Source organism: Hoyosella levis, from assembly GCF_026008515.1.
GTDB lineage: Bacteria > Actinomycetota > Actinomycetes > Mycobacteriales > Mycobacteriaceae > Lolliginicoccus > Lolliginicoccus levis.
The window spans coordinates 1-57,671 of the sequence record NZ_BQYM01000005.1; the positions used below are offsets into that span (position 1 = coordinate 1).

A 57,671-nucleotide genomic window follows, 5' to 3' on the forward strand; every position below is an offset into this window, starting at 1 on the left:
GGACCTCCCACGGAATCTTCCTCGCCATCAGCATGCCCCTTCAGCCAGGGGTGTTGCGATGGCTCCCTGAATCCGCCGCACGGGAGCGGTCGTTTTTCGCACACTCGTGGGGCTCAGGGGAGGTGCGGGACTCATGGGGCACGAGTCGGGCGCCACCCGTCAGCCGCCAGGCCCGACGATCAGGAGCTGAATGCCTTCCTCGGTGAGGCCATCGAGCACATCGCTGGTGATGGCGCTGGTGATGGCCCGCACGCCGCGGATCGGAGTGACGAACCGGACCGCCATCTCCAGGCAGTCGGCGCCGATCCGGCAGTACACCGTGGGCTCGGTGCTGGTGTCCTCGAGCAGGAATCGTCCCCTCATCCGAAGCAGCGAGCGCTGCACGTCACCGGGATCGGTCACCGCGTGCCGGGACGCGGCCTCGCGGAGCACCCTGGCTACCGTTTCGCGATCGGCATCGTGGGGGAGCGGGATGCTGATCTCCTCCCACAGGTACGGGAACTCGCGGGTGTAGTTGAACACGGGCTGGTCGAAGATCGCGCTGTTGGCCACGGTGACGACCCGGCCGGTGTATTGGCGGGAGTGCACCCAGGATTCCCCGGTGGATCCGCGCGCGGTCGGCGGCTTTCCCATCTCCATGACGGTGGTGCGGAGGAACCCGAGCCGCACGACGTCGCCGCGGACACCGCCCATCGTGATGCGATCGCCCACGGAGAACGTCGCTCCGCGCAGGATCACGAAGTATGCCGCGAGCGAGGTGATCACCTTCTGCAGCGCGAACGCCAGCCCAGCGGTGATGAGCCCGATCATCACGCCGAGATCCGTTCCCGGGGTGGCCCAGATCGAGACCAGGCCGATAGCCAGGATGATGGTCGTGATCAGCAGGATCGTTTGCCGCTTCCAGAAGCGACCGCGCCTGCTCGCTCCGGGCAGGACGCGATCACCGAGCGCGATCACGATGCGACGGACGAGCAGCACGACCCCGATGAGGAGAATGCTGAACGCGAGCTTCACCAGGGTGGTGCTGTTCACCCCGACGAGGGTCACGCCGAAGATCTCGATGGACTCGCGCGAGAATTCCACACCCACGCCGCCACCCTAGCGCGTGCCGCCATGCGCCCGGCGAGTGTGCGAAGAACGACAGCCTTGAGCACGGGAGCGGTCGCTTTTCGCACACTCGCGGCCGGGCGTCCCCAGCAGCAGCCCCTTCCGGTTGTGCGGTCAGCGGTGCTATGGAACGATCCTTGCCAGGGGGCTGTACGCGATAACGCAGCTTGAAATTCGGCAGCATGCACGTGCGCGGGGATTCCAGCGCCGGGGAGGAGCGTTCGTGGGTGGTCTGCTGGATGCTGCGCTGGGCTTCCCCGCGGTCGTCTTCACCTTCGCGCTGCTCGTGGTCCTTGCCTACTGGGTGCTCGTCCTGGTTGGCGGCGCGGCGCTGGACCTGCTCGATGGCGATGCGGATGTCGATGTGAGCCCCGAAGACACGGGGATCCTCAAGTCCTTGGGCCTCGAAGGCGTGCCGCTGACGATCCTGCTGTCGCTGTTCGTGCTGGCGGCGTGGTTCGCGAGCATCGTCGGCGTCGTCGTCCTGGAATCAACGGGCCTCGGTGGCCTGGTTGGCGGTCTAGCGCTGCTCGGGATCCTGGTGGCCGCCGCGCTGATCGGCCTGGTGGCGGCCCGGCTGGGCGCGGCACCGCTGCGACGCATCTTCCATCACGCGGCAGCACCGAGCCGCTCGGATTTCGTCGGCAAGCTATGCGTGGTGCGCACGAGCACCGTGGCACCGGACTTCGGGCAGGCCGAGATCACGTCCAAGGACGGCTCGACGGCGCTGATCCAGGTGCGCCAGACCCCCGAGCACGCGGCGGACAGCGAGCTGCGCTCCGGCAGCACTGCCTTGATCTACGACTACGACGGCGAGGGCGAGTTCTTCTGGGTATGCCCGGTGGACCCTTCGCTGGGCCACTACACCTGACGCTAGGTCTTCCAGATTGTCGCGACGCCCGGACGGGGGTCGCCGAGAGATGAAATGAGGGCAGTCCGTGGATGTGATCGCCACCAGCCTGGGCGTGGTTATCGCCATAGTTCTCGTCATCCTGCTCGCGGTGGCATTCATGGTCACCCGCCTCTACAAGAAGGTGCCGCAGGGCAGCGCCCTCATCATCTCGAAGCTGCGCACCGTGGAGGTGACCTTCACTGGCGCGGTGGTGCTGCCGATCCTGCACAAGGCCGAGACGATGGACATCTCGGTCAAGACGATCGAGATCGAGCGGGTCGGTCATGATGGCCTGATCTGCCGCGACAATATCCGCGCTGACATCCGCATCACCTTCTTCGTGCGGGTCAACAAGACCGCCGAGGACGTCATCAAGGTCGCGCAGGCCATCGGGACCGAGCGGGCCAGCGACCAGACGACGATGCAGACCCTGTTCAACGCGAAGTTCTCCGAGGGGCTCAAGACCGTCGGCAAGCATCTCGACTTCGTTGACCTCTACACCAAGCGTGACGAGTTCCGCGACCAGATCATCCGCGTCATCGGTACCGACCTCAACGGCTACAGCCTCGAGGACGCGGCGATCGACTACCTCGAGCAGACGCCGATGTCGCAGCTCGACTCGAAGAACATCCTCGATGCCCAGGGCATCCGCAAGATCACCGAGCTCACCGCCATCGAGAACATCGGCACCAACGACTATCGGCGCAACGAGGAGAAGGAGATCAAGCGCCAGGACGTCGAGGCGCGCGAGGCCATCCTCGAGCTCGAGCGGCAGCAAGCCGATGCCGAGGCCAAGCAGAAGCGCGAGGTCGACACCGTGCGGATGCGCGAGGTCGCCGAGACGCAGCGCGTGCAGGCCGAGGAGCGGCTCAAGTCGGAGACCGCCCGTATCCGCACCGACGAGACCGTGGGCGTGCAGGAGCAGAACCAGCAGCGCGAGATCGCCGTGGCGGAGAAGAACCGCGAGCGCGTCATCGCTGTCGAGTCGGAGCGCATCGAGAAGGACCGCCTCCTCGAGGTCATCAACCGGGAGCGCGAGACCGAGCTGCAGCGCATCGCCAAGGACCGCGAGGTGGAGACGGAGAGGCGCAGCGTCTCCGAGGCCGTCCGCGAGCGTGTGGCCGTCGACAAGACCGTGGCCGAGCAGGAGGAGAGCATCAACCGCCTCCGCGCCGTCGAGGCCGCGGAGCGTGATCGCCAGGCCATCATCATCCGTGCCGAGGCCGAGGCGCAGCAGGACCTCGTCAAGGACATCAAGGCTGCCGAGGCAGCGGAGGTCTCCGCCAAGCACAAGGCGAAGGAACGCCTCACCCTCGCGGAAGCCGCCCAGCAGTCCGCGGAGCTCGAAGCGCGCGCCAAGATCCGGCTCGCCGAGGGAACCCAGGCAGAATCCGCCGCGACCGGCCTCGCCGACGTGCAGGTCCGCGAGCGCGCCGCGGAGGTCATCGAGAAGGAAGGGCGCGCACAGGCGCAGGTTGATCGCGAGAAGGCCCTTGCTGCGGCGGAAGGCATGCGCGAGAAGATGCGCGCGGAGTCCGAGGGCCTCACCGAGAAGGCAGACGCCATGTCGAAGCTCGACGCCGCCACCCGCGAGCACGAGGAATACCGGCTGCGGCTCGAGATGGAGAAGGATATCCGTCTCGCCAGCATCGACGTGCAGCGCCAGGTCGCGGAGCAGCAGGCCGCCGTGCTCGTGGCGGGTCTCAAGGAGGCCGATATCAGCATCGTCGGCGGCGAGAGCGTCTTCTTCGACCGGCTCCTCGGCTCCATCGCGATGGGCAAGAGCGTCGATGGCTTCGTCGAGCACTCCGATGTTGCCCGCACGCTCGGTGGCGATTGGCTCGATGGCTCCCAGAGCTTCAGTGACGATCTCGCCAAGGCGCTCGCTGGCGCCGGGACCGAGGACGTCAAGAACCTGACGGTCTCGGCGCTGCTGCTGCGGCTCATCAAGGAAGGTGGACCGCACAAGGGGCAGTTCGAGCAGCTGCTCTCCGGTGCCCGCAAGCTCGGCATCGCTGACGCCGCCCTCGCGCCCAAGCAGCCATGACCCCGCCGCAGGGCCCAGCTGGCGCCGCCGACGAGGCAGCGGGCCGGGACGCGCTCGACGCCGGAACCTATGAGGTCCTGCGCGCCCGGCTCGTTGAGCATTCCGGCGAGCTCGCGGGCCGGGCCAGGCAGCTCAATGCCCGCCGCGTGGAAACGTTCGGTGGCACCGAGATCGCCCTGCTCGGCAGCGAGCGCATCCGCACCGAGAACAATTGCGTGCCCCGCGACATCGTTGCCGTGCCGCTCAAGGGCGACCTGCACGGCGGGATCATGCTGTTCGGCTACAACGTGTTCATCGGGCTCAAGTCCGAGACCGCGGTATCCGACGTCTTCGCCCTGCACCGCTTCGCCCGCGATGGCGAGACGTTCACCTTCGCCGATGCCAGCGGCGAGCTGCCGGGCCTGCTCGACGATCCTGCCTTCCTGCGGCACTTCTCGGAGCTGTACCGCTACTACCGCGAGACGCGGCTGCTGCAACTGCGCCGCACTGAAACCAAGCTGCTCGCGGTCTTCCAGACCGGTGCCCGCACCGATGACATCAAGGTGCTGCGCTGGCGCATCAACGCCGATGGCAGCCTCGCCTACCAGGACAACCGGGGCGAGCGCGACCATGAGTTCCCGCCCCAGCATGACTTCGAATGGGTCGAGACCACCCGCGCCGACCACGTGCTCGGCCGGCACCCCCACATCTCCATCCTCGACACGGTGTTCGTCGAGACCGTCGGCGGCCACCTGACTATCAAGGTCGAGGACAACACCGAGACCGGCGAGGGCATCTACGAGGAGCCCGTCGACGAGCCGCTGCAGAGCCTCGCCGACGCGGACGTCCACTACGCCCAGGTGGGGCCGCTCATCCTGCTCAAGATCAAGCCGTACAACGAACGAACCTGGCGCTACCTGGTGTTCAATACCCGCACCCACGACATCGCCCGGCTCGATGGCATCGGCCAGGCCTGCCGAAGGCTGCCCGAGGACCACGGCATCATCTTCCCCGGCGGCTTCTATCTCGCCACCGGCGTGGCCCGCACCTTCGACACCGACACCACCGATCTCGAGTACGAGCGCCTCATCCGCTCGAGCAACGGCGAGGACGTCGTCTTTGTCTTCCACGCCCGCAGCGAGGGCAGGACACTGCTGCTGCCCTACAACGTGATCCGCAAGGAAATCGCCACGCCCTTGCCGTGCCACGGCTATTCGCTGTTCAACGACGGCACCCTCGTCGTGTTCCGCGCGGGTTCCGACGAGCCCACCCGCGTGCACCCCATGCAGGTATGGAGCACGCCCTTCCAGTCCGACGAGTACGCCGCCGCCCAGCCCGTCGGCAATGGGCCTCTTGAGCGCATCGGCAACGCAGAACTCGTGCGCGGCATCTCCGATGCCTTGTCGCTGGCCCGCATGGTCACCGAGATGGCGCCCGCCACCGCCGTGTTCGAGGCGATCATCGCGGAGTGCGGGCGCGCTACCGACCGCTACCACTGGCTCGGCGACCCTGAGCTTGGCTCCCTCGGCGAGCCGATCGGGCAGGTCCGCGCCACTGCTGAGCGCGTGCTCGACGAGTTCGAGAAGGTCACCGCCCTCACGGCGCAGGCCAACCGGTCCGTCGAGGAATCCGCCACCCGCATCGCCAGCCTCATCCGCATGAGCCGCGGCAGCGCCCCCCGCACCGCCGACGCCTGGGTGACCCTGCTGTCAGACCTGCGCCGCGAGCAGGGCCACCTCGTCACGCTGCGCGACATGCGGCATGTGGACACCTCGCGGCTCGATCAGCTCGATGAGGACCTGCGCGAGGCCCTCGACGAATCCGGCCAGCGCGCTGTCGACTTCTTCAGCCGCGACGATGCCTTCGACACTTTCCACCGCGAGATCAACGAGCTCATCGAGCAGGCCGGCGCTCTCGCCTCCGTCGCCGAGGCACGCCCCGTCACCGAACGGCTCGCCACCCAATCCGATGGGCTGCAGGTGGTCACGCGTATCGTCTCCTCCCTCGACGTCGGTGATGCCGTGGTGCGCACCCGCATCCTCGAGAGCATCAGCGAGGTGCTCGCCGCGGTGAACCGCGCGCGTGCCACCGTCGAGGCCCGCCGCAAGCAGCTCCTCGACCGGGAGGGCCGTGCCGAGTTCGCCGCCGAGTTCGGGCTCCTCGGCCAGGCCATCACCGGTGCCCTCGCCGCCGCCACCACCCCCGACACCTGTGATGAGCAGCTGGGCCGGCTCATGCTGCAGCTCGAGAACCTCGAATCACGGTTCAGCGAGTTCGATGACTTCCTCGACGAGCTCTCCCGCAAGCGCGAGGACGTCTACGAGGCATTCTCGTCGCGCAAGCAGACCCTCCTCGACGAGCGTTCCCGCCGCGCCGACCGCCTCGTTGATTCCGCGCAGCGCATCCTCGGCTCCGTCACCAAGCGTGTCGCCGGGATGGACAGCGTCGACGACATCAACACCTACTTCGCCTCCGACCCGATGGTCGCCAAGCTGCGCGCCCTCGGTGCGGAATTGCGCGAGCTCGGAGACACGGTGCGCGCCGAGGAGATCGATGGGCGCATCAAGGCAGCGCGGCAGGAAGCTGGACGGTCGCTGCTCGACCGGCAGGACCTCTACGGCGCCGGCGGGGACACCATTCGGCTCGGGCGCCACCAGTTCGCCATCAACACCCAGGCCACCGACTTGACTCTCGTGCCGCACACCATGGACGGCGAAACGCGCATGGCCTTCGCCATCACCGCGACCGACTACCGCGACGATGTCACCGACCCTGGTTTCGCCCGCACCCGGCCCTACTGGGACCAGCTACTCGTCTCCGAGACCACTGAGGTCTACCGGGGCGAGTACCTCGCGGCATCGCTGCTGCTCGCCGCCGAATCCAACGGCACCCTCGACGAGCTCCACGAGGACCCCGTCACTGACAAGCAGCTCGACCAGCACGTTCGCCGGGCCGCGGAGGCACGCTACGACGAGGGCTACGAGCGTGGCGTCCACGACCATGACGCAACCCGCATCCTCGCCGAGCTGCTGCGCCTGCACGCCGGAGCCGGACTGCTCCGCTACCCCGCGGCCGCACGAGCCGCCGCGCATTTGTTCTGGGCCCACCTCGGCGATGTCCGCGACGATGCACAAGCAGCCCAGCAGGCCTGGACCGTGCGCGCCGCATCGCTGGCCCGCGCCCGCGCCGCCTTCGGCTCGACGCCCGCGCTCGCCTCGCTCACCGACGAGCTCGCCACCGCGATCGCCGGGTTCCACACCACGCTCGGCCTGCCGCTCGGTGAGGGGAACGACCCACAGCTCGCCACCCTTGCCGGCGAGTACCTCATGGAGGAGCTCGCCCACGGCAAGCCGCGCTTCGTCTCCAGCGCAGGCGCCCGCGCCCTGCTCGACCGCTTCCACCGCGCGCTCGGCGGCGCGGTCGCCAAGTCCCGCCAGGACTATGACACCGATCTCCGCGCCCTCGAGCACGATGCCACCGCGCGGCATCAACTGGTGCGGGCATGGCTCGCCGCCTACCTCGCCACCAGCGACGACACCGAGCACACCGCTGACCTCGCCGAGGCCATCGCGATGGAGACCACCGGCACCCGCCTTGAGCGGTACGAGTCGTCCGCAGAGCTTGCCGCTACCGCCACGCCCATGCTCGGCTCGCACCCCCGCATCCGCGAACGTGCCCTCGACCTGCGGCTTGATGAGGTGCTCGCCCGCATCCGCGACCACCAGGCCCGCAGGGTCCCCGGATTCCGCGACTTCCAGCAGCAACGCAACCAGCTCATCGCCGCCGAGCGGCACCGGCTGCGCCTCGATGAGTACAAGCCCACAGTCATGAGCGGATTCGTGCGCAACCGGCTCCTCGACGACGCCTACCTGCCCCTGATCGGGGACAACCTCGCCAAGCAGCTTGGCACCACCGGCGACGACCGCCGCACCGACCAATCCGGGCTGCTCCTGCTCATCTCGCCCCCCGGATACGGCAAGACGACCCTCATGGAATACGTCGCCAACCGGCTGGGGCTCGTGTTCGTCAAGGTCAACGGCCCCGCCCTCGGCCATCACGTCACCTCCGTCGACCCGGCCGAGGCGCCGAACGCCACCGCCCGCCAGGAAGTCGAGAAGATCAACTTCGCCCTCGAGATGGGCAACAACGTGCTGCTCTATCTCGACGACATCCAGCACACCAACCCCGAGCTGCTGCAGAAGTTCATCTCCCTCTGCGACGCGCAGCGGCGCATGGAGGGAATCTGGAACGGCCGCACCCGCACCTACGACATGCGTGGCAAGCGTTTCGCCGTCTGCATGGCCGGCAACCCCTACACCGAGCAGGGCAAGCGCTTCCGCATCCCCGACATGCTCGCCAACCGCGCCGACGTGTGGAACCTCGGCGACGTGCTCTCCGGCAAGGAACACCTCTTCGGGCTCTCCTACATCGAGAACGCGCTGACCTCCAACCCCGTCCTCGCTCCGATCGCCGCCCGCGAGCGCACCGACCTCGACCTGCTCGTCCGGCTCGCCAGCGACGACACCACTGCCCGGCCCGACCAGCTCCACCACCCCTACTCGGCGGCCGAGCTCGACGATGTGCTGTCCGTCCTCCGCAAGATGTTGCACGTGCAGCGCACCCTGCTCGCCGTCAACAAGGCCTACATCGCCTCCGCCGCCACCGCCGACAGCAATCGCACCGAACCGCCCTTCCAGCTGCAGGGCTCCTACCGCAACATGACCAAGCTCGCCGGGCGCATCGCCCCCGTCATGAACACCGAGGAGCTCGAGAACGTGATCGACGACCACTACCTTGGCGAGGCCCAGACCCTCACCTCCGGTGCCGAGGCCAACCTCCTCAAGCTCGCCGAGCTGCGCGGACGGCTGACCCCAGAGCAGCAGCAACGCTGGAACGACGTTAAGGCTGGCTACCTGCGTGCCCAGGCGCTCGGCGGAGCGGAGGACGACCCCATGACCCGGGCGGTCGGAGCTGTAGGGCTGCTTGCTGATCGAGTCGGCGGCATCGAAGCGGCCCTGCGCGAGAGCTAGCGCGCACTTCGTTTGGGGCGCAGTGGGTTCGGCGCGGTGTCAAGGTGTTTGTTAGTTACTGCAACAAACGTGTTTCAGATCACTAACCATCGGGGGCCGCTCCCGATTTCTGGCACCGCAGCGTGATGCAGTGGGCTTCGACACCCACGCAACCCATCTCGAGTGGAGCCCCGCATGAACCGCCGCACCAGAAAACCTGCCCTCATCGCCGCGAGCATGATTGCCGGCAACGCGTTCCTCGCGCTCGGTGTGGCCGCCCTCCACAGCGGAAACGATGTCACCATCGAGAACACCGTCAGCTCCGCCTCGCTCGTGGACTGCGGCACCTCCAGTGGCTCTGCGGGCTCGACTACCGGATCCGTAGGCTCTCTTGCTCTCGGATCGGCTGGCTCATCGGGATCCTCCAGCACCGAATGCCCGCTCGGTCCGACGGGTCCCACAGGTCCGACGGGACCAGCTGGGCCGGAAGGACCGCAGGGCGAGCAGGGCCCGGCAGGTCCACAGGGCGATACCGGGCCGACGGGGCCGCAGGGCGAGACAGGGCCAGCAGGTCCGACGGGCGAGGCAGGCCCGCAGGGTCTGCAGGGTGACACGGGCCCGACGGGCGCGGAGGGCCCGCAGGGTCCGGCTGGGCCCACCGGTGCGGATGGCGCGCAGGGTGATACCGGTCCGACCGGTGCCGACGGCGCGCAGGGCGACACTGGTCCGACTGGTCCGACGGGCGCGGAGGGGCCGCAGGGCGTGCAGGGTGATACCGGTCCGACCGGTGCCGACGGCGTGCAGGGCGTGCAGGGCGAGACCGGGCCAACTGGTCCGACGGGCGAGGCAGGGCCCCAGGGCGTGCAGGGCGATACTGGTCCGACGGGCGCGGATGGCGCGACAGGTCCGACCGGTGCCGACGGCGCGCAGGGCGACACTGGTCCGACTGGTCCGACGGGCGAGGCAGGGCCGCAGGGCGTGCAGGGCGATACCGGTCCGACGGGCGCGGATGGCGCGACAGGTCCGACTGGTGCCGAGGGGCCGCAGGGCGTGCAGGGCGATACCGGCCCGACCGGTGCCGACGGCGCGCAGGGCGACACTGGTCCGACTGGTCCGACGGGCGCGGAGGGGCCGCAGGGCGTGCAGGGTGATACCGGTCCGACCGGTGCCGACGGCGTGCAGGGCGTGCAGGGCGAGACCGGGCCAACTGGTCCGACGGGCGAGGCAGGGCCCCAGGGCGTGCAGGGCGATACCGGCCCGACCGGTGCCGACGGCGCGCAGGGCGACACTGGTCCGACCGGTCCGACAGGCCCGGCCTCGGATGTCATCATCACGGCGGAGGCATCCCAGTTCGTTGGGGTTAGTTTGTTTGGCCTCTACACCACCCCGGCATGCCCGGCAGGCTATGAGGCGATCAACGGCATGATCCGTGTGACCTTGGGAGGATTGCCGGTATCCGTCAGTATCAGCGAGACCAATCAGGCTGATGGCGACCCAAGTCGGTGGCAGTTCCGAACCAGCGTTGCTGCGCTCAGCACGGTCTACACCTCGACGGTCTGCTTCTCACCGTCTGCGTGATCGGTCAGCGGCAGGGGCGAGGGAAGGTTCTTCTCGTGCCCCTGCTGTCCCATCTCAGTAGTAGGTAGCGTCCGGTCGACCTCGGGCGAGTGTGACACGAAGGGAAACGGTAGTGAATCGCCCCACGATTTGCCTCTGCATGATCGTCAAGGATGAGGCGAAAGTCATTGAGCGCTGCCTCGCGTCGGTGAAGCCGCTCATTGATTTCTGGGTGATCTCGGATACAGGCTCCGCTGATGGCACGCAGGGCATCATCCGAGAGTTTCTCGCTGATATTCCAGGGGAGCTGCATGAGGACGAGTGGGTTGATTTTGGGCACAATCGTTCCCTGAACTTGCGGCATGCGCGCGGCAAGGCCGATTTTCTGCTACTTATCGATGCCGACATCGTGGTGCGGATCGAGGGCCCGTTGCCGGAGCTTCGGGCGGATAGCTTCATGGTCCAGCACGCGGGTGAATTGCTGTATCGAAACCGCAGGCTGGTGCGCGGCGATATCGACTGGCGCTATGTGGGTGCGACGCATGAGTACATCACGGCCGACCGTGCGGTCAGCTCCGCGAACCTGGACGCGTGGGTGGTGGAGCATTTCGCGGATGGTGGTTCCCGGGCGGACAAGTTCGAGCGGGATGCGCGTTTGCTTCAGCAGGATATTGATCGTGATCCCGGGAATGCACGTGCAGTGTTCTATCTCGCGCAGACGATGCGGGACATGGGAAACACGCAGCGGGCTATCGAACTGTATTCGCGGCGAGCGTCGATGGGCGGCTGGGCCGAGGAAGTCTGCTACTCGTTGCTGCAGGTCGGTGTGCTCGAGTCCGATCGTGGCAATTGGGGCGCGGGCATGGATGCGCTCACGCGCGCGTGGGAAGCCCGGCCGCAGCGCTTGGAGGCCTGCTACGAGCTCGCGTCACGACTGCGAGCCAAAGGGAATCACCAGGCTGCCCACGCGTTCGCGGTTGCTGGCCTGGGACGACCGATTCCCGACGACGTGCTTTTCATGAGCCCCTGGATCTATCGCTGGGGGTTGCTGTTCGAGTTCTCGATCACCTCGTATTGGGTGGGGGATCGTGCGGCCTCGCTGCGCGCGTGCGACGAGCTCCTGGCCATGGACGATCTGCCTGCACGCTTCCGGGATCAGACGCTGCGAAATCGTGAGTTCTCCGCGCCGCAAGCCGCGCCGCCAGCGGATGTCCCCACTCCGCGCTCGTCGGTGCTTCGTGCCAGGATGGAGTGATGCCCCATGGTGACAGTGGGTCGATCAATGAGTTGTTCGACGCCCTTGCTGGCCAGCCGCCCGTGGTCGTCGGACTCATCCTGTGCGGGTTGCTGATCATCCAGACGACCTTCCTCGTCGGCTTGCTGCTGCCGGGTGATCTGTCGTTGGTGCTCGCCGGCATGACGGTGTCCGGCCCGGCCGAGTGGGGGATCGTGGTCGCGGGCGGTGTGGTGGGCTGCTTCATCGGTGCTTCCGGCTCGTACGTGCTGGGCTCGCGGTGGGGGCCGGGGATCCGTCGCTCCCGGCTAGGCCGTGCGGTGGGGGAGAAGCGGTGGAACCGTGCCGAGAGCTACCTGCAAGGCGACGGTGGTGGTCCCACGATCATGGTGGCGGTATTCATCCCCGTGGTGTTCGCGCTGACGCCGTTCACCGCCGGCGCGCTGCGGGTGCCCTACTTGATGATGATTCGTTGGTGGTGCCTGGGCAGCCTGGGCTGGGTGGCGATCTACGTGACGCTGGGCGCGGTCGCGGGGGAGCTGGCGCGCCGCTATCCGGGCATGTCCGTGCTGGTCATAAGTGGCACCGTAGTGCTGATCGTGGTCCTGGCGGGAACGGTCCGGCACAAGGCTCACCAATCGGCCACTCCGCGGTAGGCCGTGCGGTCAGCTATTCCCGGCATGACGTGGCGTGCTTCGACCGGAACGTAGAGGGTGATCGGAGCTCCTGGGGGGAATGGCTGGGCGAGATCGACCTCCGCCCACACGCTGGCTTCTCCTGCGGCGGGATCGATCCGCAGGCGTTGCCGAGCGCCCATCACACGGGCCTCTGCGACCGTTCCCGTGATGGTTCCTGCTGTGGCTTCGCTGTCGATGCGCGCGGACTCGTGCCGGAACACCAGTGTCGCTTGTCCTGGGTCCAGGACCGTGTTGACGACGTACTCACCGAGGACGCTGCGGTGCACCATGCTGTCGCCAAGCCGGTGCAGCGTCCCGGGGATCTCATTGAGCCCGCCCATCATGCGGTGCACGGCAAGAGTGGTCGGCCGGGTATAGATCTCGCGTGGCTCGGCTACCTGCGCGAACCGGGCCTCGAGCAGCACGGCGACGCGATCGGATAGCACGGCCGCCTCCTCCTGGTCGTGGGTCACCAGCACGATCGTGGGCCTGAGCTCGGCCCGCACCTTACGCAGCAGGTCATGCATCTCGCTGCGCAGCGTGGGGTCGAGCGCGCTGAACGGCTCATCGAGCAGCAGCACCCGAGGCGTGGCCGCGAGCGCACGCGCGAGGGCCACCCGTTGCGCCTGCCCGCCGGAGAGCGCGCCCGCTCGCCGGTGAGCAAGCATCCCGAGCTGCACCACCTGCAGGTATTCGCGGGCATGGTCGCGCGCTGCCCTCCGGCCCTTCCCGGCTGCGCGAGCGGCGAAGGCGACGTTGTCGAGCACATCGAGGTGCGGGAACAACAACGGCTGCTGGAACATCATCGAGACGCCGCGCTGCTCGGCCGGGACCGCGCTCATGTCCTGGCCCCCGATGCGGATCCCGCCCGTTGTCGCGACATCGAGGCCAGCGATGATCCGCAGGATCGTGGACTTGCCCACCCCGGAGGGGCCGAGCACCGTGACGCATTCCCCGGCTTCCACATCGAGGGAGACATCATCAAGCACCAGGTGCTCGTCAAAGGACTTGCACAGGTGGTCGAGGCGCAGTGCCACGCTCATGATCGGCGTCCTCTCAGGGCTAGCAGGGCAACGAGCAGCAGCAACGGCGGCAGCACCGCGCCGACTGACAGCGCGGCGGTAATGGGCTGGTTTCCGGTGCCCGATGCAAAGGAACCCACAAGCACCGGCACCGTCACCAAGCGGCCGCCCCCGATGAGCAGCGTCACGATGTAGTCCGTCCACCCGACAAGGAACGCCAGGAACGCCGCTGTCGCCACGGGTGCGGCCAGCAAGGGTGCTTGCACATGGCACACCACGAACCAGCGTGATGCGCCCAGCACGCGGGCCTCCTCCTCGAAACGCACATCGTAGGCGCCGAAGCCCACCCGCATCACATACGTCGTGTAAGGGATCGCCAGAACCGTCAGGATCAGCACCACGCCGGCGAACGCGGGAACCCCGAGCCGAAGGAACAGCACATCCAGGCCCATCGCCACCGCGAACGGTGGAAAGGCCAGGGGCGCAAGCAACAGCGCCGCGGCCACCCCGCGCCCTGGTACTCGATGCAGCGCCAGCGCCCGCCCCGCCAGGATTCCGGCAGGCGTCGCTAGCAGCGCCACGCATGCCCCGAGCACGGTGGATGCCACGAAGGCTCGGCCCGCCCCCGCTTCCACCGCGGTGCGTGCCCCGCGCAGCCCCCATTCCTGCGGCAAGATCGCCGGGAACGCCCACTGGTTTGCCACCGCCCACAGCACCAGCGGCACCAGGGGAAGCGCGAACCACACCACCAGCAGCCAGCGTCCCGGCCTCCATATCCGGGGGCGGGCGCGCGTCACTACCGCCATAGCGACGACCTCCGCGCCAGCACCAGCGCGATCGCCAGCACCGTCACCGACATGATGCTCGACACTAGGGCCGCGGCCGCCGCATCCGGCCTCGATGCCAGGTCGATCGAGGAGAAGACCCGCACCGCCAGCACCGGCAGGGGTTCGGGATACGGCCTGCCCAGCAGCAGCGGAACCTCCACCGAGCCAAACGAATACACAAAGGTGATCATCGCTGCAGCAGCGAGGGCGGGGGCAGCGAGGGGAAGCGTGACAAGCCGGAACCGCGTGGCCCGCCCCGCGCCCAGGGTGGCCGCGAGATCGGAATAGCCCTCGATGCGGGTCGCGAGCGTGCCCGCCACCACGATCGCCACGAACGCGGATTCCTTCCAGGCGAACTCCAGGATCACCGCGATCCACCACGGCCCACCGACGAGCTGCGGCCACTGCGCGCCCTCGATTCCCAGAAGGCGGGCAAGCAAGCCGGAATCCGCGACGAGCAGGCCGATCGCGGCAGCGCCGATCAGGTGCGGCACGGGCACGGTGAGAGCAGCGAGCACCGCGACCACCCGGCCCCGCGAGGCAATGGCGACTCCTGCGGCAAGCCCCACGACTACCGCGATGAGGGTGGAGGCCGCCGCGATCCACACCGACACCAGCGATGCGCGGGCAAGATCATCGGCTTGCCCGGTGAACGCGTCAGCAGTCAGCGTTGGCGCGCCTACCAGGGGCATCAGGCCCAGGGCTTGCAACGCCGCCGTGCCCAGCCCGGCCCCGAGCACGAGCGCCACCGGCACGCATGCGGGCACCAGGAGCAGCACCGGGCGCATGCGCGGCTACTGCCCGGCGAGCACGGACCGCCGCCAGCCCTCATCGAGCGCAGGCACCCACGCCGTCTCCAGCTCGGGCCGCGCGTTGCGGGACAGCTCTTCGTACGGCGGCACGATCGGCGACGAAGGCAGCGCCTCGAACGCCTCTTGGTCAGCCGCGCTCAGCCGGTCGAGATCGAGCACCGTGAACTGCCCCCACACCTCCGGCTTGGCCTTGCTCAGCTGCTGCTCCGGGGAGAGAGCCACGTTCGCCACCACGCGAGCACCAGCACTGTTGCCCGAGGTCGAGGGGATCGCCAGGAAGCTCGCGTTGCCCACGGTGCCCTCATCCAGGGTGAGCACCCGGGTCGTCTCCGGATACGTGCCGTTGGCCACGAGCTCGGTCAGCGTCGCGGGGCCGTAGGTCATGGTCATGTCGACCTGCCCGTCGGCGAAGAGCTGATTGAGCTCCTCGACGTCCTGCGGATAGGTGCGGCCCTCCCGCCACAGCGCGGGAGCGAGATCGTTCAGTTCCTCGAACAACGCGGGGGCATGCTCGTCGTAGGCTTCCTCGCTGTGCTGCAGCGGCACATCCTTGGACACGCGGGTGAGGACTTCCCGGATGAACACCGAGCCGGTGAAGTCGGGGGGCGCGGGGTATGTGAACCGACCGGGGTTTTCGCGCGCCCAGTCGAGCACCCCCTCGAGCGTCGTCGGTGGCTCGGCGATGCGTGCCTCGTCGTAGACCAAGGTGAACTGGGCCTTGTGCCAGGGGGCCTCGCAGCCATCGACTGGCGTGCCGAAATCAGACAGCAGCAGCGGATCATCCGGATCGGTGTACTGCATGCTGGGCAGGTCGGAGGTCCAGTCGCACAGCCACGCCCCGGCCTGCTTGCCGGTGGCGAAGTTATCGCCGTTGACCCAGACGAGGTCGATGTCGCCATCCGTGATGCCGGCCTGCCGCTCGGCGAGGACCCGGTTCACCGCGTCCCCCGTGTCGGAGACCGGTACGCGCCGCAAGGTCACCCCCTGCTCGGCCACCGCCGGAGCGAGGATCTCGTCGACATAGCGGTTGCCCTGCTCATCGCCGCCCCACATCCACAGCGACACCGTCTGCCCCTGCGCGGCTTCGACGATCTCGTCCCAGCTCCCCTCGGTGGGAGTCGGTGCCTCCGAGGAGGGAGCAGAACAAGCAGACAGCATCACCGCGCCCGCGGTCGCTGTTGCCGCGAGCATCCATCCGGCCCGGCGCTGCCTCGTCCTCATCCTTGCTCCTGCCGTCCTTGATCCGTCATCGCTCCTGCCCTCCCGGCCCATCGATTGTGGCGGGAACTACAGCGCAGCGGGAACACTATGGGTAGTTCGGAGCATTCCCGTTACAGGACTGCCCACCCGAGAGGATCATCGTGAACGACCCAGCCCGGCGCACCACGCTCATCAAGCTCGGGATGCTTGCGGTGCTGCTCGCCGTCGCTACGATCATCGCCCTCACCGTGGACGTGCCGGGGCCCGAGGAGATTCGTGACCGGGTCGCGGCGGCCGGGCTGATCGGTGTGGTGGTCTTCGTGCTCGCTTACGCCGGGCTCAGCCTGACCCCGGCCCCGGCAAGCGTGTTCAGCATCGCGAGCGGCGTTCTCTTCGGCTTCGCCGGCGGTGCCGTCGTCGTGTTTGTCGCCGCCATGATCGCCGCCACCGCCGCCTACGCGATCAGCCACTACCTCGGCGCGGATGCAGTTGCCCGCTTTGGAGGTGATCGCACCGCGCGGGCAGTGGCTTTCCTGCGCGAGCGTGGACTCGTCTCCGTGCTGCTTGCCCGGCTCATCCCGCTGTTCCCGTTCTGGCTGGTCAACTACGCGGGCGGGCTCAGCGGCATCACTTTCCGCCACTACACGCTCGGCACCGCCATCGGCATCATTCCGGGCGTGCTCAGCTACGTCGCGCTCGGCGCATACGGCACCGACCCGCTCTCCTGGCCGTTCCTCGCCGCCATCGCCGCGTTCCTCGTGCTCACGATCGCCGGTAGCTACTCCGCTCGTCGCATGCGCGGCAGCAAGCCCGTGCTAGCGAAGGAGGCCGGCCATGCTTGACGCCCCGCTGCGCGCCCGGCTCGACGCGCCCCTGGCCTGGGCCGCGAAGGCACTGGACCGGTCGTGGATCAGCCCCGACCGGATCACCACGGCGGGACTGCTGCTCGGTCTCGGCAGCGCCGCCACCGCCGCGTTGCAGCTGTGGGCGCTCGCGCTGCTGCTGTGGCTGCTATCCCGGCTCGCTGACGGGCTCGACGGGCCGCTCGCTCGGCTGCGCGCCCAGAGATCCGGCTCGGAAAGCGGCGCGGGCGGGTACTACGACATCACCGCCGACTTCGTTGTCTACGGCACCACTGTTGTCGGCGTCGCCCTCGGCGCATCCGCGGCCTACGACGTCTCGCTCTGGCCATTCCTGCTCGTGCTGCTCGCCTACTACCTCAACGGGGCCGCGTTCCTCGCGTTCTCCTCCATCGCCGAGCGCCACCATCGCACCCTCGACGACGGGCGGTCGCTGTCGTTCCTCGGCGGGCTCGCCGAAGGCACCGAGACCATCATCGTCCACAGCCTCTGGCTGATCCTGCCCATGCTCGCCTGGCACATCGCCATCGGCTGGGCGGTGGTCGTCGGCATCACCGCGGCGTGGCGCATCCACGCGGGGTACCGGGCGCTGCGGTAGCTGTTGCCGCTGGGAGTTTGCCGGCTGCTGGTGTTTGGCCGCCAGTGGAAACTTATCCTCCCTGGCGCGGGAAAAGTTTCCACCAGCGCGGGGGCAGCGCGGGGACAGCGCGGGGCCAGCGAGGCCACGGATCCACCGCCCAGCCTCTAGGCTCGGAGGCATGCTGAGCCGCCCGTACCGCGAATGCGTCGTCGCCGATCGATTCGTGCTCGTCCTCGATAACCGGGTCCTCGAGGTATTCGACCGGGGCGGTGTATCCCGCCGCTGGCATGTGCTGCACCTCGGCGTGACCGCGCGGCGAACCCGCGCCGGACTGGAGATCGTGGTGGGCGCCCGCGCTACCGAAGGAGGGCTCGAGCCCGCGAGCAAGCCCGTCATCCTCGACGTGCCAGAGGAAGAATCGGCGCGCGTCGAAGAGTTCTTCGACGAGGTCAAGCGCGCCCGCGAGTAGACCGATCTCACAATCTCCCGGAGCCGCCATTGTGGGAACCTGGATAGGCAGGATGGGGGTCCTGCACCAAGCGAAGGGGGAGGCTGCTCATGGGCGGGAACGAGAGCCGCGATAGGCAACAATCATCCGGCCCGGACAATGGCAGGGCTCCGCAGGACCACATTCCCTGGATGCGCCCTGGCCAGCGAGGCGCCGACTGGCAACCTGCCGGACCTGCGTCGGCCTCGGGGCCGGTACCGGGGTCCGGAGCGGGCCCAACCGGGAACCCGGGCATGCCTCCTCCGGTGGGCCCGCCCCAGGTCATGCCAGCCATGCCTCACCCCTCGCGCCAGGGCCATGGATTGCCGCGCAAGAAATCCCTGCTTAGCCTCGTGATCCTGCTCGTCGTCGTCATGCTCGGCCTGCTCGGCGGATTTATCGGATTCCTGTACTGGCTGTTCGAGGTGCGCGGCGCGAGCCCGCTGCCTGATCCCGAGCCTGTGCCTGTTGCGCCTAGCGAATCGCTGGACGAGCCCATTGCGCAGGATGATCCACTGCCCTTCTCCGATGCTCCCGCGCCGGAACGGGGCATCGCCGCGCCTCCGGCTGGCGTGCAGCCCTGCTCGTCCTCGCCCCGTCCGGGCGACCGCTGGAGCAACTCAGGCATCACGGGCACGAGCACCACATGCGAGTTCGCCGAGGCGGTCCGCGTTGAGCTGAACACCATGGATATCGCCGATGACGAAGTCGTCTGGACCGTGGTCGCCGACAGCCCGGTTACTGGCCAGTCCTACTCCCTGACCTGCCTCTACTACCCCGCAGGCGCGGAATCGGTGGGGTGCGTCGGTGGCGATGGGGCAATTGTCAACGCCTGGTAGCGCTTTGCGGTGGCCGCTGGTTGGCCGCGCGGAGTGGAAACTTTTCCTCTGTGAGTGGTGAAAGGTTTCCACTGGCGGGCGGGTGTTGGGGGCGGTGGGAACGGCGCGGCGCTGGTCTAGCAGCGGGCGCGCCGGGCTGGCATATGGATAGAGAATGTTCCTTATTGTCCATGCAATCTGGACGACCCCGTCTAGAGGTAGTCCGCCAAGGGTGGATGATGCTCGGCGCTTACTTTGTGCTGCTCGAGTTCCTCGTCGCTAACTGCCCGTGGGCATGGGCCCCAGATGAACTCAGCGGCGTCTACCATTGCGTCGAGGTAGATTTCCTGCTGCCGGAGAATGAGGTCCCTGACTGATTCGTCGTATCGTCTGATTACCGCACCCACTGGTTTGGGTCCGAATGTCAAACCCGCCCACGGTGCTGAAAGCGTCCTGTACTCCGTTGCGATCGCGGCCAACACATGGCGGTGCATCACATGCTTATCCATGAGAAGCATGTCCCTAGAGCGCATGGCCCTGGGATCGGCGTGCTCGGAGTTGTCAGGGTCTATGCCGACGAGGTCGCAGTACAGGCGGTAGCGCTTTTCGTGGAAGGTGGCGAGATGTGGGGGCAGCCCGCGCGTTCCCTTGTAGTGGGCGTAGGCGTGCATGAATGGCCGCCAGTCGGGCCGGCTTTGGGTAGGCGTCATGGAAGCATTGAAGACTAGGGGTCTGACATGTAGACGCTAGGCCGATGAGCGACCTTCAATGCAGCACTTGCGCAGCTTCGCTTCCGCCTGAGCGGCTGGCACATGATGGACTCATGCTTGACTGCGGTCAATCGTCCCAGGGTTTCTTCCCCGCGGCGCAGGGCAGTAATTCCGTACGATCCAGGTCACCATCGCGATCTGGAGTTCGTCGCGGGTGATCCCGGAGCCTCCTCGAGGACGCTCTTGTCGCGCGGACGAAGAAGTTCTCGATGGCGGCATTGTTGCCCGGAGGACCCGACGCGACCCATCGAGCCGACCATGGCGTGACAGCGCAGGGCGCGCACGTGCGGCCGTCGGTGCAGGCAGATGAGCCGCGCTGTGTACGTGACTCTAGCCTTCCGCTCGGTTTACCCTGCGCCCCGATTCGAAGCGCCAGATCGCGTGATCGAGGTGGATGACATTCCAGCCTCTTTGCGCTGCAACCGCGGCGACAAGCGACGCCGCACGTTTAGACGCGAGGTCACTCACATCGACTTCCAGCTCTCGCGCGACGTAACGCACGACCATTCGGTCGGCTTTGACTCCGGGGATGTTTGCCAGCATTTGCGCGTAGTCCCAGGTTAAGCCAGTGCGTTGGCCGGGGGCGGCGAGCCACGCGGCTTTTGGCGAGCTGTTCCCCGCGGCCGCGGCGTCCCTCAGATCAGCGGTGCTGTTGATGTTGAGGGCGAGAAGTGCGCGTGCAGCAGTTTCGATCGCGTCGGACTTCAGGGCTGCTGCTGCCTGTGTGGAGACCGGCTTGCGGTTGCCGATCTTGTCCGCCCACGAACGACTGCCACCCAATTCATCAAAGGTTGCGAGCAGCTCGGTCAGCCCGTCGGTGTAAGCGTCACCGCCTTGGTCGCCGCGATAGGCGCGGTACCGCTTGATGACGTTGACCACCGAGTTGTAGTGGCTGCCGGTCGAATAGATTGAATCAATCATGCAGAGCGCGAGCGAATCCGGATAGCCATCGGGTTTGAACCAGAGGACAGGATCGCCGAGGTCACGGTCGCACGCGGTGATCAGGCGCGCAAGCGCGGCAACATCATCGATCATCATCTGCTCCTTGAAGTAGCTAGGTTTCGGGGCGGCGCCGGGCAACGTCGTCGGCGATGCGCGCTTGATATTGCCCGATGGCACTGACATGTTTGCCCGTAACGGGAAGCCACGGTGGGGACGCCCGTCGTGCCGCTGCGCAACTCCGTTGCTGTTTGATGCTCACCGGAGCGTGGTTGCTAGCGGATGGGTCTACCAATGAGCGTTTGAGCCGGTGGTGACCGAGACAGTAGAAAAATCCGCCTGACGCCATGCGGTCAGATTGTTCGCGAAGATTCGACATTCTGTGTGAAACACCTAACTTGTAGCATTATCAGAGGTGCCACCCCAAAGTGTGTCGATGTGACGCATAGGTGCGGTGGATCGAGGCCGCGGCCCGCGGGCGTGTGCAGGCAGCGAACGCGGTGCTTAGCCCGGAACCTCGCATCGCGAGGGTTCCGAGGTCGTTCGGAATCTGCAGCCGTGGGCTGCAGCGAGCTGGCCGAGAGCAGTCCGATGCGTGGACGACAGTCGAGTACAACCACGAGTGCCACCAGCCCCCTCCCCGGCAGCTAGTCTGGTGCAACAGGAAACTAGCGCCCCTACCGCGCGATCCTCAGCCAGGTCCGCCGCAGCGAGGACAGCGCACCCATCGCGCGCTGGGCGCCGGGGGACGCGAGCTGCTCGCGGGTGTCAGCGATCGCGGCGTTCCAGATTCCGTCGTTGTAGGTCGGGTACGGGTGCATCGTGGCGGCGAGATCGCGTGCGCGCAGGCCGAGCCGCACCGCGAGCGTCACTTCGCCAATGGTCTCGCCCGCCCGTGGGCTGACCACGGTGCCACCGATGATCCGCGCCTTGTGATCAAGGATCAGCCGGGAGAACCCATCGGTGGAGTGCTCGGTGATCGCCCGGTCGAGGTGGTCATGGCTGATCGTGCGGGCTGTCAACCGGCTCGCGGACGATGGATCGCTCACGCCCACCGATGCCACCTCGGGGTCGGTATAGGTGACCCGCGGGACCACTGTGGTGCCAGCCTTGCGGCGAAGCCCGAGCACCGCGTTGCTCGCGGCGATGCTGCCGAACGAGCCAGCGGCATGGGTGAACTGGGGGAGCGGCGTCACGTCCCCCGCGGCCCAGATGCGCGGATTGGTGGTGCGCAGCGTGGGCGAGACGATGACCTGGCCTCGATCGTTGGTGCGGACGCCGATCTGATCGAGCCCGAGTCCGGAGGTGCGCGCCGCGCGGCCCACGCTCACCAGTACCCGGTCGAAATCGACCACCGTGCCATCGGACAAGCGTGCCCGCGAGTCCGCGAAGCTCTCCACTGATGCGCCCGTGACCACTTTCACGCCATCATCCTCGAGCGAGCGCGCCACGATACGTGACGCGTCCTCGGGCTCGCCCATCAGGATGCGGGGCGCGGCCTCGACGATCGTGACGGTGGAGCCGAGCCGCGCGAACGCCTGCCCGAGCTCGCAACCAATGCTTCCCCCACCGATCACGAGGAGGCGGCGAGGCAGGTCCTCGATGTCCCAGATGGTCTCGCTGGTCAATGGCGCATGATCCGCTAGTCCCGGGATCGGGGGCAGCACGGGGGAAGCGCCGGTGGCGATGACCGCCTGCCGGAACCGAATGGGGTCGCCATCGACCACGACGGTGTTGTCAGTGGAGAACACTGCGTGGCCGGATCGCACCTCGATGCCCTCGGACTCCAGCGCCTCCGGCGTATCGATCGGCTCGATCGTGGAGATCGCCGAGCGCACATGCCGCATCACCGCCGCGAAGTCCACAACTGGCTCGTCGAAATGCACCCCAAGGCTCGCGGCATGACGCGCGGCCGCCACATGATGCGCTGCGGCCAGCAGGGACTTCGACGGCACGCACCCTGTCCACAAGCAGTCGCCGCCCGTGCGGCCAGACTCGATCAGCATTGCGCTGGCGCCGAGCTTGACTGCCGTCTTCGCGGCCACCATTCCTGCCGCTCCGCCGCCGACGACCACGAGGTCACGAATGTCGCTGTCACTGCTCACGGGGCCTCCCGGCGGGTCATCGATCATTTCCTTCACTCGGACCTGGGCAGGACCGGGCAATGGCCAAGCGGGCAGGCAAGGCAGAGTAGGAAGCAGCAGCCAGCCCCCACCACAGCCTGGCAGCACTACGCCAACGTGCCAGCTCACCCCAAGACCTAGGGAGCCCCGTGCCGCCCACGTTCCCATCCAAGTACACCGTATCCGCCCGCTTCTACGACGTGATCTCCGCCGAATGGCCGATCTACGGCGCGGGCCGCGCGGCAGCGATACCCCTGCTCCACCTCGAGGCAGGCGCCCGGGTCCTCGACGTCGGGTGCGGAACCGGGCTGAATTTTTCCTGGCTGCAGCGCCGCATCGGCCCCAGCGGGCGCATCGTGGGCGTCGACGCGAGCACGCACATGGTCGAGCAGGCACGGCGAAAGGCGCGTTCGCGGGGCTGGTCGAACGTGCAAGTCCTTGCGGGGGACGCCACCACGGTGCCCGCCGCGCGATTGCGCGAACCGATCGATGGTGCTGGCTACGACGCCGCTATCGCCACCTACGCGCTATCCCTCATGGACGACTGGCCGGCAGCGCTCGCCACAATGGCCGCCGCTTGCCGGCCTGGCGCGCGCCTCGCGATCGTCGATATGCAGCCACCGCAGGGCCGCGCCGCGCTGTGGTCACCGCTCGCCAAACTGGCCTGCCGCGCGGGCGGATCCGACATCCACGCCCGCCCCTGGACCATGCTCGACCACTACTGCGACGACATCACGGCTCGAAGCGTGCGCGGTGGACATATCCAGGTAAGGGTAGGGACCGTGCGTTAGCCGGTGCGGTGGCTGTGGGGCGAGGTCTACCGCTGGGAGTGGAAACTTCTCCCGGTCGAGGCGGGAAAAGTCTCCACTAGAGAACGATGGCCGAGCCGGGATCCGGCGCGACTACGCGTGGTCGCGCGTGCCCTTGCGCTCGCGCCCATAGGCCGGCAGCTCCAGCTGGCTCGCCGCTGCCGCATCCACGACGAACGTCGCGCGCGGGTGCCATTGCAGGATCGATGCCGGGCACCGGGCGGCCAGCGGGCCCTCCACGGCGGCGGCGACCGCGGGGGACTTGTGCGCGCCGGTCGCGATGAGCACGATCTCGCGAGCCTCGCTGATCGTGCCGAGGCCCTGGGTGAGCGCTAGCTGGGGCACGTCATCGATGTGATGGAAGAACCGGCTGTTGTCCTCCCGGGTCTGCTCGGCGAGCGCCACCACCCGGGTCCGGCTCGACAGCGACGACGGGGGCTCGTTGAACGCGATGTGCCCATTCGTGCCGATGCCGAGGATCTGCAGGTCAATGCCACCATGCGTGGTGATCACGTGGTCATAGCGATCAGCCTCAGCGATGAGATCGGCGGCATCACCGCGCGGTCCCTCGATGCGACTATCAGGAATGCCTGCCGCTTCGGTGAAGTCGCGGCGGATCACCTGGTGATAGGACTCCGCGTGCCCACGCGGCAGGCCCACGTATTCATCGAGCAGGAACACCCTCGCGTGGCCGAAGGAGAGCTCGCCACGCTGTGCCCGCTGGGCGAGCTCCTGGTAGGCGGGAACCGGCGAGGATCCCGTCGCGACACCCAGGTTGACCGCTCGGTGCCGCAGCGCGCGGGCAACGATATCGGCAGCAGCCTTGGCGGCCCCGGCGGGATCGGCCGCGATGACGACATCCACTCGTCGGAGCCTCCTTCCGGCATGCTGGGGCGCGGTCCGGCCTTCGCGGCGGCCCGCTGGTTCCCATGCTGCCCCATCCGTGGTGGCCAGGCGACCAAAACGCGATCATGATGGTGTGCCGCTCGTGGGCCTAGCGTGCGCGGGCCGCCGTTGTCGGTGAGCGCCCTGTCCGGCAAAAGCACCGGATAATGTCAAACGCGGTAGAAATCGGCCCGGGTTTTCCGCGGCTTCTATCGCGTTTGCGGGCGCGGTCGGCTCAGCCTGCGACGGTTCGTGCTGCTTGATACGTTGGCATCGAAATCACGCGTACAAGGCGCTGAACGAGTGGCGGGGGACGGGGGACCGCGATGAGACAGGAAGTCTCGCGCAGGTATGGCTTTCCGATGGGACTGGCGAGGGGGATCGTTGGTCTGGGCGTGACCCTGGGCGGGCTCTACCTCGTGGCAAGCCTCGCCGGGCCGCTGCTCGTGGATCTGTGGTCCGCGCCCCAAGGCCCAGGGGTGTGCACGCCGGATGTAGCGATTCAATCGGCGGAGTTCGACTATCCAGGCCCGACTGGCTTGATGCCCGGCGCTTCGGCGGTGGTCCGTGGGGGCGCCGAGGTGTGCCTGGGGGATCCCAGCACCGCGCAGACCATCGCGAGCTACGTCCAATGGTGGACACCTGCGCTGTGGATCTACGGGGCTTTCGTGATCGCGGCGATCCTCCTGCGCGTCATCGACAGGCACGGGGCTTTCTCGCCGCGTCCGCTGGCGATCGCGCGCATCCTGGGCTATTACCTCTTCCTCGGCGCAATAGTGGTGCATGTCGTCCGAGCCCTGGTGCACTGGACGATGCTTGACGGCGTGACCACCACATGGGCTGATCCGTGGTCGTCGCTGATGAACGTGCAGAACATCCCGTGGGCTGGCTTGGCGGTAGGTGCTGTGCTGCTCCTTGCCGCCAGCATGGGACGGGTCGAGCGCTCGCGGGTGGCAGTGGAGAGCTAGTGCTCGTGCACATGGGCTTCGCGGACCTGAAACCGACCAATCCGGACATCGTATGATCTGGTTGGTTCTTGATCGGCAACAATTTCAATCGCCACCTGTTCGCACTCTGGCCGCGCAGCATTGAAATCCGAGCGCGCGAGGAAAGCGATCATCAACCCCAATGCGGCGAGGGCAGGCCACACGAAGGTTTCGTAGGCTTTGGCGGATCAACATCGTTGCGTCGTGGAGGCATGCGACCAGGGCAGGAGAACGCGCTGTGGGCGAGCCGAAGAGAGAGTACTGATGAACTACCAGGTGATGCGCTGTTTTTCCTGTGCCGGGCTTGCCGCCCAGCTGATTCTCGTCGTGGGCTGCACATCGAGCGCGGGCCTTCCAGCACCCGCTGACCAGATCGAGTCGCTTCCCGAGGATGCGGTCGCCGCGGTGACTGTCAGTCCCGTAGACATCAAGGCAAAGCCCGGCGATAGCGATGCACGGACCATTCTCTTCAATGCCGAGGGGACGCGGCTCGGGAGCATCGTGGGGCCCGGGATCTATTCCAACCGTGTGCTCGGCCTCGGTGATGGTTTGGTCACCGCGACCGCAGAGGCGCTCATCAATCTCACGCCAGAGGGCCGGACCGATGTGCCGATCGGTGAGCACACGATCCGCGCCGGCACCTCTGCGAGCGACGAGTCCGCCGCGATCCTATGGTTTGACGCTGGGCGAATCGATGGGGCCAGTGCCGACTCGTTCGCCGAGATCGATAGTGGTGGGATCGTGGTTGGCTCGGTCCCCGGGTATGTGACCACGATCGCTCATTGCGGCGAGCACCACTACGCCATCTCCCGGGACCTGCTCAGCCTTGGGGGCGATCAGGACTGGCACCACCTCTACCGCAGCCAACGCGGCGGCGAGCCGGAGCGCATCGCGTCCTGGGAGCAGGAGTCCGGTTATCGCTCGGCCTACCCGTCGATGGTCTGCGCGCCCGATGGCAGTGCGCTTCACGCTATCTATGCCTCCCCTGAGTCCCGTCTCGACCAGACTGGCTCACCCGGGTTGTCGCTGGTGCGGATCAGCACTGCGGATGGCGCGAGGACGGTGATGGACCTGGACATTGGGGGCTTCGACGAGTCGGTAATGCGCGGGACGATGGCACTGGTGGACAGTGTGCTGTACTGGATCACTGCGGCGGGCGAGGTTCTCTCGGTGCCCGTCGGCACCCAGGCTACGGGTGCCGTGGCCAGGGCGTCACTGGTCGCCGAACTGCCTGGGGGGACGGATTCGCTCAGTGCGATCCGGGGCACCACGATCGCCCATATCGATGACAGCCTGGCAGCGAGCTACAGCGAGTTCGACTTGTTGACCGGGGAGCGTGATCTCGGTCCTATCCCGTTGCCCTGGCTTGACGAGCTGATCGACGCGCACACGAAAAACAGAAGCAATGTGCTCGGAATGACCGGCGTCCTGAGCCTGCGTGACTAGTGCGAGGAGACGAGCTCCCACCTCTCGGCGCGGCACAGAAAAGCCAGGCCGGGCGCGGTGAGTAGCTTCTGGACACCGGCGGGCAGTCCCGCGATGGCGAGCGCTACCTCCTCGTCGTGGAGTTGTTGCAGCGCTTATCGCTCGGGTCGGTGGAGGTCTCCCCACCACCATGTATCGGTACTGGGGTCGTGGCGCAGCCTTAGGCTCACCGTGCCGAGGGGCTCGCCGATGTCGAAGTCAGCAATCTCTCGTCCGATATCGCTGGCGCTGTCTCCGTAGACCTGAGGGTGTCCGTTGTCGTCGCAGCGTCGCAGTCCAAGCGTCCTGGAGTAGGTGCCGAAACGGTAGATGACGCAGAATCCGTCATCGCCATCCAGGTATGCGTCGATGACGCCGATGCACCATGCTTCGGTCACCAGGCTGTCCAGGAGATGTTCAAGGCATGCCAGGAGTGCTTGCTGTGCCCAGCTCGTCGAGAGCTCTCGCATCTCGCCAATGAGTTCGCGATGACGTGCCGTGGTGCGGAACCGTTGGTGCGAGTACATCTGGGACGGTAGCTGCACTTGTGAGAAATAGTCCTCGGTCACCATGTCTTGCCTGTGTCGTCGCAGCTGTCAGATATCGCGTCATGAGTTTCAGCGGACCGCCCATAGTCCGTCGGCGCGATCGTGAACAGGTAGTCCCAGATCTGCTGATCATCCTCGGTGGAGGCGGCTAGGACGTCAGCGGAGCCGTCCGTTGCGATAATGAATCCATAGTCTGTGCCGAACCACTCCTCCGAGGGCCCTCCTATTTCGGCAGCTCGGCGGTGCCTTCCTGGACGCCTCCACGAAGTCGTCACGCCGACACCCGCAACAACCCGATGGGGCATCCGTCCTGGGTAAAGTACTTCGCGACAGCGATTTCCGATTGATTTGCTGAATTCATTCGTAGCAGGATCGAGGAATTCCCATGTGCAGGTGCTTTGGTCAACGAGCACATCAAGGGCTGCCGACCAATCGCCTGCGAACGTGATTTGCACGATCGAATCGAGCAACCGCATGATCTCGTTCGGCGTCTCAGGAGCGCACAACATTATCACCGGCTCGAAAATCGCCCGGCCAGGAAGTTTTCGAGCGATGGCGATGCGGCTATCCCGGTTGCGTCGCCACAGCGGCTCAATCTCGCAGTGCTCTCCAGCCTGGGCCGAGTGCTCGGCGGCCAGCCATGGCGGCACCCAGCAATGGTTGCAGGCCATGCACATCCATTGGTCCTCAGATTTGCGCTGCGTGCGGAAGGCAGCACAACGTGGGCACTGGGGCTCCGAAGCTGTGATTGCCCCGGTGTCGCGATCGGTCGCATCGGTGCAGTTGGCGCAGATCAGGACAACAGAGTCGGTCTTGTCCGCAGGCAGTGAACCGATACCGGGATCGTTGCAATCTACGCGCTGCAGGCACGATATGCAGATGGGATTCGCCGCGCGGCGGCGGTCTCGCAGTACAGGGTGGCGAGCACGTAATTGATCTGGCGAGCCGTGCCGTCGGATGGGAGCGCGATGCCCCGAAACTCGTCGGGGTGGAGAAGTCCTGGGCCGGTCTGGAGGCACGGTCGGGAGTGGTGCAAGAAGGTCATCCGCAATGACAATTCCTGCGCTTCGCCGCAGTTCCCTGATGCGTTCGACAAGGTGCGGGTGCTCGGCCCAGAACGGTGGGGCCTGCTGGAGGCCAAGCGGGACATCAAGCGCGAAACCGGACTCCAGGTCGATCTGTCCGATTTTGGGGTAGGGCCCTCGGTCCGGTGGAATGCGCATCATTGTTTTGTGTGTTCCTCTCTGCGGGGTTGCAGTTATGATCGCACGAGGCACTGACAAAAATCGGTTGCTGCTCAGCGGATTGAAGGGAGCGACAGTTGGCGAATCCACCAGGGGTTGTCTGTTTTGAGGGCGAGTGGGAAAACCTCGAGAGCCCAGTGACCATTAGGCCGAGCCTCGAACTCTTGAAGAGCCTCGGGAAAATTCGCTTCGTGCACCGCGATGCGACGACGGAGGACGAGCTACGACACAATCTTGATCGCTGGCTTAGCAGTCGCAAGCAGGGTTACGAGTTCTGCTACCTCGCTTACCATGGTTCGCCGGGCGAGCTTGACCTTGTGAACGCTGACCGGGCGGATGAGGACATGGAGGGGCTGACCCTGGAGGGCCTGGCCGACATGCTTGGCACGCGGGCGGAGGGAAAAATTCTTCACTTCGGCTCCTGCAAGGTCCTGTCGATCCCGGATGAACAGCTGATTGATTTCTGTCGCCGTACTAAGGTCCGAGCGATCAGCGGGTATACGAGCGAGATTGATTGGGTCGAGAGCGCAGCTTTCGAGATCATCGCCATCGAAACGCTATGCACCGCGACCCAGCTCAAGCCCGCGTACAAGAGGCTTTATCGGGATCATCCCGTGCTGGCCAAGCGGCTCGGCTTCAGAATGGCCACCGCGAAGTGGGTCGACGATCACTGACTCTCGTCTAGTGGCGCGCCTGGAACACCGCCCGTCGCCAAAAGCACGGGAAGCCGTCAAACGCGATAGAAGCTGACCTGGCATCTCCGCGGCTTCTATCGCGTTTGCATCCGCGCTGGCCACCTCGCTGGCATCGGAGCCGCCCGGCGCGCCCGCCGCATCCCACCGCGCCCGCCTAAGCCCACAAGCCAGCGTGCATCTCCCATACCAGCACCTCAGCACCAGCCTCTCCAGCCGAAAAACTGCCGCCCGCACCGGTGAGCCGCACTGAGTCTCCGGCCCGCAGCTCGAGCTCGCCGCCGAGGGCATCGCCGCCGGCACCGCCCGCCACCGCCCCGCCCCGAAACGTGACAGTTCCGCGCGCGACGTGCAGGTGAACCCACGGGGCCGAGGGCAGTTCGAGCGAAGTGCCCGCACCAGGCCGCGCGGCGTGCAGGGCGGCATGGGTGTTGCCGAGGGTGATGGCGGCAGTGTCGTGGTGCTTGGCCATGCCGGAGGCGAGGACGACCCAGGTACCCGCATCGAGCTCGCGGGCGACGTCGGCCTGCGCGTAGTCCGGGGCGCCACCGGTTCTGGTAGGTGTCACCGTCATCTGCAGGAACCGGACGTTGGCACCGGGCGAGGCAGTGGCACCCTGCGAGGCAGTGGCACCGGGGTCGGGATCGTTGCGCTCGGAGTGCTCGACGCCGGCGCCCGCGCTGAGCCGCTGCACCTGCCCCGGGCGGATGATGCCGACGTTGCCGCGGGTGTCGCGGTGCACGAGGCTTCCCTCAAGCACCCAGGTGATGATCTCGCTGTCGCGGTGGGAGTGCATGTCGAAGCCGGTGCCGGGGGCGAGGGTCTCGTCGTTGTGGATGAGCAGGCAGCCGTGATGGGTGTTGGCGGGGTCGTAGTGCGGGCCGAAGGAGAAGCTGTACCAGGCGTCGGACCAGTCAGTGCTGGTGTGGAAGCGCTCCTCGGCGCGAACGATGCGTGCCGCGGGCGAGGGCCGCGGCATGGATGGCCGGGGCGATGATGGGGTCATGTCAGCTATTCCGTTCGCGTTCATTCTCCGGGGCGCGCCCGCTGCGCCACCACCGCTCTGCCCGGTCGGGTGCCTACAATCGAGCCCGTGGAGCATTCGGAGTCGTCGTTCAATGGCGTGCAGGGAACACAGATTGTCTACCAGGTATGGAAGCCTGATGCCGATCCCGCCGCCGTGATGGTCATCGCGCACGGTCTCGGCGAGCATGCCCGCCGCTACGCGGATGTTGCTGCGGATCTCACCGCTCGCGGGATCGCGGTGTATGCCCTCGATCATCGGGGCCACGGCCGATCTGCCGGCCGCCGGATGGCGCTGCGTGACTGGCAGGACTTCCTCGACGACCTCGGCACGATGCTCGACATCGCCCGTGATGCGGTGCCGGACGTGCCGCTGATCCTCCTTGGCCACAGCATGGGCGGCGCGATCGCGCTGACCTACGCCCTCGATCGTCCCCGCGATCTCGACGCGCTGGTGCTGTCCGCGCCCGCCGTGACCCTCGCTACCGGAACTCCCAAGGTCGTGATCGCGGTCGGCAAGGTGCTCGGGCGGTTCCTGCCGTGGGTCCCGGTGGAGAAGATCGATCCCGCGTCTGTCTCCCGCGATCCGGGTGTCGTGGAGCGCTACAAGGCGGATCCGCTGGTGCATCACGGGATGATCCCGGCCGGCATTGCCCGGCACCTGGTGCTGACGATGGAATCGCTGCCCGCGCGCATCCCGGCGCTGCGCGTCCCGACGGTCGTCCTGCATGGCAGCGCCGACCAGCTCGCGGATGTCAACGGCAGCCGCATGATCCCTGAGCTGGTGACCCGCACTGAATGCACCTTGCATGTGTATGACGGGCTCTACCACGAGGTGTTCAACGAGCCAGAGCGCCAGCAAGTCCTCGGGGACCTCCTGGACTGGCTTTCTCCGCGGCTCGCCGGGGCGACAACGAAGTAGTCGCCTACGCCTTCGGGCGCTCCCTCAGCAGGGCCTGCACCTCGTCGCTGTGCGCGAACGGGCCGAACAGCCGTCCGACGATGCTGTCGAGCATGCCGTTGGAGGCGGTGAGCTCGAGGATCGGGGGAGCGAAGCGCATTGCTTCCTCGATCATGTCCGCGCGGTGCACGCCCACCTCGTCGAGCAGTTCCGCGAGGGTGGAGGCGGAGTACTTCTCGAAGAAGTAGGCCACGCCCTCGCTGACGATGTTCCGGAAATGGGTGGTCTGGCGGAAATCGCGCCAGAACTCGAACCCCAGGATGAGGAAGTCCTCGATGTCATCGGGGTTGACCGCGGCGATCACGGATCCCACGGGATCGCTCGAGTGCTCGTCCCACAGCTCGAGGATCGCCTCGACGAGGGGCTCGTTGTCGGTCAGCGCGCCGTCCACATGCTGGCGGGCGATCAGTCGCTGGGCGGTCCGCTCGGCGAGCTCCCGGATGGCGATCTCCAGGGAGTGGCCCGCCCGTGGCGCGATCCTCGAGCTGATCCGCTCGGTGATGTCCAGCAGCATTCCCAGTCCTGGCAGCGCCCGGGCCGAGTCGTGCTGCCGCTGCAGCTTCCCTGCCGCGGAGCGGTAGAGGAAGAACGCCACCCAGCGGGCCGTCACAGGGCTCCCGACGATCTCCTCGAGGAGCCGGCGGAACGCGGGCAGGCTCGTGACCTTCTCGGCGAGCCCCGCGAAATGCTCGTCATCGACGACATCGCTGATGGGGGCATCGCTCACGACGAGGGTGCGGGCGTGCACGCGCCGCGCGATCTCTCCGGACAGCTCCGGGATCGCGCCCCCGATGCGCCACTCGGACGCATATTTCAGCGCCACTCCGGTCACCTGCTCGGCGGTCATCACCTCGCCAAGAGTCAGCCTCGTGGCAGCGACGAGCGCGTGGTCGACCTCCTGCTGCACGAGCTCGGCGAAGCGATCTCCGGTCAGTTGCTCGGTGACATACCGCGAGAAAGCATCGATGAGCAGATCGGAGCTGGATGAGGTCGGGGTCGCATCGGGGGTAGTCACGCACCCAAGGATAGGGTGCCCCCGCACCTGGTGCTTGCCTGGGATTCGGGTAAGAATCACGCTGCCGACTACGCATCGTTGAATCGGACAGGCACAATCGGGTCTGTGTGCCCCGCAGCCCCAGCCCCAGCGCGCCGCCGCTACCGCGCGGTGGTGGCGCTGGCGCTCGCGGGCATTCTGGGCGCGGTCATGCTCACCGCCTGCGACGCAGAGCATGCCGGGGATCCCTCCCCGCTGCCGGTGATCAGGGATTTCACCACTGCCCTTGCCGCCGCGGACCTTGGCGCCGCCGCGAGCCTCACCACAACACCTTTCCAGGCCGAGGATGGCCTGGCTGCGATCTTCGGGGCACTCTCGGAGGATGGTGCTCAATTCGCCGTGCAGGGCCTCTCCGTGGACCGCGACGAGGCGAGCTTCACCCTGGGCGCGGCGTGGGATCTCGGCGACAGCGCCTACGGCCCGCGCCGGTGGGTGTTCTCCACGACCGGCGTCGCGTCGCGGACCAGCGAGGGCTGGCGGATCCAGTGGCGCCCCGACGTCATCATCCCCGGGATGACCGACCAGCACACGGTGCGCCTGCGGCCCGAGCCCCCGCCGCCCACCGAGGTGCTTGATCGGGATGGGGTCCCGCTTCTCGAGCAATCCGTCGTCCATGTGGTCACTGTGGATCCTGTCGAGGCGTCGAGCAGCGGGGCGCTGGCCGAGGAGCTCGCTGCGTTGCTCTCGCCGGTCGATCCGCGCATCACCCCCGCGACGCTGCTGCTCGCGATCAACGCGGGGCAGGGCCAGGAGGCGCCTGTCGTCGAGCTGCGCGACGACGACTACCAGCCCATCGCTGACCGGCTCGCTAGCATCGACGGTGTCTCGGTGCAGCAGCGGCGCGGCATCCTCACCGCGCGCGATGATCTTGCTTCCCCACTGTTCGCGCAGCTCCGCGCGGAGTGGCAGCATCGCCAGGATGTCTCCGCGGGCTGGAGCGTAGAGCTCGTCGACCGCAATGGGGCAGTGACGGTGCTCGAGCAGGCGCCCGGGATCCCGCTGCCCGACATCAGCACCGAGATGGATCTCGGCGTGCAGCTCGCCGCCCAGCATGCTGTCGCATCCGTCACCGATAGCCCTGCGGTGATCGTCGCGCTGCAATCCAGCACGGGCGCGGTCCTGTCCGTCGCGCAGAACCCCGCTGCCGACGCCATTGGCCCCATCGCGCTCGCTGGCCTCTACGAGCCGGGCTCTGTATTCGAGATGGTCACGGCGATCACCGCGCTCGAGAATCGACAGATCACCAACAACTCGACGGTTTCCTGCCCGCCCGATGGCCTCTACGGCGATCGGTATGTCGCCAACCCTGGCCTGCTCGACCTCGCCGATGTGACATTCGCCGAGGCATTCGCGCGGTCATGTGCCACCACCATCGCGGGTCTCGCGACCGGTATGGCCGACGGCGACCTGCATGAGACTGCTGCGCGCCTCGGCCTCGGGCGGGCCTTCTCGATCCCCGGCATGACCACGGTGACCGGCACCATCCCGACGACAGGCTCTACCACTGATCGCGTAGCCACGGCGCTCGGGGGCGGCGGCACCACGGTCTCGCCTTTCAGCATGGCCCTGATGGCCGCGACGATCGCGCGCGGCACCACCCCCTCCCCGACGCTCCTGAAGGGCCGCCCCGCGACCGTTGAGCAGCCGGTGGGAACGAACACCTATCCAGTGCTGCGTGATGCGCAACGCCTCATGCGCGGGGTCGTGGAGACCGGTGCTGCGTCGAGCCTCGCGAGCTTCCGCGGCCTGATTGGCGCGACCGGCGCGGCCACGGATGATTCGGGCGAGCGTGTCAACGACTGGTTCATCGGCGTGGATGGCAACCTGGCGTTCGCGGTCCTCGTCACCGATCCGGCCACGAGCGGTGCGGTTGCTGTCGCGGGCCGGTTCCTGGAGCCCCTCGTCGACAAGGCCGCCGCGAGCACGGACGAGGCAGTAGCCGGCGCACAAGCCCCAGGCAGGGATGTGCCAGGCACAGGATCGTCCAGTGCTGAAGCGTCGAGCGCCGGGGGCAAGAACTAGAGCGTCTCCGATGCTGCGGGGCGGGGCGCTCGCCCACCGCGCAACCGGATGAAGATCCTGGCGATCAGGCGCCAGCCGAGCAGTAGCGCTGCGGTGATGATCGCCGCGGTCAGCACGAATGGCCATGGGATCGCGGTCGCGGTGAGCAACCGCAGGATCACGCCGCCGACCATGGTCCACGCCCACACGGCGACGCCCGCGGGGAAGAGCTTGGTCACATCGGCGGACTCCAGCGCGCGCAGCACCGTGAACCAGCCCGCCGCGAGGCCGAGGAGGAATGGCCAGGCCGTCTCCAGGACGCCACCGGGCGTTACCACCTCGCCATGGGTGATTCGACCGGCCGTGGCGAAGGCAATGATCGCGACAGCATCAACGATGATGGCGGCAGCAATAACGCGAGGAGAATGCACGAGGCAAGACTAGCGGTTGCGGCCGATCGGAGACCAGCGCGCCGCCTAGCGTGGCACGGCGAGCCGGGTGGGGGTGGGGCGTCCACGCAGTGTCACCGCGGAGGCTGGCTGCCAGCGCGCGGCCTCCGCGGCATCGGCCTGTCGCACGACCTTGTAGGCCGCGAGTACCCGGCCATTCCAGGATTTCGCGAGATCGGTCAGGCGGGCGGCCTCGTTCACCGGATCACCGATAACGGTGTACTCGAGGCGATTGCGGGCGCCGACGTTTCCTGCCACTGCCTTTCCGACGGAGACGCCGATCCCGAAGTTCAGCTTCGTCGTCGCGGGAATCCGGGAACGCAGCTCGCGGGCAGCGCTGAGCGCGGCACCGGCATGGTTGGCGCGCGCGACCGGTGCTCCGAACACCGCGAGAACGGCGTCGCCGGTGAACTTGTTGACCATGCCGCCGTGGACGTGCACCGTATCGACCACGACCTCGAAGAACTCGTTGAGCATGGCAGTGACCCGATGCGGCGGCCACGTCTCGATCAGCCGCGTCGAGCCGACCAGATCGACGAACATCACCGAGACATCGCGCAGCTCGCCGCCGAGCGAGCCGCCGCGCTGGAGGACCTCCTGGACGACATCCTCGCCGACCCGTGCCCCGAACAACTCGGAGATGCGCTGCCGCTCGGCGAGCCCCCGCACCATCTGGTTGAAGCCGTATTGCAGGCGACCGATCTCCGAGCCGTCATAGATGGGCACCGAGATGTCATAGTGGCCGGCCTGCACCTCGGTCATCGCGGAGCTCACCTGCTTGATGGGGTCAGCGATGGACCGTGCGACCACAGCCATGCCGAAGAAGCCCACCACGATCGTGAGGATCCCCAGGATCACCACGGCCGACGCGGTCTGCTCGGTGTCTGGCAGGAACGAGGAGAAGAACCGGAATGACACCACGAGCGCGATCCATACCAGGGGGATCGCAGCGGTCACGAGCCACATCATCATCAGGCGCAGAGCGACCGTCGTCGCGGACCGCGAGTCCACGCTGCGCCCGCTCATGGCGTCGGCGATGGTGCGGCGCAGGATCCTCTCCGCGACGAAGTAGCTGATCGCGCAGCAGATGATGCCGTTGGAGACAAAAGTGGAGAACACCATCGCGACCAGCTGCGGGCTGCCCGCGCGGGTAATACTGATACTGAACATGATGCCGATCGCGAACCAGAGGATGCCGATCAATCCGGTCTGGCGGGCCGGGGCGCTGACGATCAGCTCGTACTGGCGCGCCGAGGGTATGCCGCCGTGCTTCATCCAGAAGAAGATCGGCCGACCATGCCACAGCGATATGGCGCAGGCTACCGCGACCGCCAGGGGGATGGAGGTGACGAGCAGCATCGTGTTCGATGCCCGGATATCCGGGGTCACCGCCGCATTCGCCGGCTGCGGGACGATGTAGCGCAGCAACGCGAAGCTCACGATGATGCCGACGACGTTGGTGGCCGTCAAAGCCGTGACGTACGCGATGGTGACGGGCTTGAGCACCTGGTTGAGGATGTCGACGAACTGCTGGGTGACAGGCCTGAGCCCAGTCTTGGCAGTGCTCATCCGGGCACCTCCTCGGCAGCGACGGGCTCGGCGACCCGTTCGTCGCCAATGGTCACGAACGACCAGTTCGGTGCCTGGCGCGGCGCGGCGAGCAGGGTGACCGCGCTCGCGACGACCCGGCCTGGCCGCTTCTTCGCCAGGTCACTGAGCGCGGAGGCAGCGATGACCGGGCCGCCCAGGATGGTGTACTCGAACCGGTTGGTCGCGCCAATGTTGCCGGCCAGTGCGGTCCCGGTGGCAACGCCGATCCCGAAGTCCAGGGCGATGCGGCCGCGCAGCGACTGATGCAGGGCCAGGGCGCAGGCGAGCGCCTCGTGCTCGGGGTCGCTGAGCGCGATGGGCGCGCCGAAGACGGCGATCGCGGCATCGCCCTCGAACTTGGTGACAAAGCCATCATGGTCGGTGACCTCGTCGACGACATGCTCGAAGAACTCGTTCAGCGCGCCCACCACCTCTTCGGGGGAATGCGTGGTCGCCATCGTGGTGGAGCCCACGAGGTCGATGACGAGCGCTGTCACTGTCACCAGCGAGCCGCTCCTGTTATTGCCCTGCTCGATAGCGGACCGCGCGATCTCCTCGCCGACGTGCTTGACGAACAATTCGGACAGCCGCCTGCGCTCGGACAATCCGAGCACCATGCGGTTGAACCCGGTTTGCAGCTCGCCGATCTCCGAGCCGTCGTACACATTGACCCGGATGGCGAGGTCGCCGGCCTCCACCCGGGACATGCCGTTGCTCACTTGCCGGAGCGGGTCGGAGATCGAGCGGGAGACGGCCACGATCCCGATCATGCCGATCGCCATCGCGATGGCCACCTGCACGAGCACAGCAAGATTGAGGCCGGGATTGACGGGGCCCTCTTGGTCCACGATCTGCGACAGGGAGACCAGCACGATCCCGAAGGTCGGTACCGCGGTGGTCAGGCCCCAGATCAGCAGCACGCGCGCGCCGACGCCGGGGGCATGGATCTGCTCGGGAGTCTCCACTGACATCGCGATGGCCGTCAGGGGACGCAGGATGCGCTCGCCGAGCACATAGTTGAGCGCCGTGGAGACCGCGCCCGACATCGAAAGAGTGATGGTGATCAGGATGAGCAACTGGGTCGAGCCAATGCTCATGTTGATCAGCACGAAGCCAAGCACCGCGATGCCCCAGGTGAAGGCCTCGACAACGACCTGCCGGGTGGTCTGGCGCAGCGCGGCCCGGGCCTCGTGCGGGCGGGGGAGGCCACCACGCGCTAGCCACTCAAGGTTTGTCCAGCTCAGACGCAGGTGCAGCAGCGGCGCGCTGATCGCGACGATGCTGCCGCCGATCACTGACCATGCGACGTTGCGCTCCCAGACCCCCATCGGGTCCGGCAGCGAGGGGATAGGGATCACCGTGCCGATCAGGACCAGCGCGGTCATGGCCGCGATGAGCGAGACCATTAGCACGCTCAGGATGTAGGTCAGCACGATGGGATGCGCGAGCTGCCGGAGGACATCAAGTCGGTTCATGGGCGCGAAGGGCTCCTCACCGGCTCACGCCCCTTCGCGATCGGGCCGTGGCCGAGCGGCGCTCTCGGGCGCCTCGCTCGCGCTTTCGATGCCTGCCGGCGCCGAGGCATGCTTGACGCTCGCCGCCGGGCCATGGTCGGCCTGGTCGGAGCGGAACATCAGGAGGAACACGATCCATCCCGCGATGTTCAGCAGCACCAGCGTGACCAGCCGGTACACGAATACCGCCGCGAGCGCCTGCGAGGCGGGCAGCCCGGCGGAAACCGTGAGAGCCACGACGAGCGTCGCGTCGACGGTGCCGATGCCACCGGGGGCGAGCGGCACCGATGCGACCGCCTTTGCCGCGGTGAACGCGATGATCACGCCCGCGATGCGGGGATCCGCCCCCACTGCCAGGCACGCGAACCACAGGCATGCCACATCGGTGCTGCGATGCACGATGGACCACCAGAACGTGCGCGCGGCGTCCCACGGGCCCAGTCGCACGGCCTCGATCTGGTCGAGCACCGCGCGCACTTGATCGATATCCTGCCGCGGAGGCCGGTGACGTACCCGGTTCACCAGCCTCATGGCCCACCGGCCCGCGGACTCGAGGCGGCGCGGGTTGCGCTGCGCGAACCGCAGCGCGAGCACTAGGAGGAGCAGGCCGAGCAAGGACATGCTCAGCGTCAATGGGCTGATGCTGTTGCCCACCGCGATCGCACCGATCGCCCCGACCACCGCGAGCGTGGCGGTGGCGATCACTCCGGCCATGGCAAGCTGCCAGGTCGCTACCACGTGCGTGGCGCCCCAGCGCCGCGTCTGCCGGTACGTGAAGGCAGCGGAGAAGACCTGGCCGGCGGGCAGCGTCAGGGTCATCGACGTCGATGCATAGAGCACCGCCTCGGAGCGTCGCTGCGATACCGCCACACCGCCGGCGTGCAGCAGCACGCGCTGGACGCCACCGAACCCCGTCATCGACAAGGCCGTGGCCGCGATGCACGCGAGGAACCAGCCGATGTGCAGCTCGCGGATCGCCTGCACCGAGTCAGAGAAGGTCGGCCAGAGCACTACCCCCTGGGCGATGAGCAGTCCGGCGAGGACCAGGGCCATGACGATCCGCCACCGCCGGAAGCGCCCGCCCTTGCTCCGCGCGACAACGCCCACGCCAGGTGCCGTGGCCCCATCGGGTTGCTGCGCGGACGATGTCACGTCGCCAGAGTATCGACTCGCGTGTGGCCACGTGGCGTTGGTGGCGGTTTGTTATAGCGATTCAGCGCTGAAGGGAATCGCATTGCTGGCCTGCGTGGCACTGCGGAGACGTGGCCAGGCCAGCTGGGTCAGCTTGGTGCGCCCGCGCAGCGCCACGAGCTCCCCCAGCTCCCAGTGCTCCTGCTCCTCCTCGCTGGCGAAGTACACGGTGTGGCTGGAGGCCAGCACGCTGCCAGGGCGCTTCTTCGCGAGCTCGGTCAGCCGGGCGGCCTCGTTCACCGGATCACCGATCACGGTGTACTCGAAGCGCTCCACCGAGCCGATGTTGCCTGCCACCACCGTGCCCGAGGACACACCGATCCCGATTCGCACATCGGGCAGGGCCTCGAGCTCGGCGCGCAGCTCGCGCGCCGCCGATAGTGCCGCCGTGGGAGCGTCCGCCCGATAGAGGGGCGCGCCGAATACCGCGAGCGCCTCATCGCCGACGAACTTGTTGACAAAGCCTCCGTGCCGCTTGATCACGCCGATCACGATGTTGAAGAACTGGTTCAGCATCGCCACCACTTCAGCGGGCTGCATCGTCGCCACGATGCGCGTGGAGCCGACCATGTCCACGAACAGCACCGCCACGAACCGTGTCTCGCCGCCCAGCTCTGTGCCGAACTTCAATGCCTGCCGCGCGACATCCTCGCCCACGTGCTGGCCGAACAGCTGCCGCAGCACGCGCCGCTCGGTGGAATCGGCCATCATGCGGTTGAAGCCGACTTGCAGCAGCCCCACTTCGCTGCCGTCATACACCTCGACCTGCACGTCGTCGCCACGGTGAGCCTCGCTGACAGAGCGCGTGAGCTCCCGCAGCGGGATGGAGACCTGGCCAGAGAGCAGCGCCGTGGTGATCATCGCCGCGACCATCATCACGATCGCCACGAACAGCACCGACCACGCGAACGAGCGTGGTGCATACATGTGCGGGGTGGCGAGCTGGGTGATGCACAGAGCCGCGATGGCCACGCCGGGCATCAATGTCCCGGTGATCCAGCCAAGCGTCATGCGCAGCCGGACGCTCGGAACCATGCGGCGGTCCGGCACGCCCATCGAGAGAGCACGCGCGGCGATCGGGCGGATCAACTGCTCCCCGATCAAGTAGGACAAGCCAAACACCACGATCCCGGCGAGCAGGATGGTGCCCGCTGCCGCGCCGGCGAGCTCGGGTAGCTCCAGCATCACGAGCACGACGAACAAGATCATGCCGACCACCCACAGCACCAGGTGGACCAGTGCCTGGATGAGCGGACCGCGCATCGCGATGATCTGCTCGCGCCTAGTGGGCGGGCCGCCGCGCACGTACCAGCGAAGGATGGTGCGCAGGATCATGATGGCGGTACCGAGGATCACCACCCCGCACAGGGCGAGATAGGCGGAAAGTACCAGCTGGCTCACCTCGCCCTGCACGATGAGACCAGGCCCGGGCGAGGTGGGCAGCCCGTAGCGGATGAACGCGAGCACGAAGATCGCGCCCAGGAAGTTGAAGCCGAGCATGAAAAGCACAAACAGCACCCAGCGAATGCTGAGCGTCCGCGACAGCGAACCCGGAATGAGCTTCACCGCTCTTACGGTACTGCCCGCGCGGGAACGCCGGCATCGGTTGCGCCGCGATCACCTGGTGAGAGAATACTGAGAGGCCAGGGGCAGGGAGCCTGGGCCAGGCAGAAAGGGCGTGGCCAGCGTGGACGAGAAAGACCTGCGAGTATCCGATGCCGAGCGCGAGCACATCGGGCAGCTCCTCCAGCGCGCGGTCGGCCAGGGATACATCTCGATCGCCGAGTTCGGCGAGCGCATGGACCAGGCCATGCTGGCACGCACGCGCGGCGAGCTCAATGCAGTTGTTGTCGATCTTCCAGGAATGCGCCTGCACGAGGATGCGCGCGATCCGATGCCAGGCCTGCCAGCGGCGCAGCCCGTGCCTGGCCGGCACGCGGTGCCGTCGCCTGACGGCATGCTGCTGCGGGAACGCTTTGGCACGCTCACGAGGAAGGGGAGCTGGACCGTCCCTGGCAGGATCGAGCTGCGCACGCTCTGCAGCGATGTCACCCTTGACTTCACGAATGCCCAGCTCGCGCGCCCCGTGGTGCACATCAGTATCGAGGACAAGGCATCGACAATCGTCCTCATCGTCAATGAGCAGACCACCGTTGACACGAGCGCTGTGGAGACGATCGCAGGCACGGTGACCACGCGGATCGCACCATCAGTGGCCGCGCCCCGGCTCGCGATCACGGTCAGTGGCAAGCTCTGGTTCGGCACCCTGAAGGTGCGGCACCCATTCGGGACCACCTTGCGCAGGATGCTCGACTCCTAGCCGCGTTGCTCGGGGCTGCGAGGCCTCTGGTGCCCGGTGCCGCGGCTGAGCGTGGCTGCCCCTGCAGCGGAATCCGGCCCCCTTTCACAGCATGCCCGCCGCCGAGGCCGCGACCACGAACGCGAGCAGGCCACCGGCAGCATTGGCCATTACATTGATCCCCGCGATGGCCCGCGCCCCGTCCTCGGCGAGCCGCACCGTCTCGAACGCGAACGTCGAATACGTGGTCAGCGCGCCGCACAGGCCCACGCCCACCAGCAACATCCCATCCTGAGGCAGCGCTAGACCCGTAGCCGCGCCGAGCAGCCCACAGCCTAGGACGTTCACCGCCAGGGTGCCCCAGGGGAACACGCTGTCATGGAAAGTGCCTATCCACCGATCAGCGAGATACCGCAGCGGTGCCCCCACTGCGGCACCCAGCACTACCAGCAGCCAGCTCATCGTCGTGGCTGCTGCCCGTCCGCGCGGGGGCGCAGCAGCTCCACCGGCTCGATCGTCACCAGGCGGTCCTCGATCATCCCGCCGAGGGCGTCGACGAACTCGCGCAGCGCTGCCTCGGCATCGACGAGCATGACCACCATGGGCAGGTCCTCGCTCAGCGACAGCAGTCGAGCGGTGTGCACCAGCGACGTCGCGCCGAAGCCTTCCACCCCGCGCAGGACGCTGGCCCCGCGCAGGCCCGCCGCGTGCGCGCGGTGCACGATCTCGCTGTAGAGCGGGCGATGCTTCCAGGTGTCGTTCTCCCCGGTGAGGATCATTAGCCGCGCGAAGCCCGTTGCACCATCCATGGTTTTCATTGTTGCCGCTTCGGCCGCGCGAGCGCGATTCGGGTGGCCGACATACCGAGCCACGTGGCGGCGAGCGCGCCGATCAGCGTGACCAGGAGATAGGCCCCGCCGGCCATAGCGCTGCCACCAGAGAGAAGACCCTCCGCCTCGCCCGCGTACGCGGAGAACGTGGTGTAGCCGCCCAGGAACCCGGTCCCGAGGAACGGACGGGCCAGCGGGGGAGCGGTCACCGCCCCGGTGAGCACGACGAGCAGGACCCCGATGGCCAGGCAGCCAGAGACATTGACCAGCAACGTTGCCCACGGAAAACCACCGGAATGCGGCAGCAGCAGGGATAGGCCGTAGCGGGCGGCTGCACCGAGCGCGCCGCCCAGGGACACCACCGCGATGGCGGGCCCCTGCCCGGCAAGGACGGTCGCGGTCCGGCCCATGCCCGCTGCTAGCCCACGCGGTCCGGCACCGGACCAGTCGTCGAGGAATCCTCGATGGCGCCTGCATCGTCGTGGCCGGGCTCGTCGGCGAGCTCATGCTCCTGCAGCCCGATGCGCCGCTGGATGCGCTTCATCCACTTCGGCGCCCACCAGCACTCATCGCCGAGCATTGCCATCACGGCGGGCACGAGCAGCATGCGGATCACGGTCGCGTCGATGATGAGGGCGGCGATCATGCCAAACGCGATGTACTTCATCATCGCGATCTCCGAGAGGCTGAACGCGCCGGTCACCACGATCAGGATCAGTGCCGCGGCCGTGATGATGTGGCCGGTCTGCGCCGTTCCCATCCTGATGGACTCGGTGGTGGATGCGCCGCGCGCCCGCGCCTCGACCATGCGGGAGACGAGGAAGACCTCGTAGTCGGTGGACAGGCCGTAGATGATCGCGATGATCAGCACCACCACCGCGGCCATCAGTGGGCCAGGCGTGAAGTCGAGCAGCCCCGCGCCGTGGCCCTCCACGAAGATCCAGGTGAGGATTCCCAGGGTGGAGCCCAGGCTCAGGCCCGTCATGACCACGGCCTTGATGGGCAGGGTGAGGGAGCCGAACGCGAGGAACATCAGCAGGGTGGTGATCACGATGACCATCACTGCCATGTACGGGAACGTCTCGACCATCGCATCGATGCTGTCCCGCTCGATGGCCGGGCCGCCACCGACAAGCACCTCGGTCCCCTCGGGAACGTCCATGGCGCGCAATTGGTCGATCGCCGCGGCGGACTCGGCCTCGTCGACGAGGCCGGCGCTGAGCATCACGGCCTCGCTGTTGCGCTGCTCGAGCGTGAACGGGCCGGTGAAGCCGTCGACCTCGTTCGCCTGCCGCAGCACCTGCCCGGTGGCGGAGAGATCACCGGTGATGACCACCTGGACCGGCTTCGTGCGGAACTCGGGGAACTGCTCGTCGAATTGCTGCTGCGCCTGCCGGGTCTCGTTGGCTGGCGGGAGGTACTTCTCCGACAACCCGCCGAACGCGATGTTGCCGATCGGGAGGATCAGCAGGAGCAGGCCAACGACCACAGGGATCGCGACGCGCATCGGACGCTTGATCGACCAGTTCGCGACCCGTCCCCAGAACGTGTGCTGCATCTGCCCGGCGGGCAGCGTCGGCCGCATGCGCGCGAACCCGAGCGCATCGATCCGGCGCCCGAGTATGGACAGCATCGCCGGGAGCAGTGTCACCGCGAGCAATGCCGCGATGGTCACCGCCGCGATGGCCCCGTACGCCACGGACTTGAGGAAGCCCTGCGGGAAGACCAGCAGCCCACCGAGGCTGATCGCGATGATCGTCGCGGAGAACACCACGGTGCGGCCCGCGGTGGCCACGGTTCTCCGGACGGCATCCCGCACGTCGTAGCCCTCCGCGAGTTCCTCCCGGTAGCGGCTCACCATGAACAATCCATAGTCGATGGCGAGGCCGAGACCGATCAGGGAGATCACGGACTGCGCGAAGACGTTGACCTCGACCACGTTGGTCAGCAGTCGTGTCGCGCCCCAGGCCCCAGCGACGGTGAGCACGCCGGTGATCACCGGCAGCGCTGCGGCAACGACGCCGCGGAAGATGAGGAACAGCAGCACGGCGACGGCGGGGAGCGCGATCAGCTCCATCCGCTTGATGTCGTCCTCCATGCCCTTGCTCAGCGCATTGGCCACCGGCTGCAGCCCGGCGATCTCCACATCGAGGCTGGTATCGAGCAATTGCGGCTCGATGGCCTGGTAGTTCGCGAGCACCTCGGTGTCGTTGGCGCCGAGCAGGCCGATGCTGGCGATGGCATATTGCCGGTCGCTCGTAGCCATGACGTTGAAGCCGGACGTCCAGTAGGACTCGACGAAATGAACCTTGTCAGGATTGCCATCACGGACTGCCGCGAGCAGGTCCTGGGCCTCCGCGGCGAACGCGGGATCATCAACGGTGCTGCCCTCGGGCGCGTCGAACAGCACGACGATATCGCCACGATTATCACGGCCGAAGTTCTCGTTGACGATGCGGGACGCCTCGACGGACTCGCTGCCGGGATCGTCCCAGCCGCTCTGCGACAGGCGATCGGCGAGGCCGAGCCCGTAGCCGCCAGCGGCGAGCAGGAGCCCGACCATCACGGCGAGGACGGTGAACCGCGCGGTGTAGACGAACTGGCCCGCCTTCGCGAACAATGTGTACTCCTTCGAACGAGCAATCCCGCTGCCGCGGCAGCCACGACCTCCAACAGTGGCAGAACGAGGAGCGAAAGTCAGCGGATGGTGAGCAACGCCGCAAGCGGCCGGAATGGCTGAAGCCAGGCGCCCTCGTCGGGCAGAGACTCGAGGCTGACCCGCGGCAACGGCTCGCGGAACACCCCGGTGATGTCCTCGAGGTCGACGAACTGCAGCAGGGTCGAGGCCACGGCCCAGCTCGCGTGCTCGCGGAACCCGATGACCTGCACCGGCACGTCATCCTCGGCGAGCTCCTCGAGCGGCTCCCGGAACGCCTGGCCATCCGCGGACGCGACCATGAGCCCGGCGAGTCCATCGGTGGCGTGGCGCATCTCGATGTGATCGAGCATGTCCGCATCGACATCGCTATCATCGTCGATCTTGGGCTTGGCGAAGACCGCGAAACCAACGTTGCGCAGTGCTTCCACCCAGGGGCGCACCACGTCCGCGCTGCCAGGGGCGATATTGGTGAACACGGTCGCCTCGGGCTCGAGCGACCCGGCGGGGGCGCCGGTGCTGCGCTCGATCTCGGCGGTGCGCTGCAGCAACCACCGGCCCAGGGCGTCGAAGCGTGGGCGGTACGCGGCGGTGGGGCGGCCACCGAGGATGGCGCCGAGCCCCATATCGAGGTTGGGGGCATCCCAGACAAGGAGCACGCGACGGCGACGGCCGCCCCCGCTAGGGCCGGCAGGGCCGCCCGCGTGGCTGGCAGTCTCGTCGTTGCTGAGGCTCATCGTGGAAGCTTCCCCCATGCGAAGTCGGATATGGAGTTACCGATGCGGGCCGCCCGGCCCTCGAACTTGGTCTCCGGGCGGACACTGCTCATCGGCCACGGCCAGGTGACCGGGCCGAGCAGCGGCTCAGCGTTGCCGGATTCCTCGATGAACCCAGCGTACTCGGCATGATCGGTCGCGACGTGCACGACCCCGCCCGGCCGCAGCCGCGTTGCCATCAGGTGGAACATCGCTGTGGTGAGCAGCCGGCGCTTGTGGTGGCGCTTCTTCGGCCACGGATCGGGGAAGAACACGCGGAAGCCATCGACGCCCTCCGGCGCGAGCATGTCCTCGAGGATCGACACGGCATCGCCGCGCAGCACCCGGATATTGGTGATGCCGTTATCCTCGATGAGCTGCAGCAGCTTCGCTAGGCCTGGCTTGTACACATCAATGGCGACGAGGTTGATCCCCGGCTCGGCGAGCGCCATCTCGGCGGTCGCGGTGCCCGTGCCGCAGCCGATCTCGACCACGAGGGGCGCTTCCCTGCCGAACCACTCGGTCGCATCGAGCGGGGCATCGCTGGCGTCCCGGCCGAGAACGCCCCATTGGCGGTCCCACACATCCTGGCGGGTCGGCTTGAGCACACCGGTGCGGGTGCGGAAGCTCGTGATCCGCGGGTGGGCGGGCGCATCGGCCTGGTCGGCAGCAGCACTGGCAGCGCTCTCGTCGGGACCGGTGGCGGGCTCGGGCGTGGACGGGGACTGGTGGGGGAGGGAATCACTCGGCACGTCCCTATCGTCCCTGATGCGGCGCGAAACACCATCATGGGGCCGCCGGGATGGGCTGCCGCGCCCTAGGTGATTGGCGATGCCCGGTGCGCCCGGCCACACTAGTACCGGGGAGATCGCTCGAGGGGGGCAATATGGGGGAGCAGCAGCTCGTGCTTGGTGCGGGGCTGGTCCGGATCATCGGCATGCCAGGTTCCGGGGTGTCGACGCTGGCGGCGGAGATCGCCTCCTGGTGGCCGGGACCAGCACCGGCCGGGGGAGAGTGGCTCGAGGTGATCGAGGGCCGGATCGCCCTGGCCGGCACGATCGAGTGGGACGGCCCGACCCCCGCGCCGCGCGGAGTAGTGGTGCAGGTGCTCGGGCAGCGATCGCGGCCAGAGGACCATGCGGCACTCGACGCGCTGCCGCGCGCCCATCATCCACACAGCCACGAGTGCCGCGGCGAGGAATCATGCGCGCGGGTCATCGCCGTGCGCGCGCGAGCCGATCTGTGGCTGCCCCCGCACCGGGGATCGGACGAGGATTCGCGTGTTTCGGCGCGTCACCACGCTGGTTCCGCCGATCGTGATCCCACAATGGACGTGGTTGCCCTCAGCGCGCTCCACGCCCGGGCGCCGCGCGTGCTCACGCTTGCAGACCTCGAGTCCCTGCGGGCGCTCGCCAGCGCATCGGCGCACGGCATGGAGGCGTACTGGCTCGCCGGCGACTTGTTCGTCCGGGGAGCGACCGCTATCGAGGCCGCGCAGCGGCAGCGCCTGCTAGAGGTGCTCGACCTGACGGGCATCAGGATCGCGGTGGACGCGCTGCGGGCCAACGAGTCCCTGGCGCTCGACGAATTGGGAGGGCTGATGCAGCAACACAGCGGGATCGGTGCATTGCGGGAGCGGCTCGCGCACGCCCTGTGGCGCGAGTCGGTGATGCGCGCCGGCGATGCGCGGCTCGATGGCGCCGACGCCGCGGCAAGGGGCCTCGACGTTCCGTGGAGCCCGATCCCGGGGGACGGGGATCGGGCCACGCTGATCGAGCATGCCGCCCGCGCCCGGGCACGGGCCCGGACCGCCACGAGCCCACGCTCGGCCCGGGCATCGCTCGCCGAGTACCAGCACATCGTCCGGATCGCGCAGGGATGCGCGCAGTGAGCACCAACGAGGCTGTCCGCGCGGCCATCCAGGACAACGTCGCCGCGCGCATGCTCGCCGATGACCTGCACCGCACGCTCGCCGCCCACGAGCCCGGCTCCGCGGCCGAGCTCTCGGAACTGCGCGCCATCCGCGCCCCGCGCACCCGCGAGATCATCGACATCGTGGTGATCGGGTCCGGGGACCTGGGCCGCAACGGCCTCGTCGAGGCGCTCAATGCCACCGATGCCACGGGCAGCGTGCGCTACCTGGAGCGGGACCTCGAGCAAGGCTACGACGACAGCGTGACGATCCCCGTGGCGCTCATGGTGTTCGACGCCGCCGGGCCCATTGGCAGCACCGAGCTCGCCGAGCTTCGCGCCCTCGCGCATGGTGTCGACCAGGTTGTCTTCGCCATCACCAAGACCGATATGCACACCAACTGGCGGCAGGTCCGTGATCGCGACGCCCAGCTGCTATCGATCCACACGCCGCGCTTCACCGGCGCCGAGATCCATCCGGTGGCCACGCCGCTCGTGCACGCCGCCAATGACCGGCGCGATACCGATCCCGAGGCTGCCCGCTCGCTCGCTGATTCCGCCGGGATCGATGCCCTGCACGCCGCGGTGCTCGCGCGCGTCCCCGCGCCGCGGACCGACTATGTCGCCCGCAATGTGCTGTGGTCAATGGTCGGGGCATTGCAGGACGCGCAGGCCGCGCGCCAGCGCATCGGACGCGACATCCAGAACAATCCCGAGATCAACCGGCTGCACCGCGTGCGCGCCGAGCTGCTGCGCACCCGCGGCGCGGGCCGCACCGAGGACCTGACAACCGTGCGCGCCGACATCCAGCGGGCCCGCGTCGACCTCGGGCATGAGGTCACCGGATGGGCGAGCAGCACCGCGGCGCTCGCGCGGAACGAGATCGACGCGCTCGACGGCCGCGCCCTCGCCGACTATCCGGCCCGCATCAGGAAGCTCGCGCGGGCCGGGCGGGAGCAGAACCAGGCCCGGATCACCGAGCGCGCGACCGAGCTGTTCGCCAGCCGTTCCCGGCCCGTGCCCGAACAGGTCACGGACAGCACGGCGCGGCAGGCCACGGAAACGGGCACGGGCAGCATTCAGCCCGCGGCCGAAGCGCCCGACATCATGCCCCGGCGCGGGCCCGAGGACTATGTCGTTGCCGTCCTCGGTGCCTCCGCGGGGCTGGGCCTCGGTCGTCTCTTCCTCGGGCCGCTCGCTCTCATGCCCGTGGTCGACATGATCGCCATCCCCCTGACGCTGCTGCTCGGTGTCGTCGTGGCGCTGTGGATGCTGCGGGTGCGCCGCCACGTGGTCGCCCGCGGCCGCCTGCGCGAATGGACGGCCACGCAGATCAGCCAGGCGCGTGCGCTGATGGAGCGCGAGGTCGCCACCAGGCTCGTCACCGCCGAGCAGCACCTCGTGACCGCCACCAACGAGGCGCACGACCGGCGGATCGCGGGCACCGACGAGGACATCGCCGAGCACGAGGCAAGCCTGAGGATGCTCACCGCGCGCCGGGATGACCGGCTCGCCGAGCTGACCAGCGAGATCAACGACATGAACCGGGCCATCGACCGGGCCATCGCATTCCTGCGCGGCCCCGATGAGCAAGCGGAACAGGCCGGATAGCCCTAACGTTGGGAGGGTGAAGACCCGCACCCTGCTCCTGCTCGGCGCAAACGGCGATCTTGCCCACCGGCTGCTCCTGCCCGGCCTGCGCAGCCTGCTCGACGCCGAGCCTGGCCTCGATGTGCGCCTCATCGGGGCGGGCCGCAAGGACCTCCCGGACGGGGACTGGAAGCGTTCCCTCGAGAAGACCCTGCGAATCGATGACGGGAACGCCGCGGACGGCGAGAGCGCCCGGCTGCGCGGGGTCATCGAGGGCTCGCGCTACCTGCGGGCCGATGTCGCGGATGCCACGGACCTGCAGCGGCTGATCGAATCCTGCCCGACCGCGCCCGCCGTGTACTTCGCCCTGCCGCCGGCCGTGACCATCGCGGCCTGCGAGGCCATGCGCGGCCTCGAGCTGCCGCCTGGCACCGTGCTGGCGCTCGAGAAGCCATTCGGCACGAGCGTGGCTACCGCCCGGCAGCTCAACGAGTTGCTCGCGACCCTCCTCCCCGAGGAGCAGGTGTATCGGGTCGATCACTTCCTCGGCAAGTCCACCGTGCTCAACCTGCTCGGCCTGCGGTTCGCCAATCGCATCTTCGAGCCGGTGTGGAACAGCACCTCGATCGATCACGTCGAGATCGTCTATGACGAGAAGCTCGGCCTCGAGCAACGGGCGGGCTACTACGACCATGCCGGCGCGCTGTCGGACATGATCCAGAGCCACTTGCTGCTCGTGCTCGCGCTGGTGTGCATCGAGCCACCGTCCGGGCTCGATGCCGACGACCTGCGGGGCGAGATGGCGCAGGTGCTGCGGGCCACCAGGCCCTTCGGGGGCGATCCGGCAGGGGCATCGCGCCGCGCCAGGTACACCGCCGGGACCATCGAGGGGCGCGAGTTCCGCGGCTACGCCGAGGAGGATGGTGTCGATCCAGGCCGGGGCACCGAGACGCTCGCGGAGGTGACTGTCGGGGTGGAGAACTGGCGGTGGTCCGGGGTGCCGTTCACCCTGCGGTCCGGCAAGGCGCTCGGCGATGCCCGCAAGGAGATCATCATCACGTTCAAGCCGGTGCCGCACCTGCCTACGGGGTTCCTGGGCTGCGCGACTCCGCCACGGCTGCGGATCATACTGGGCCCGGACTGCCTGCACCTCGATCTGAACATCAATGGTGCTGGCGACCCCTTCACGCTCGAGCCCGTGACCCTCTCGGCCGAGTTCGCGAAGGGGGACATGACGCCCTACGGCGAGGTCCTCGGCGGCATCCTCGACGGGGATTCCCTGCTATCGATCCGCGGCGATGTGGCCGAGCAATGCTGGCGCGTCATCGAGCCGGTGCAGCAGGCATGGCGGGATGGCGCTGTGCCGCTCGAGGAGTATCCGGCGGGGACGCCGGGCCCCGCCGGGTGGCGTCCGCGCTGAATCCACGGGATTTCTTCGCCGGAGGGGAACCAAACGAGGTCATCATGCGTCCAAGCCAGTGCGGGAGATCCCAGTGCGATGAGGAGGGCAGGCGCTATGTGGACACCGGATGAGCTCGCGGGTGGTGGATGCCTCGGCGACCTGCTGGGGGAGCGGGAGGGGAGCGTCGGCGTGTCGCCGGAGCTGTGCAGGCCCGAGCTGCTGAACCCCTCGCTGGACCTCGATGGTGATGGAATCCACGACAGCGCTCGCTTGCTCGTGGGCGAAAGCGTGATCGTGGCCACGGATTACTCGGCGGATGGGTACATTGACACCGTTGCTAGCTTCGATGCTGACGGCACGTACGCGGTGTGGAATGTGACGAAACCGGCAGCTAGTGAAGGTGAACAGTGGCAGATCAACGATGAGGGGCTGCTAGCCTAGGGGCGAAGTGCTGCATCAGTGCTCGACCGTGAGCGCGCGGTGGGCCGATGCTGCGGATCCGCTCTCACAAAGGGCTGGCTGGGTTCGTCGCGGTGGTTCCGTGCGGCACTCGCAGTGGCCAGAGGCGCACAACCCCTCGCGTCGGCGCTAACCTGTTTATTAGGACACCAGGTGTTTGCATTTTCGGTCGACCGGAATCAGCATGTGCTTCCGGTTGTTCGTAACAGTGCAGGTACCGAACTGAGTGGATGCGGCAAGGCTCGCTCATCCCGGCCGCCCGGCCCGGGACGCGAGCCGCGACCGGTCCCATACCAGGAGAGGCTGATGACAGCAGCGACCATTCCAGGGCTGAACGGAACGGGCGACACGGTTCCGACGAAGCATGCAGAACTTCTCGCGTGGGTGCAAGAAGTCGCCGAGCTCACCCAGCCGGATCGCGTCGTGTTCGCCGACGGTTCCGATGCCGAGTGGGAGCGACTCACCGATCAGCTGGTAGAGGCCGGGACCTTCACCCGCCTGAACGAGGAGAAGCTGCACAACTCGTTCCTGGCACAGTCCGATCCATCCGACGTTGCCCGCGTGGAATCGCGCACCTACATCTGCAGCGAGCGCGAGGAGGACGCCGGGCCCACCAATAACTGGATGGCGCCCGACGAGATGCGCCGCACGATGACCGAGCTCTACCGGGGCTGCATGCGGGGCCGCACCATGTTCGTGGTGCCCTTCTGCATGGGGCCGCTGGGCTCCGATGATCCCAAGCTCGGCGTCGAGATCACCGATTCCGAGTATGTCGTGGTCTCCATGCGCGTGATGACCCGCATGGGCAGTGCCGTCATGGACCTGCTCGGCGAGGATCGTCCCTTCGTCAAGGCCCTGCACTCGGTGGGCGCGCCTCTCGAGCCGGGCCAGGACGACGTGCCGTGGCCCTGCAACGACACCAAGTACATCACTCACTTCCCCGAGGCCCGCGAGATCTGGTCCTTCGGCTCGGGCTACGGCGGCAACGCGCTGCTCGGCAAGAAGTGCTACGCGCTGCGCATCGCTTCCGCCATGGCCCACGACGAGGGCTGGCTGGCCGAGCACATGCTCATCCTCAAGCTCATCTCGCCCGAGGACAAGGTCTACTACATCGCGGCAGCGTTCCCGAGCGCCTGCGGCAAGACGAACCTCGCGATGATCCACCCGACCGTGCCGGGCTGGCGCGCCGAGACGCTGGGCGATGACATCGCTTGGATGCGCTTCGGCGAGGACGGGCGGCTCTACGCCGTCAACCCCGAGTTCGGCTTCTTCGGCGTGGCGCCGGGCACCAACTGGAGCTCCAACCCCACCGCCATGAAGACCATCGAGGCTGGCAACACCGTCTTCACCAATGTCGCCAGGACCGATGATGGCGGAGCGTGGTGGGAGGATCTGGAGAACCAGCCCGATCACCTCATCGACTGGCTCGGCCAGGACTGGACGCCTGACTCCGGGCGAAAGGCAGCGCACCCGAACTCGCGGTACTGCACCCCGATGTCGCAGTGCCCGACCCTCGCTCCCGAATGGGACGATCCGCAGGGCGTGCCGATCTCCGCGATCCTCTTCGGTGGTCGCCGCAAGAACACCGTGCCGCTGGTCAACCAGTCCTTCAACTGGAAGCACGGCGCATTCATGGGCGCGACCATGTCCTCCGAGCAGACCGCTGCCGCCGAGGGCCAGGTCGGCTCCGTCCGCCGCGATCCGATGGCCATGATCCCGTTCCTCGGCTACCACGTCGGTGACTACCTGCAGCACTGGATCGACATCGGCAAGAACTCCGACGAGACCAAGCTGCCGAAGATCTTCTACGTCAACTGGTTCCGCCGCGGCGACGACAAGCGGTTCCTCTGGCCAGGCTTCGGCGAGAACAGCCGGGTCCTCAAGTGGATCGTCGAGCGCATCGAGGGCACCGCGGACGCCCAGGCCACCCCGATCGGGTATGTGCCGACGGCCGCTGACATCGACCTCGACGGCCTCGACGCCGACCGCGACGACGTCAACGAATCCCTCGCGGTCAACGTCGACGACTGGAAGGCCGAGATCCCGATGATCGAGGAGTGGCTGCAGTTCGTCGGCGACAAGCTGCCGAGCGGCATCCGCGACGAGTTCGAGGCCCTCAAGGAGCGCCTCGACAGCTGAGCCGCGCAAGCGCGCATCACGCCCGGAAGGGGCCGGCCTGTTCGCGCAGGCCGGCCCCTTCCGCATCCAGCTCCGCCGCGGGACGGTGAAACCGCTGCGCCAGGCCCGCGATCATGGGAACAATGGGGCTACCGGCAATCCCCGAGCTACAGGAGCACCCATGGCAGACCACACCTATCGCGTCTCCGAGATCGTCGGAACCTCGCCGAACAGCATCGATGACGCCGTCAGCGGAGCTATCGGCCGGGCATCGCAGACCCTGCGCGGCCTCGACTGGTTCGAGGTCACCGAGATCCGCGGCCACATCGTCGACGGGGCCGTCGCCCACTACCAGGTCGGCCTGAAGGTCGGCTTCCGCCTCGACGACCCCAGCTAGGCCTGCTCGCGCTTGCGCAGCACCAGCACAAGATTGCTGGTGATCACCTCTCGCAGCACCGGCACGCGCACCACCCACCATGACCACCACGGGTTGTAGCGCGGGAACGCGGACACGAGCTCCGCTGGTCCTCCAGGCGCGCTCGCGGCCTGGGCCCAGCGCAGCCCTGCCGCAGCGGTGATGGGGAACAGCGACACCCCGAACCGGTTCTTCGGCTCGTGGCCATGCCTGCGGCGATACCGGCGTGCCGCGAGCTCGCCGCCAAGGAAATGCCACTGGCCGGTCTCGTGCCCGCCGAACGGACCCCACCACAGCGTGTAGGACAGCACCACCAGCCCGCCCGGACGGACAACCCGCACCATCTCGTCCGCCATCCGCCAGGGCGTGCCCACATGCTCGGCGACGTTCGAGGAGAAGCACACATCCACGCTGTCGCTGCGGAGGGGCAGCGCCATGCCCGAGCCGCGCACCGAGCCGGGAAGACGGATGCCTGCCGCGTGCATCTCCGACGCATCCGGCTCCACCGACACGTAGCGGGCACCAAGCTCGTCGAATGCATCAGAGAAGTACCCGGGGCCACCGCCCACGTCCAGTACGAGGCAACCGCTCAGGTCGCGGCCGGTAGCGCCGGCCTGCACCTCGGCGAGCATCAGTGCCGTATCGTCCGCGATCGCTCCGTAGAACCTCGCCGGGTCGGACTGCTCGAAGCGGAAGGCGCGCAGCAGCGACCAGGCGCGACCTAGCGAAGCGTGCCGGGCGAACGCGCGCGAGGCCGGCGAGGAAACAAAAAGAGGCGACACATCGATACAGCGTAGTGACGATCACGGAACGGCACACCCTGGCCATTCGCGGTGGCAGGCAGCGGCACGCGCGTCTATCGTGTGGCAGAGCCCATCGCGGGCATGGCCCTGGCCGTGACCGCGATGGAGCGCTGGTCGAGGAGTTGGGAGCAACGCGTGCGCGAGGTCTTGCTGTTGTGCTGGCGCGATACCAGCCACCCGCTCGGCGGCGGCAGCGAGCGCTACCTCGAGGAGGTCGGTGCTGCCCTCGCCGCGCGAGGCGTGCGCGTCACCCTCCGCACCGCCCGCTACCGCGGCGCGCCGCGATCAGAGGCTCGCGATGGCATGCGCATCAGCCGTGGCGGCGGTCGCTTCACCGTCTATCCCTGGGCGTTGCTCGCCATCGTCGGCGCACGGTTGGGGATCGGCCCGCTGCGCGGCACCAAGCCGGACGTGATCATCGATACGCAGAATGGGGTGCCGTTCTTCGCCCAGCTGGTGGCCTCCGCGCCCGTCGTGCTGCTCGTGCACCACTGCCACCGCGAGCAATGGCCCGTGGCGGGGCGCCTGCTGGCTCGCCTCGGTTGGTGGATCGAATCGTGGCTCTCGCCGCGGCTGCACCGCCACGACCAGTACCTGACCGTTTCGTTGCCGTCGGCCGACGAGCTCATCGCGCTCGGGGTCGCTCCCTCCCGCGTCGCGGTCGCGCGCGCCGGTGCCGATGCGCCACCGCCCAGCGTGCCGCCGGGGACACCGGCGACCCGGGCCGCGAGCCCCACCATCACGGTGCTCTCGCGCCTGGTGCCGCACAAGCAGATCGAGGACGCGCTCGTTGTTGTTGCCAGGCTCCGCGACACCATCCCTGGCCTGCGGCTTGATGTGATCGGTGACGGCTGGTGGCAGCCACGGCTGCGCCGCGAGGTGGCCGCGCTGCAGATCGAGGACGCGGTCACGTTCCATGGGCATGTCGACGAGGAATCGAAGCATCGCCTCCTCTCGCGATCCTGGTTGCACCTGATGCCCTCGCGCAAGGAAGGGTGGGGCCTCGCCGTCATCGAGGCAGCCCAGCATGGCGTGCCGACAATCGGCTACCTGTCCTCGCGCGGCCTGACCGACTCGATCATCGATGGCGTCACCGGGCGCCTCGTCACCGATCGCAGCGAGCTCGTGGACGTGGCGCGGGAGTTGCTCGACGATGAGGTCGAGCGTGCGCTGCTCGGCGAGAAGGCGCGTGCCCGCGTGGCCGAGTTCTCCTGGCAGCAGTGCGCCTCGAGCGTCGAGGCCGTGCTCGAGGCCGCAGCACGCGGGGAGCATCGCTCCGGGATCATCGTGCCGGCTACTGCCTCCAGCGCGCCCGGCGCCATGTCATCGCTGCACGGCAGCCGTACGGCCTGAATAGCCGCGCGCTCTCCTCGACCGGGCCACCGAGCTCGCGAGCAGCACGGCTCCCGCGGCGAGCAGCGCCAGCCACGCCACATGGGCCACCAGCACCGCCGTGTAGGCCCGGTCGTCATACGCCACGGGCGTGATCGGACCAGGCACCTCGTGCAGCACCACATCGGGTCCAGCAACCACGATCGGCAGCCTCGCGAGCAATGCCCGAGCAGCACCACGTTCCCCTGGGGCACTGGGTTGATCGATCACCCAGCGAATACCCAGTGCTGCGAGGTCCCGAGGCGCCCCGCCTGCCAGCAGGACAGCCTCCACCGCGCGGGCCCGCGGATCCTCCCCCCGCACGACCGTGCCGCCCACTGGAAGATCGCTCGTGATGACCACCTCGCGCGGCACCATCCGGGGCGCAGGATCCAGCACTACCTGCCCAGGGGCGTACGGGTAGTGCCGCAACAGGCCCGCGGGCAGCACCGCCACATCGCCGGGCCCGGATGCCCCTTCCAGGTATTCCGCCACCGTGGCCCACCCATCCGGGTACTCGATCGGGCGCAGCGCCCCGCCAGCGCCCCACGCCGCATCCGGTAGCACCGCCACCAGCAACACCACCAGCAACGCCGGGGCCCCGCGCGGAGCCACCGCCTGCGCCAGCCAGCGTGTGGCAGCCGCGGCGCACAGCACTAGGAATGGCACCGCCAGCGCCACCCATTTGTGCGTATCGCGCAGCAGCCCGCCACCCGGGAGCGACACCACCGCCTCCATCGCCCGCAGCCCCGGGCCCGTGGCCGCCAGGGCCGGGCCGAGCACCGCGACCGCAGCGAGGACCGCCAGCACCCCAGCGGCGCGTCGTGGCGCGGCAGCAGGCCCCGAAGGCGCGGACCCTGATGACTGGTGGCCGCGCGCGCCCCGGCCTAGCAGCGCCCATCCGCCGACGAGCACGATCAGCACGATCGACGCCGTGGCCAGCACGCCCAGCCCGGCGGCACGGCTCGGCGGGACGGCCCCGGCATTCCAGATGCCCCCCAGGCTCACCAGGCTTCCCAGCGTGCCCAGGCCCGTCTCGGCGCGCGCCGCGAAGGCCGCCACCCCGGACGCATCGCTCGTGCCCGGCTGCCCGGATACCACCGCGGCCACTATCCATGGCGCCGCCACGATCAGGCTGATCGATCCCAGCGCGCCCACTGCGCGCGCCACCCGCGGCGGCGGGAACGCGATCAGGCCAGCGGATGCGGCGAGGACGGCAAGGACCGCCCCGGTCGGGGTGAGCCCTGCCACTCCGATCGCAACGACGAGCAAGGGAAAGCCGCCCGCATCGCGCCGATGGATCCGCGCGGCGGCGACGATGATCCACGGCAGCGCGCCGTAGCCCGCCAGCAAGCTCCAGTGCCCCTGCAGCAGCCGCTCCACCACATAGGGATTCCACACCGCCAGGGTTCCCGCGACGATCTCCGCGCCCGCCCTGCCAGGACCCGGGGCCCACCAATGCCGCACCAGCGCGATCGCGCCCCATCCCGCCGCGAGCAGGAACAGCGACAGCAGCGCGGTGACCAGCACGCCCCCATCGACCCAGCGGGAGAGCATCGCCAGCAGCCAGTCCTGCGGAACCGCGCGCGGCGCCGAGCCCCCCACACCGAGCGCCGAGCTCGTGGGATAGGAGCGCGGAGTGGCTACCGCGTCGCGGTGCAGCAGGTAGCCGGGCCGCCACAGCGGCAGCAGCATGACGGTGACCAGCAGC

50 protein-coding genes (1 of these 50 running past the window's edge) are annotated in these 57,671 nt (G+C 67.7%); 24 read left to right on the forward strand and 26 right to left on the reverse strand.

Annotated elements, in window-relative coordinates:
* Window positions 1–159: 159 nt before the first annotated feature.
* Complete coding sequence (locus tag QC765_RS06720) at window positions 160–1,089, reverse strand: mechanosensitive ion channel family protein (protein WP_278313666.1); 930 nt, start codon at window positions 1,087–1,089, stop codon at window positions 160–162.
* Window positions 1,090–1,330: 241 nt separating this feature from the next.
* Here QC765_RS06720 and QC765_RS06725 point away from each other — a divergent pair, with 241 nt between their 5' ends.
* The 6 genes from QC765_RS06725 (at window position 1,331) to QC765_RS06750 (ending at window position 12,481) form a co-directional block, all read left to right on the forward strand.
* Complete coding sequence (locus QC765_RS06725; RefSeq protein ID WP_278313667.1) at window positions 1,331–1,978, forward strand: OB-fold-containig protein; 648 nt, start codon at window positions 1,331–1,333, stop codon at window positions 1,976–1,978.
* A 67-nt stretch (window positions 1,979–2,045) separates the two neighbouring features.
* Window positions 2,046–4,046, forward strand: coding sequence for a flotillin family protein (locus QC765_RS06730; protein ID WP_278313668.1), 2,001 nt, complete (start codon window positions 2,046–2,048; stop codon window positions 4,044–4,046).
* Window positions 4,043–9,055, forward strand: coding sequence for a DNA repair ATPase (locus tag QC765_RS06735; protein WP_278313669.1), 5,013 nt, complete (start codon window positions 4,043–4,045; stop codon window positions 9,053–9,055). The genes QC765_RS06730 and QC765_RS06735 overlap by 4 nt, the downstream gene beginning before the upstream one ends.
* Before the next feature lie 174 nt (window positions 9,056–9,229).
* Window positions 9,230–10,612 carry a collagen-like domain-containing protein gene (locus QC765_RS06740; RefSeq protein WP_278313670.1) on the forward strand — a complete coding sequence of 461 codons (1,383 nt, stop codon included), beginning with the start codon at window positions 9,230–9,232 and terminating at the stop codon, window positions 10,610–10,612.
* Between the two features lie 139 nt (window positions 10,613–10,751).
* The gene (locus QC765_RS06745) at window positions 10,752–11,846 is read left to right on the forward strand and encodes a tetratricopeptide repeat-containing glycosyltransferase (protein ID WP_278313671.1); all 1,095 of its coding nucleotides are present in this window, start codon (window positions 10,752–10,754) and stop codon (window positions 11,844–11,846) included.
* Entirely contained in the window at window positions 11,846–12,481 is a 636-nt protein-coding gene (locus QC765_RS06750; protein WP_278313672.1) for a DedA family protein, read from the forward strand. Before QC765_RS06745 ends, QC765_RS06750 begins: the two co-directional genes overlap by 1 nt.
* Here QC765_RS06750 and QC765_RS06755 read toward each other — a convergent pair.
* From QC765_RS06755 to QC765_RS06770, 4 genes are read right to left on the reverse strand one after another with little or no spacing between them, the layout of a single operon-like run.
* Entirely contained in the window at window positions 12,457–13,545 is a 1,089-nt protein-coding gene (locus QC765_RS06755) for an ABC transporter ATP-binding protein (RefSeq protein ID WP_278313673.1), read from the reverse strand. The genes QC765_RS06750 and QC765_RS06755 overlap by 25 nt on opposite strands.
* Window positions 13,542–14,330 carry an ABC transporter permease gene (locus QC765_RS06760; protein WP_278313674.1) on the reverse strand — a complete coding sequence of 263 codons (789 nt, stop codon included), beginning with the start codon at window positions 14,328–14,330 and terminating at the stop codon, window positions 13,542–13,544. The genes QC765_RS06755 and QC765_RS06760 overlap by 4 nt, the downstream gene beginning before the upstream one ends.
* Window positions 14,321–15,139: an ABC transporter permease subunit gene (locus QC765_RS06765; protein ID WP_278313675.1), complete on the reverse strand. Its 819-nt coding sequence runs from the start codon at window positions 15,137–15,139 to the stop codon at window positions 14,321–14,323. Before QC765_RS06765 ends, QC765_RS06760 begins: the two co-directional genes overlap by 10 nt.
* Before the next feature lie 6 nt (window positions 15,140–15,145).
* On the reverse strand, window positions 15,146–16,384 hold the full coding sequence (locus QC765_RS06770) for an ABC transporter substrate-binding protein (RefSeq protein WP_278313676.1): 1,239 nt from the start codon (window positions 16,382–16,384) through the stop codon (window positions 15,146–15,148).
* A 140-nt stretch (window positions 16,385–16,524) separates the two neighbouring features.
* Between QC765_RS06770 and QC765_RS06775 the strand changes: the two genes are divergently transcribed.
* The 4 genes from QC765_RS06775 (at window position 16,525) to QC765_RS06790 (ending at window position 19,129) form a co-directional block, all read left to right on the forward strand.
* Entirely contained in the window at window positions 16,525–17,205 is a 681-nt protein-coding gene (locus tag QC765_RS06775; protein ID WP_278313677.1) for a TVP38/TMEM64 family protein, read from the forward strand.
* Complete coding sequence (locus QC765_RS06780; protein ID WP_278313678.1) at window positions 17,198–17,821, forward strand: CDP-alcohol phosphatidyltransferase family protein; 624 nt, start codon at window positions 17,198–17,200, stop codon at window positions 17,819–17,821. Before QC765_RS06775 ends, QC765_RS06780 begins: the two co-directional genes overlap by 8 nt.
* Before the next feature lie 160 nt (window positions 17,822–17,981).
* The gene (locus tag QC765_RS06785; RefSeq protein ID WP_278313679.1) at window positions 17,982–18,272 is read left to right on the forward strand and encodes a hypothetical protein; all 291 of its coding nucleotides are present in this window, start codon (window positions 17,982–17,984) and stop codon (window positions 18,270–18,272) included.
* A 272-nt stretch (window positions 18,273–18,544) separates the two neighbouring features.
* Window positions 18,545–19,129: a hypothetical protein gene (locus QC765_RS06790; protein ID WP_278313680.1), complete on the forward strand. Its 585-nt coding sequence runs from the start codon at window positions 18,545–18,547 to the stop codon at window positions 19,127–19,129.
* 191 nt (window positions 19,130–19,320) lie between these two features.
* On the opposite strand, the gene QC765_RS06795 is transcribed toward QC765_RS06790, so the two are convergent.
* From QC765_RS06795 to QC765_RS06805, 3 genes are all read right to left on the reverse strand, one after another.
* Window positions 19,321–19,818, reverse strand: coding sequence for a hypothetical protein (locus QC765_RS06795; protein WP_278313681.1), 498 nt, complete (start codon window positions 19,816–19,818; stop codon window positions 19,321–19,323).
* A gap of 390 nt (window positions 19,819–20,208) precedes the next feature.
* The gene (locus tag QC765_RS06800) at window positions 20,209–20,916 is read right to left on the reverse strand and encodes a DUF8548 family protein (protein WP_278313682.1); all 708 of its coding nucleotides are present in this window, start codon (window positions 20,914–20,916) and stop codon (window positions 20,209–20,211) included.
* A gap of 578 nt (window positions 20,917–21,494) precedes the next feature.
* Complete coding sequence (locus QC765_RS06805; RefSeq protein WP_278313683.1) at window positions 21,495–22,922, reverse strand: dihydrolipoyl dehydrogenase family protein; 1,428 nt, start codon at window positions 22,920–22,922, stop codon at window positions 21,495–21,497.
* A 167-nt stretch (window positions 22,923–23,089) separates the two neighbouring features.
* Between QC765_RS06805 and QC765_RS06810 the strand changes: the two genes are divergently transcribed.
* Complete coding sequence (locus QC765_RS06810; protein ID WP_278313684.1) at window positions 23,090–23,731, forward strand: class I SAM-dependent methyltransferase; 642 nt, start codon at window positions 23,090–23,092, stop codon at window positions 23,729–23,731.
* A 111-nt stretch (window positions 23,732–23,842) separates the two neighbouring features.
* On the opposite strand, the gene QC765_RS06815 is transcribed toward QC765_RS06810, so the two are convergent.
* Window positions 23,843–24,613, reverse strand: a complete 771-nt coding sequence (locus QC765_RS06815) for a glucosamine-6-phosphate deaminase (protein ID WP_278313685.1) — start codon at window positions 24,611–24,613, stop codon at window positions 23,843–23,845.
* Window positions 24,614–24,996: 383 nt separating this feature from the next.
* On the opposite strand from QC765_RS06815, the gene QC765_RS06820 reads away from it, so the two are divergent.
* Window positions 24,997–25,602, forward strand: coding sequence for a hypothetical protein (locus tag QC765_RS06820; RefSeq protein WP_278313686.1), 606 nt, complete (start codon window positions 24,997–24,999; stop codon window positions 25,600–25,602).
* A 282-nt stretch (window positions 25,603–25,884) separates the two neighbouring features.
* A complete protein-coding gene (locus tag QC765_RS06825; protein WP_278313687.1) occupies window positions 25,885–27,066 on the forward strand; it encodes a hypothetical protein in 1,182 nt (393 codons plus the stop codon).
* 134 nt (window positions 27,067–27,200) lie between these two features.
* Here QC765_RS06825 and QC765_RS06830 read toward each other — a convergent pair whose 3' ends face one another.
* Both QC765_RS06830 and QC765_RS06835 read right to left on the reverse strand, forming a co-directional pair.
* Window positions 27,201–27,611, reverse strand: coding sequence for a hypothetical protein (locus QC765_RS06830; RefSeq protein WP_278313688.1), 411 nt, complete (start codon window positions 27,609–27,611; stop codon window positions 27,201–27,203).
* 38 nt (window positions 27,612–27,649) lie between these two features.
* The gene (locus QC765_RS06835; protein ID WP_278313689.1) at window positions 27,650–28,303 is read right to left on the reverse strand and encodes a hypothetical protein; all 654 of its coding nucleotides are present in this window, start codon (window positions 28,301–28,303) and stop codon (window positions 27,650–27,652) included.
* A gap of 650 nt (window positions 28,304–28,953) precedes the next feature.
* On the opposite strand from QC765_RS06835, the gene QC765_RS06840 reads away from it, so the two are divergent.
* Window positions 28,954–29,550, forward strand: a complete 597-nt coding sequence (locus QC765_RS06840; protein ID WP_373876700.1) for a DUF6642 family protein — start codon at window positions 28,954–28,956, stop codon at window positions 29,548–29,550.
* A gap of 175 nt (window positions 29,551–29,725) precedes the next feature.
* Here QC765_RS06840 and QC765_RS06845 read toward each other — a convergent pair whose 3' ends face one another.
* The gene (locus QC765_RS06845; protein ID WP_278313691.1) at window positions 29,726–30,574 is read right to left on the reverse strand and encodes a pirin family protein; all 849 of its coding nucleotides are present in this window, start codon (window positions 30,572–30,574) and stop codon (window positions 29,726–29,728) included.
* A gap of 87 nt (window positions 30,575–30,661) precedes the next feature.
* Here QC765_RS06845 and QC765_RS06850 point away from each other — a divergent pair, with 87 nt between their 5' ends.
* Window positions 30,662–31,513: an alpha/beta hydrolase gene (locus QC765_RS06850; protein WP_278313692.1), complete on the forward strand. Its 852-nt coding sequence runs from the start codon at window positions 30,662–30,664 to the stop codon at window positions 31,511–31,513.
* Window positions 31,514–31,517: 4 nt separating this feature from the next.
* Here the strand turns inward: QC765_RS06850 and QC765_RS06855 are convergent, their stop codons facing one another.
* Window positions 31,518–32,567: a hypothetical protein gene (locus QC765_RS06855; protein ID WP_278313693.1), complete on the reverse strand. Its 1,050-nt coding sequence runs from the start codon at window positions 32,565–32,567 to the stop codon at window positions 31,518–31,520.
* A gap of 105 nt (window positions 32,568–32,672) precedes the next feature.
* Between QC765_RS06855 and QC765_RS06860 the strand changes: the two genes are divergently transcribed.
* On the forward strand, window positions 32,673–34,628 hold the full coding sequence (locus QC765_RS06860) for a penicillin-binding transpeptidase domain-containing protein (protein WP_278313694.1): 1,956 nt from the start codon (window positions 32,673–32,675) through the stop codon (window positions 34,626–34,628).
* On the opposite strand, the gene QC765_RS06865 is transcribed toward QC765_RS06860, so the two are convergent.
* Genes QC765_RS06865 through QC765_RS06885 form a run of 5 tightly spaced genes read right to left on the reverse strand, consistent with a single transcriptional unit; the run spans window position 34,625 to window position 40,851 of the window.
* Window positions 34,625–35,038 carry a DUF3054 domain-containing protein gene (locus QC765_RS06865; RefSeq protein WP_278313695.1) on the reverse strand — a complete coding sequence of 138 codons (414 nt, stop codon included), beginning with the start codon at window positions 35,036–35,038 and terminating at the stop codon, window positions 34,625–34,627. The two genes, QC765_RS06860 and QC765_RS06865, sit on opposite strands and share 4 nt — an antisense overlap.
* Before the next feature lie 45 nt (window positions 35,039–35,083).
* Window positions 35,084–36,625 (reverse strand): adenylate/guanylate cyclase domain-containing protein, encoded by a 1,542-nt coding sequence (locus QC765_RS06870; protein WP_278313696.1) that lies wholly within the window; start codon window positions 36,623–36,625, stop codon window positions 35,084–35,086.
* Window positions 36,622–38,121 carry an adenylate/guanylate cyclase domain-containing protein gene (locus QC765_RS06875; RefSeq protein WP_278313697.1) on the reverse strand — a complete coding sequence of 500 codons (1,500 nt, stop codon included), beginning with the start codon at window positions 38,119–38,121 and terminating at the stop codon, window positions 36,622–36,624. Before QC765_RS06875 ends, QC765_RS06870 begins: the two co-directional genes overlap by 4 nt.
* Window positions 38,122–38,145: 24 nt before the next feature.
* On the reverse strand, window positions 38,146–39,312 hold the full coding sequence (locus QC765_RS06880; protein WP_278313698.1) for a lysylphosphatidylglycerol synthase transmembrane domain-containing protein: 1,167 nt from the start codon (window positions 39,310–39,312) through the stop codon (window positions 38,146–38,148).
* A gap of 51 nt (window positions 39,313–39,363) precedes the next feature.
* Complete coding sequence (locus QC765_RS06885; protein WP_278313845.1) at window positions 39,364–40,851, reverse strand: adenylate/guanylate cyclase domain-containing protein; 1,488 nt, start codon at window positions 40,849–40,851, stop codon at window positions 39,364–39,366.
* A gap of 187 nt (window positions 40,852–41,038) precedes the next feature.
* On the opposite strand from QC765_RS06885, the gene QC765_RS06890 reads away from it, so the two are divergent.
* Entirely contained in the window at window positions 41,039–41,671 is a 633-nt protein-coding gene (locus tag QC765_RS06890) for a DUF1707 SHOCT-like domain-containing protein (RefSeq protein WP_278313699.1), read from the forward strand.
* An 84-nt stretch (window positions 41,672–41,755) separates the two neighbouring features.
* Here QC765_RS06890 and QC765_RS06895 read toward each other — a convergent pair whose 3' ends face one another.
* The 6 genes from QC765_RS06895 to trmB all read right to left on the reverse strand — a co-directional run bounded on the left by QC765_RS06895 (window position 41,756) and on the right by trmB (window position 46,643).
* Entirely contained in the window at window positions 41,756–42,112 is a 357-nt protein-coding gene (locus tag QC765_RS06895; protein WP_278313700.1) for a fluoride efflux transporter FluC, read from the reverse strand.
* Window positions 42,109–42,459 (reverse strand): DUF190 domain-containing protein, encoded by a 351-nt coding sequence (locus QC765_RS06900; RefSeq protein WP_278313701.1) that lies wholly within the window; start codon window positions 42,457–42,459, stop codon window positions 42,109–42,111. The genes QC765_RS06895 and QC765_RS06900 overlap by 4 nt, the downstream gene beginning before the upstream one ends.
* Before the next feature lie 5 nt (window positions 42,460–42,464).
* Window positions 42,465–42,890 (reverse strand): fluoride efflux transporter FluC, encoded by a 426-nt coding sequence (locus tag QC765_RS06905; protein ID WP_278313702.1) that lies wholly within the window; start codon window positions 42,888–42,890, stop codon window positions 42,465–42,467.
* Between the two features lie 8 nt (window positions 42,891–42,898).
* Complete coding sequence (locus QC765_RS06910; RefSeq protein ID WP_309297296.1) at window positions 42,899–45,100, reverse strand: MMPL family transporter; 2,202 nt, start codon at window positions 45,098–45,100, stop codon at window positions 42,899–42,901.
* Between the two features lie 77 nt (window positions 45,101–45,177).
* Window positions 45,178–45,873 (reverse strand): NYN domain-containing protein, encoded by a 696-nt coding sequence (locus QC765_RS06915; protein ID WP_278313703.1) that lies wholly within the window; start codon window positions 45,871–45,873, stop codon window positions 45,178–45,180.
* The gene (gene trmB / locus QC765_RS06920; RefSeq protein WP_278313704.1) at window positions 45,870–46,643 is read right to left on the reverse strand and encodes a tRNA (guanosine(46)-N7)-methyltransferase TrmB; all 774 of its coding nucleotides are present in this window, start codon (window positions 46,641–46,643) and stop codon (window positions 45,870–45,872) included. The genes QC765_RS06915 and trmB overlap by 4 nt, the downstream gene beginning before the upstream one ends.
* Window positions 46,644–46,777: 134 nt before the next feature.
* Between trmB and QC765_RS06925 the strand changes: the two genes are divergently transcribed.
* The 6 genes from QC765_RS06925 to QC765_RS06950 all read left to right on the forward strand — a co-directional run bounded on the left by QC765_RS06925 (window position 46,778) and on the right by QC765_RS06950 (window position 53,768).
* The gene (locus tag QC765_RS06925; protein ID WP_278313705.1) at window positions 46,778–47,782 is read left to right on the forward strand and encodes a hypothetical protein; all 1,005 of its coding nucleotides are present in this window, start codon (window positions 46,778–46,780) and stop codon (window positions 47,780–47,782) included.
* Window positions 47,779–49,413: a hypothetical protein gene (locus QC765_RS06930; protein ID WP_278313706.1), complete on the forward strand. Its 1,635-nt coding sequence runs from the start codon at window positions 47,779–47,781 to the stop codon at window positions 49,411–49,413. The genes QC765_RS06925 and QC765_RS06930 overlap by 4 nt, the downstream gene beginning before the upstream one ends.
* Before the next feature lie 16 nt (window positions 49,414–49,429).
* Complete coding sequence (locus QC765_RS06935; RefSeq protein WP_278313707.1) at window positions 49,430–50,812, forward strand: glucose-6-phosphate dehydrogenase; 1,383 nt, start codon at window positions 49,430–49,432, stop codon at window positions 50,810–50,812.
* Between the two features lie 96 nt (window positions 50,813–50,908).
* Window positions 50,909–51,235: a DUF6802 family protein gene (locus QC765_RS06940; RefSeq protein ID WP_278313708.1), complete on the forward strand. Its 327-nt coding sequence runs from the start codon at window positions 50,909–50,911 to the stop codon at window positions 51,233–51,235.
* A 324-nt stretch (window positions 51,236–51,559) separates the two neighbouring features.
* Window positions 51,560–53,392, forward strand: a complete 1,833-nt coding sequence (locus tag QC765_RS06945; RefSeq protein ID WP_278313709.1) for a phosphoenolpyruvate carboxykinase (GTP) — start codon at window positions 51,560–51,562, stop codon at window positions 53,390–53,392.
* A gap of 160 nt (window positions 53,393–53,552) precedes the next feature.
* On the forward strand, window positions 53,553–53,768 hold the full coding sequence (locus QC765_RS06950; RefSeq protein ID WP_278313710.1) for a dodecin: 216 nt from the start codon (window positions 53,553–53,555) through the stop codon (window positions 53,766–53,768).
* Here QC765_RS06950 and QC765_RS06955 read toward each other — a convergent pair.
* Complete coding sequence (locus tag QC765_RS06955) at window positions 53,765–54,568, reverse strand: class I SAM-dependent methyltransferase (RefSeq protein WP_278313711.1); 804 nt, start codon at window positions 54,566–54,568, stop codon at window positions 53,765–53,767. The two genes, QC765_RS06950 and QC765_RS06955, sit on opposite strands and share 4 nt — an antisense overlap.
* Before the next feature lie 156 nt (window positions 54,569–54,724).
* Between QC765_RS06955 and QC765_RS06960 the strand changes: the two genes are divergently transcribed.
* Window positions 54,725–55,942, forward strand: coding sequence for a glycosyltransferase family 4 protein (locus QC765_RS06960; RefSeq protein WP_278313846.1), 1,218 nt, complete (start codon window positions 54,725–54,727; stop codon window positions 55,940–55,942).
* Here QC765_RS06960 and QC765_RS06965 read toward each other — a convergent pair.
* A protein-coding gene (locus tag QC765_RS06965) for an MmpA family trehalose lipid delivery protein (RefSeq protein WP_278313712.1) crosses the window boundary here: on the reverse strand, window positions 55,913–57,671 show its 3' portion. It continues 62 nt past the right edge of the window; 1,759 of the gene's 1,821 nt are visible here — the last part of the coding sequence; its start codon lies off the right edge, out of view — the gene reads right to left on this strand; the stop codon is at window positions 55,913–55,915. The two genes, QC765_RS06960 and QC765_RS06965, sit on opposite strands and share 30 nt — an antisense overlap.

What these genes read in the sequence shown, in the direction of transcription:
- QC765_RS06785 (WP_278313679.1), top strand. Translation starts at nt 17,982, where the DNA reads ATGCTGAGCCGCCCGTACCGCGAATGCGTCGTCGCCGATCGATTCGTG.
- QC765_RS06745 (WP_278313671.1), top strand. Translation starts at nt 10,752, where the DNA reads ATGATCGTCAAGGATGAGGCGAAAGTCATTGAGCGCTGCCTCGCGTCG.
- QC765_RS06925 (WP_278313705.1), top strand. Translation starts at nt 46,778, where the DNA reads ATGGGGGAGCAGCAGCTCGTGCTTGGTGCGGGGCTGGTCCGGATCATC.
- QC765_RS06835 (WP_278313689.1), bottom strand. Translation starts at nt 28,303, where the DNA reads ATGGCCTGCAACCATTGCTGGGTGCCGCCATGGCTGGCCGCCGAGCAC.
- QC765_RS06825 (WP_278313687.1), top strand. Translation starts at nt 25,885, where the DNA reads ATGAACTACCAGGTGATGCGCTGTTTTTCCTGTGCCGGGCTTGCCGCC.
- QC765_RS06755 (WP_278313673.1), bottom strand. Translation starts at nt 13,545, where the DNA reads ATGAGCGTGGCACTGCGCCTCGACCACCTGTGCAAGTCCTTTGACGAG.
- QC765_RS06740 (WP_278313670.1), top strand. Translation starts at nt 9,230, where the DNA reads ATGAACCGCCGCACCAGAAAACCTGCCCTCATCGCCGCGAGCATGATT.
- QC765_RS06800 (WP_278313682.1), bottom strand. Translation starts at nt 20,916, where the DNA reads ATGATGATCGATGATGTTGCCGCGCTTGCGCGCCTGATCACCGCGTGC.
- QC765_RS06820 (WP_278313686.1), top strand. Translation starts at nt 24,997, where the DNA reads ATGGGACTGGCGAGGGGGATCGTTGGTCTGGGCGTGACCCTGGGCGGG.
- QC765_RS06770 (WP_278313676.1), bottom strand. Translation starts at nt 16,384, where the DNA reads ATGAGGACGAGGCAGCGCCGGGCCGGATGGATGCTCGCGGCAACAGCG.
- QC765_RS06870 (WP_278313696.1), bottom strand. Translation starts at nt 36,625, where the DNA reads ATGAGCACTGCCAAGACTGGGCTCAGGCCTGTCACCCAGCAGTTCGTC.
- QC765_RS06940 (WP_278313708.1), top strand. Translation starts at nt 50,909, where the DNA reads ATGTGGACACCGGATGAGCTCGCGGGTGGTGGATGCCTCGGCGACCTG.
- QC765_RS06905 (WP_278313702.1), bottom strand. Translation starts at nt 42,890, where the DNA reads ATGGGCCGGACCGCGACCGTCCTTGCCGGGCAGGGGCCCGCCATCGCG.
- QC765_RS06900 (WP_278313701.1), bottom strand. Translation starts at nt 42,459, where the DNA reads ATGGATGGTGCAACGGGCTTCGCGCGGCTAATGATCCTCACCGGGGAG.
- QC765_RS06780 (WP_278313678.1), top strand. Translation starts at nt 17,198, where the DNA reads ATGCTTGACGCCCCGCTGCGCGCCCGGCTCGACGCGCCCCTGGCCTGG.
- QC765_RS06950 (WP_278313710.1), top strand. Translation starts at nt 53,553, where the DNA reads ATGGCAGACCACACCTATCGCGTCTCCGAGATCGTCGGAACCTCGCCG.
- QC765_RS06735 (WP_278313669.1), top strand. Translation starts at nt 4,043, where the DNA reads ATGACCCCGCCGCAGGGCCCAGCTGGCGCCGCCGACGAGGCAGCGGGC.
- QC765_RS06795 (WP_278313681.1), bottom strand. Translation starts at nt 19,818, where the DNA reads ATGACGCCTACCCAAAGCCGGCCCGACTGGCGGCCATTCATGCACGCC.
- QC765_RS06895 (WP_278313700.1), bottom strand. Translation starts at nt 42,112, where the DNA reads ATGAGCTGGCTGCTGGTAGTGCTGGGTGCCGCAGTGGGGGCACCGCTG.
- QC765_RS06830 (WP_278313688.1), bottom strand. Translation starts at nt 27,611, where the DNA reads ATGTACTCGCACCAACGGTTCCGCACCACGGCACGTCATCGCGAACTC.
- QC765_RS06945 (WP_278313709.1), top strand. Translation starts at nt 51,560, where the DNA reads ATGACAGCAGCGACCATTCCAGGGCTGAACGGAACGGGCGACACGGTT.
- QC765_RS06845 (WP_278313691.1), bottom strand. Translation starts at nt 30,574, where the DNA reads ATGACCCCATCATCGCCCCGGCCATCCATGCCGCGGCCCTCGCCCGCG.
- QC765_RS06790 (WP_278313680.1), top strand. Translation starts at nt 18,545, where the DNA reads ATGCCTCCTCCGGTGGGCCCGCCCCAGGTCATGCCAGCCATGCCTCAC.
- QC765_RS06875 (WP_278313697.1), bottom strand. Translation starts at nt 38,121, where the DNA reads ATGAACCGACTTGATGTCCTCCGGCAGCTCGCGCATCCCATCGTGCTG.
- QC765_RS06915 (WP_278313703.1), bottom strand. Translation starts at nt 45,873, where the DNA reads ATGAGCCTCAGCAACGACGAGACTGCCAGCCACGCGGGCGGCCCTGCC.
- QC765_RS06885 (WP_278313845.1), bottom strand. Translation starts at nt 40,851, where the DNA reads ATGCTCGGCTTCAACTTCCTGGGCGCGATCTTCGTGCTCGCGTTCATC.
- QC765_RS06750 (WP_278313672.1), top strand. Translation starts at nt 11,846, where the DNA reads ATGCCCCATGGTGACAGTGGGTCGATCAATGAGTTGTTCGACGCCCTT.
- QC765_RS06765 (WP_278313675.1), bottom strand. Translation starts at nt 15,139, where the DNA reads ATGCGCCCGGTGCTGCTCCTGGTGCCCGCATGCGTGCCGGTGGCGCTC.
- QC765_RS06760 (WP_278313674.1), bottom strand. Translation starts at nt 14,330, where the DNA reads ATGGCGGTAGTGACGCGCGCCCGCCCCCGGATATGGAGGCCGGGACGC.